The following is a 57,454-nucleotide window of genomic DNA, read 5'->3' on the forward strand; positions in this document are numbered from 1 at the left end:
ACAAAAATGACGAATTCTGTTTCTACAGTTGGGTATTCGAATGTGACACTCTCTTTTTGGGATCTTGTTGGAGGAGAAGCCGGAACGGTTGTAGGCGAGGTATATTATTCGCTTGATAATGGTTCTTCCTGGGTTTTAAAAACAGGAGGGTTAAATAATATAACTACCTGGACAAGTAACACCTTAACAGATGCTGCCTGGGATAATGTCGCTTCCTTAAAAATAGCATTTCGTTTTTTGAATACAGTGGCAAGTGCTCCGATTGATCCATCGTTTTCCATTGACGATGTTAAAATCACCGGATCAACCGGAGCCTCCGCTTCTCTTGCTACGGGAACAATTACTTCAACAACCTATTGCTCCAATCAAACAACAAATGTTTCCGTACCTTTTACAGTAACCGGAACTGTAAATGCTGGAAACGTATATACCGCTCAATTGTCGGATAATACGGGATCTTTTGCAGCTCCTACAGCAATCGGTACTTTGTCTTCTACAGGAACAGGGAGTTTAACCATTTCAGCAGTTATTCCAAGCGGATTGACAGCAGGAACAGGATACCGCATTCGTGTGGATGCTTCTAACCCGGCTACAACTGGAACGGATAACGGAATGAATCTGACTGTTGCGGCGTCGCCATCCATTACTGCAACTCCTTCTATGGGAACAATTTGTGCCGGAAATTCCACTACAATAACAGCTTCCGGTGCGAATTCATACACCTGGAGTCCTGCCGGAACGTTGAGCAGTTCAACAGGGGCCAGTGTGACTGCGACTCCTTTATCAACACAGGTTTATACTTTAATAGGAACTGATGGAAATGGGTGTTCGACTAGCACACCTGTAACCATAAATGTTGCGGCGCTTCCTTCTGTAACTACAGCTCCGTCTACCGGAATAATTTGTATTGGGAACTCCACTACAATAACAGCTTCCGGTGCGAATTCATACACCTGGAGTCCTGCCGGAACATTGAGCAGTTCAACAGGGGCCAGTGTGACTGCTACCCCAACATCAACACAGGTTTATATTGTAACCGGAACAGACGGAAACGGGTGTTCGAACAGCACGACTGTTACAATAACTGTTGAAAGTTGTGCCGGGTTGGAAGAGGAAACATTCGGAGATTTTGAATTATATCCGAATCCGGCGAATCAACAACTGATAGTAAACTTCGGTGAATTGAAAAACATCGAAACAATTGTCGTTTTGGATCTTTGCGGAAGAAAAGTGCTTGCAACCAAAGCAGTTTCCAACACAATAGATGTAAGCTCTTTGCAAAGCGGGAAATACTTTCTGGTAATTGAACATGAAGCGGGAGTTTCTGTAAAAAGTTTCATGAAACGATAAGTGGAAAACCAAGATAAAGCAACGTCGGGTGGAGAAATCTATCCGATGTTGCTGTTTTAGATCCCTTCTAATCCTCCCCCTTAGCACCTACGCTGAAGCTCCGGCGTAAGCGTTAGTCCCCCTCCGAAGGGGGAGACTTTAATTCTCCTTTCAAGGAAAATAATTTTTAATCTTACAAGTTTAGATTTGAATTTTCGGAGATAAGTTCGACTTATTGAACGGATCCAATTCCCCCCTTTGGAGGGGAACGCAAGGGGGAGGATAACCACAATCAATACCCATGACCCATCGCAACATACAATTATGTAATTTTGTAGCATGAATCTTTCTCCAAAAACCATTTGTGCGTTATCGACAGCTCCGGGCATGGGTGCAATTGCTTTGATCCGTTTATCGGGTCCGGATGCTATTTCAATTCTGTCAAAAATTGCCGGCAGATCTTTCGATAAGGCTGCTTCCCACAGTGCACATTTCGTTCGGTTGAAGAACACCGATGGCTCCGTTTTGGATGAAGTGGTAGTGACCATTTTCCATGAAGGGCACAGTTTTACAGGAGAGAATACGGTTGAAATTGCTTGTCATGGATCCGTTTTTATTCAACAGGAGATCATCCGTCTGCTTTTGGCGAATGGTTGTGAACTGGCAAAACCGGGTGAATTTACCATGCGGGCTTTCCTGAATGGAAGAATGGACCTTAGCCAGGCAGAAGCTGTTTCCGATCTGATTGCATCGGAATCTGCCCGTTCACACGAAGTAGCGATGAACCAGATGCGCGGTTCGTTTTCCAGTGAATTACGAGATTTGCGCGAAAAACTGATCCATTTTGCTTCATTGGTGGAATTGGAATTGGATTTCGCGGAAGAGGATGTGGAGTTTGCAGACCGCAGAGAACTCTTGGCGTTGGTAACCGAGGTTTTGGCTTATGTCAACAGGTTAATCAAATCCTTCGAACTGGGAAATGTGCTGAAGAACGGAGTTCCGGTAGCCATTGTGGGTGCGCCGAATACGGGGAAAAGTACCCTGCTGAACCAGCTTTTGGGAGAAGATCGCGCCATCGTAAGCAGCATTGCCGGAACCACACGTGATGTGATTGAAGAAACACTAAACATCGATGGTATCCTGTTCCGTTTAATTGACACAGCCGGGATACGTGAAGATGCTGCCGAAGAAATCGAAGCTTTGGGGATTCAGCGTTCGCTGGATAAGATCAAACAGGCCAAAATTGTATTGATGCTGAGTGATTTCAGCGGAAATAATGCTTCAGCGGAAGGTCATTTATCCATGAGTTCCGAAGAAACCGGGCGCTGGGCAGACGAACAGGCCAAAGTACATCCGGGAACGCATTTTTTGGTGATCGGAAACAAATACGATCTGCGTTCGGAGCAAGCGAATACTCCCTGGGAATTCCAAACGCCGTTCCTGCCTATCAGTGCCAAGAACGGAAGTGGAATAGAGGACCTGAAGTCCTGGTTATCCCAACAGATTTTAGGTTCCTTCAATACCCAATCAGATACCATCGTGACCAATGCCCGTCATTTGGACGCCCTTGAAAAGACACGAGACTCACTCGAGAAAGCTAAATGGGGACTGGAAACAAATGTCACCGGTGATTTTGTAGCCATGGATATCCGCCAGGCCATGTTCTGGCTGGGAAGCATTACGGGCCAGATTTCGGAAGACGATCTATTGGCGAATATCTTCAGTAAGTTTTGTATCGGGAAGTGATTGAAACACAAGAATCGGGATTAGACCAAAAAATGTATATTTATCCGCCTAAAGATCAAACTAATGGGATTATTCAACCTTTTCAATAAAAAAAATAAGCACGAAACTTCAAAAAGTACTGCAGCATCAGCTAATCAGGAACCTGTTAAACCGGAAGTTCCTAAAAGCGTACTTTATACGGCATTCAGTAAATACAACGAATATGTTGTGCGGTATCTTGGCATGCAGCAACAGGGAAATTACGCTCCGATTTCAGCTTATGAAAATCCGAACGGGGAGATCATTGGTTTTCTGTATGTAATGGGTGATGATGATTCGTATTCGCTTTCCGCTGATGAGGTTATTGAGCGAATGGAAAAGTCATTCGAGCAAAAAATGGCAAATAGGGATATTAAATCTTACGTCATTTTGTACCATTCCCAATTTGCTAATGATAACAATCATGCACTTGCAAATAATGACGATGAATTGAAGGCAATCACGATTTCATACCATTTTGAACAAGGCGAAAAGGGGAAAGTAGGACTGCCTTATTTCTTCGAGGATGATTCGATTACTTACCAGGGAATTACAAACTTTACGCAATCGGAAAATAATGCACTTTTCAGTACGCAGTTAGAACAGGGGAAAGATTATTTCCAGGACCGGAAAGAAATTACTCCACCGCTCATTGAAAATGAAATCGGGCTAATAATCAAACGATCCAATAATTCGGATTTGAGCAATACCTGGTGCGGAATAGTTGGTTTTGAAAATTACCGGAATCAAACAGGAAGCCAGGTATTAAAAGAACATTTTGCACTGGCAATGATGTTTGAGCCGGTTTTGGTCAAAGAGAATATAACGATCAGGCAGCTGGAATACGATTCTGTAATCCTGAAAGGAATTTTATGGGATGAAAAACCATTCGGCATTATACCGGTGATTAAAACAACTTATTCGCTTGACATTGTAAACAAACAAATTACCGAATGGGAAAACGTAAATAACCTGCATGCAATCATTTCCGGCGGCGGACGGGATACTTTCGGACTGGAATACCTGGCAACAGATTATGTGGAGAACAGGGAAAGGTATCATTCTCAGAAAGCCCATCAAATGAATATCAGTGGAATAGCATTTGTATTGGACAAGAGTAAGCCTCACGATCCGAATGAGGAACTGAAATACAGTGAGGACTTTACAGCTTATATGCCGAGCCAGGACCTGAAGAATTATGCCTGTTTTGATTTCATCGGTGAACTGGAAGATTTTAAAGAAACAGTTTTACTCGAGAATGAAGCTTTGAAAGGCTACCTGATGAAAGTCAGACTGATTACAAATTCCGATTTTAAAGACTTTTTCACTATTGACATGTTTGTGACACCGGAAAACATGCGTTTTAAAGAGCTGTCCATAGGTATGAAACTGACCGGAATGGTTCAGCTTCAGGGTCAAATTGCGGAGTAAGACAAATGAATACCTGTTTCCAAAAAGCAACGGGTATCAGTAGCAGATGTTAATCCTTAATGCTTACAATTACATAGGGTGTAAAAAGCAAAATTCTTTCTTGTTTTGATGCACAATCCATCGCGGACGATCGTGTATCGTTTGTTCAGATGTGCTTTAGAGCTTGGCTGAAGAACCAATTCGTTGGATTCAACAGACCAGGTGCCTTCCGCAACAATCGGCTTGGATTTTTTCGTCAGGTCCGTATAAACAAACGTGTGATTTTCATGCAGCTGTAAACTGGGAGCGTTGTTCCCGTCACCACCGTAATTTCCCGCAGGTACGTGGATCATGTTTTGCGCGTTGGAGCTAAAACTCAGGATCGTTCCGCTGAAAAGTATAAAGAGTGTTTTCATAATTGATTCATTCATAATGCAATATAAGAATACCAATCGAAACGGTGAGTTTGTTTAAGAAATTTGAAATAGAAAATAAACCGATTGTTAAATTTATTGTGCGCTCATAGATTTTTAGTTATCTTACTCCCCATAAACGCATCAACTATGCATAAATTAGTACTACTTTCCTGCAGCCTTTGGGCTGTAACTTCCGCTTATTCACAAGGATTTCAAGTGAATTTCCAGGGACAAAAACAACAAGGAATGGGCCTTGCGGGAACTGCATTGTCGGAAGATGCATCTGCGTTATTTTACAATCCGGGCGGTGTAGCATTTGTCAAAAAGAGTGAAGTGAATGCGGGTTTTTCCCCCATTTTCGCAAATACCTTGTTTGTTGACTCTGCATCCGGAGACGGATACCGCACAAAATCCCCGATGGGAACACCTTTTTCTGCTTATGCACTTTTCGGGTTCAAGAAATTAGAATCGCTGAAAGTCGGATTGGCGGTATATACTCCATTCGGAAGTACAATCCAGTACGAAGATGCATGGATCGGAAGATTTGCCCTAACAAAGCTTTCCCTGAAATCGATCTATTTTCAGCCAACGGTTTCTTACAAAATCAATGAGCATTTCGGAATAGGAGCGGGTTTTATTGTTTCCACTGGGGCAGTTGACCTGCAAAAAGATATTCCCGTTCAGGATGCAGACGGCACATTCGGTCATGCCGAGCTAACCGGTAAAGCACTTGGGTTTGGGTATAATGTAGGCGTGAACGCAAAGATTGACAATCATTTTTCCCTTGGTTTAACTTACCGGTCGAAGGTTTCTATGAAAGTAAAAGAAGGTGAGGCAACATTCACCGTTCCCGAATCCCTGAGTGCTAATTTTCCAAGCGGAGCTTTTACTTCATCACTTCCGCTGCCAAGTGTTTTGACTCTCGGTGCTTCCTATGATTCCGAAAAAAGATGGCAGGCCGTACTGGATATCAACTATGTTGGCTGGAAGGCTTATGATACGCTGGCTTTTGATTATGAATCCAATACCACCAGTTTGACGGATACGAAATCCGCAAGGAAATACAAAAGCATTATCGCTTTCAGGGGCGGTGTTAATTTCAAAGCAACGGAAATGATTGCCGTTCGATTGGGCGGCGGTTACGGGTTTTCTCCGGTACAATCGGGTTATGTGACCCCGGAATCTCCGGATGGAAACCGCATTTACGGGACCGCCGGTTTAGGTTTTAAGTTCAATGAGCATTTCAATCTCGACCTTTCATTTTACTACACACATATCAAGCGCACCGACCGAAACCTGGAATCAAACTTAAGCGGAACATTCACTACAATCGCCATTTCCCCGGGAATTGGATTAAGCTATAAATGGTAAGAACATGAAACAGGCATTAAACATATTTATTCCGTTAGTTATCGGAATCGGGACTCTTACACTGGGTTCCTGCAAGCCCAAGTACAAAGAACCGGAAACATCTGCCGGAGAGTTGGACCCGACGCGTTTTGTTATGATCGGCGGATCACATACAGCAGGTTATATGGATGATGCGCTGTATTACGACGGCCAGCAGTATTCCATTGCGAATTTGTTGAACAATCAGTTGCAAAAAGTAGGTGCGGGAGCATTTTATCAGCCATACATGCCTGCAAATTCTGTTGGTGTAAATGCTTCCGGAATGTCGCGGTTTAAACTCGGCTATAAAACAGATTGTTTGGGAGTAACGGCTTTGTCCCCTGTTCGTTTGGCAGCAAGTGGAGATGGAGCAGCTTTGAATACAAATGTTTACAATGCTTCACAGCCATTCGGGAATTTTGGTGTTCCCGGAATGACCGTTTCGGTTATCAATGTTCCCGGGTACGGAATGTTTAATCCTTTTTTCGGGCGGATGAGTTCTTCAACTACTGCCAGCGTATTAGATGATGCATTGGCTTCAGACCCAACTTGTTTTGCCCTGTTTGTGGGAACCGAGGACATTCTTCCTTATGCCCAGGGAGGCGCAGGCAGCGGAACTTATATCAATCCGGCAACGTTCAGTGCCGCTTACGAACAATTGGTTGTTTCCATGATCGGAAGCGGTAGGAAAGGAGTACTATCTTTAATTCCGGATGTGACTGAGATGCCCTATTTTACCACCATTCCATGGAACGGGTTGAACCTGACACCGGACAAGGTAACAGCTTTGAATAACATTTATAATCCAATCGGGATTTCTTTCCAGGAAGGGCCGAATGGATTTATGATCCAGGATCCGGGAGCCGGTGCATTCGGAGTAAGACACATGGTAGAAGGAGAATTGGTACTGCTGAGCACTCCCTTGGATTCCGTGAAATGCAATTCAATGGGTTCCGTGTTTCCCTTCAGAGACCAGCTGGTGCTGACACTCGATGAACTCACAGAGATCAGAGGGATAATCGCCCAATACAATGCTGCGATTACAGCAATCGCTCAGAACTACAACCTGGCGCTGGCAAAGCCTAACGAATTGGTAGCCAACATGCAGGCCGGGATCATTTATAACGGAGTTACGCTGAGTACAAAATTTGTTTCCGGCGGAGCATTCTCACTGGACGGGATCCATTTTAACCCGAGAGGAAACGCCGTTATTACCAATGAATTTATACGTGCACTGAACGTGAAATACAATGCAAAAATTCCAGCTATAAATGCTGTGAATTACCCATCAGTTATATTCCCTTAATTTAAAAATCAACACATGAAAATTTCTACATTACTACTATCCGTTGGTTTATCAGCTGCTGCTTTCGGACAAACTCCTTGTCAAAGTGGAAGATATGCCAGCGATGTTTATTCCAATGTAACCGTTACAAGTGATATCGTCTACGGATCGAATGTCTCTTTTTCGGGAGCTACTACTTCCTTGACTTTAGACTTTTATGAACCCACTGCAGATACAGCTGTTGCAAGACCGTTGATCATTTGGGTCCATGGAGGAAGTTTTCAATTCGGTACAAAAACAGATGTGGATGTACAGGAATTATCCAACCGTTTTGCAAAAAAAGGATATGCATGTGCTTCTATCAATTACCGCCTGGGTTTCTTCCCGGTTGATTCGGTGAATGCAATTAAAGCAGTTCTTCGTGCAACCCAGGATTTGAAAGCTTCCATCCGTTTCTTTTACAAAGACAGGGCAACCACCAATGCTTATAAGATCGATACAACCCGGATTTTTATCGGGGGAAGTTCTGCAGGGGCAATTACCGCTTTGCATGTAGGTTACCTTGACCAGGATTGTGAGATCGAGGACTATATCGATGCATCCGGTCTTGCGGCTCTGGGTGGAATGGAAGGTGCGAGCGGAAACCCGGGGTATTCGACAAAAGTAGCAGGAGTAATAAACCTTTGCGGGGCATTGGGCCGATACAGCTGGATTGAGTCAGGAGACATTCCTTTGGTATCTGTTCACGGTACTGCTGATGCTACTGTGAAATACAACCGTGGTGTTGTAAATCCGGGAGTTCCGATCATGTACCTGGATGGAAGCCGTATGCTTTTGGAAAGAAGCTGTGCTTTGAGTCATCCTCATAAATTATATACCTTCCAGGGTGCTCCGCACGTTCCTTATGCCGGATCGGGCGCAGCTCAGATTGCTTATATGGATACAACTTCAAACTTTATCAGGGATTTCCTGGTTCAGCAGCTGGGTTGTACGGATATGGACCTTCAGCCTGCAAATCCGCCGGCTGAAATGGCAAATCTTTACCCGATCGATTACTGCGACGGAAGCCCGGTAAATGAAACATGCGTTTTGGGACTTGCTGAAAACACGAAAGAGAGTGAGCTGATCCTTTATCCGAATCCTGCTTCAAATCAGGTAACCATTCACTGCGATTCCGAAGGATCAAAAACAGTTTCAGTGATTGATGTTTCAGGAAGAACAGTGATGACCCGGGAAATGAATGAACACGCGTATGTATTGCCTGTTCAGGATCTGAAGAAAGGAACTTATTTCATTCATGTTTCGGATCACAACAGCCAGCATTCGATGGTGAAGCAATTGATTATTGAATAAGAAGGATAAATCTTTCCGAATAAAGCTTCCTTCGGGGAGCTTTTTTTATATTCGCGGGTATGCCGAAAAGTTTGGCAGCAAATTTGTAAATTGAGGACAAAATAAATGTTATGAAAAACATCGGTTTATTAGCGATTCTTTTGCTTACCCAAACAACTCTGTTAGGGCAGAAGACCATTCGAATGACTATTAAGGAAGAATGTGTTCCCTGCCGCCGGATGATGGCACAGGAATGTTTCCAGGTCATGAAAGAAGGCTCCAAAACATGGGAATTATTCTATGAACGTATTAAAGGATTTGAGTATGTTCCCGGAAACCGGTATGTGATCGATGTGATTGAAACAGAGCGTCCCGAGCCTGTTCCGCAGGATTTGTCCAAATACTTGTATAAATTGGATAAAGTAATTTCCGTAACACCTATGATCAGCGGAAGTGAAAGGGTAATTTACAAAGTAGTACGCATGAACGGAAAAGAGGTGGTAGATGCAGATGTTTCGTTGAGTTTCGACAGTACATTCCAGCACATTTCAGGGAAAAGCGGCTGCAATAACTTTACGGCACCAATCAAGATGAATAAAAAGCAGACCAAGATTTGTGTAAAAGCGGGTGCATCGACAAAGATGGCTTGTCCGGATGTGCAAAGTGCCATTGAAGATGAGTTCCTGAAGTCCATATCCAATAAATCCTTTAAGGTTTCCCACAATGGAAATTCAATGATTTGGAAATCAAAGAAAAAGGAAGTGTTCCTTTTTGAAGCAGGCACGAAGCCACTTCCGCAGGATCCGGGAGCGGTGTCCGGAGGCAGGCCTGAGAAAACACCCTGGAATTATTTCAACCAGCAGAACCTGAAGCTGATCCAGATTGACGGGGTAACGGTTAAGAATTCCAATGCTTCTTTGAAAATGGATATGTCTAATAATTCCTTCACGGGCAGCAACGGCTGCAACCGTATTTCAGGTACGATGACTACAACCAGAAATACGGTGGTTTTCTCAGAGGTTATTTCTACAAAAATGCTTTGTGCGGATGAATTGGTTGCCAGTACGGAGCGCCGATTTATGGAGATTTTGGGAAGTCGTGGTCTTACGGTTGATTTTGCCGAACAGGTTTTTAACATATACGATGCTTCCGGGAAGCTGGTGATGATGTTTGCGGTAGACCCGACCAAATAAATTTATTTAGACTTTTAATTTCAGTTTTCATATATTTATACACCAAAAATTTTTTTACTATGAAAAAGCTAATCAAGATTTCTGCGTTTGCAACATTGGCATTTGTTGGAGCATTGGGAATTCAGTCATTTACTTCTGCGAAGACATCTTCTTCCGAGAGAGTATTAGGAAATATCGAATTTAAAGTTATCAACGATTCTTCTTCAGAATACAAGTATTGTGTGAATGGAGGTCACAACTACATCAGTGCAGGTGCATCCAAAGGATTCAGCTACAGTGAAGGGACAGAGATTAAGCGTTTGGACGGAAGCAACTGTGGAGGGGTTTGGTTTAAAGTAACAAGCTCAATGCATGGTAAATCATTTAAACTTTCAGAATTACCGAAATAATCATTTCTTGAAATAATGAACAGAAACCCTGACATTTATCGTCGGGGTTTTTTGTTTTCATACCTTTTATTTTGGGTTTTTACGGTAAATATGGTTAATTCTCTATCTGATTTCATTGAATTCCGTTAATTTCGTGTATTGATTTTTGAATATGAAACGAATTTTGCTTTTAGGTGCCGGACTCTCTGCTTCCACACTTATTAAATACCTGCTTGATCACGCCGTTGAGAATAACTGGCAGCTGCGCGTTGTCGATCAGTCCCTGGATTTAGTGAAGCATAAGCTGGGAAATCACCCGAATGGTATAGCACTTTCGTTTAATGCATTGGACAGGAATGAGCGTTGGGAAGAATTACAACAGGCTGATCTGGTTATTTCCATGCTCCCGGCGAGATTCCATATTGAGATAGCGAAGGATTGCCTGGAATTGAAGAAACATTTGATCACTCCTTCTTATGTTTCCCCTGAAATGAAAGAACTGGATGAAGAAGTCCGAAAAGCCGGATTGATCTTTATGAATGAGATCGGAGTAGATCCGGGACTGGATCATATGAGTGCAATGCGCATTATTGATTCCATTAAAGAGCAGGGCGGTGAAATTACCGGGTTTAAATCCTATTGCGGAGGGTTAGTAGCTCCTGAAAGTGATACCAATCCCTGGAACTATAAATTTACCTGGAATCCCAGAAATGTCGTTTTGGCGGCTCAGGGAGGAATGGCTTGTTATATTGACAGACATCAGTATAAATACATTCCCTATTCACAGGTTTTTAAGCGTTTGGATAAGATCTCGGTTGATGGGTATGGGGATTTCGACGGATATGCGAACAGGGATTCGCTATCTTATCGCCAGATTTACGGTTTGGAAGATATTCCTACCATGTACCGCGGTACTTTGCGGAAACCGGATTTTTGTAAATACTGGAACGTATTTGTTCAGTTAGGTATGACAGATGACCAAGTAATTCTGCAGGATTCGGAAGACCTGACACCGCGAACTTTCGTCAATGCTTTTCTTCCTTACGATGAGACCATGCCTGTAGAGGAAAAATGGATGAATGCCTGCAAACCTTATGGTATAACAGATATTTCCAAATTTGAATGGTTGGGATTGTTTGACGGCGAAACCAGGCTGGGATTGAAAAATGCCACTGCTGCCCAGATCCTGGAGAGGATTTTGGTGAATAAATGGGTTTTAGAGCCCGGAGACAAAGACATGCTGGTAATGGTGCATCAATTTACGTATTTATTGAACGGGGAAAAGCGTTTCATCGAATCTTCCATGGTAAATCTCGGAGATGACCAGGTCCATACAGCGATGTCGAAAACGGTTGGTTATCCGGTCGGGATCTGTGCTAAACTGATCTTACAGGACCAGATTTCTGACCGCGGGGTTCTATTGCCAACGAAAGCTCAGATGTATAATCCGATCCTGGATGAATTGGAGGATTTGGGAATTGTTTTCCGGGAGTTGGAGAAAGCGGTTAGTTAATTCCTAATTCGGAGTTCCGAATTGAATTGTAAATCCTTCTTAGGAAATCAGGCTGTTTCTGGTAATTAAACGATAAGCTATTACTCCGGCTACGGTTCCGAAAAGGAGCACTTCGTCCGGGAATTTCACAAAATGTGATACCAGCAGACAGATCCCATATACCAGGGAAAGAATAATACCTTGCTTAACAGTTTCGCGAGTGAAAAAGCTAACGGGATATTTCCTGTAAAGCTGAGGAAGCAGGAATTGTTGTTTGTATGCAAGGTAACCGCTTAAGATCATTAAAGGGATCAAAATGATTCCCTGTTGGATTCCCATATCACTGTAAGTCAAAAAGGCCCATATGCGCTCAGTCCATTCGAAATGTGGGTGAATATTCGGAAGAATATAGAAAACGGCCAGAGAAGTGCTTAAAATGCATAAAAATCCGATTCCAAGGTGTTTTATGGCCAGTTGTTTTTCAGCGTTGTTCTCGCTGAATAGAATGCGTTTTTTGGCTTTCAATAAACTGAGCGACCAAAACAGGCACCAATCAATCAGGAAGAACAGGAGGATGAAACTTGCATCCCAGTTCCAATAGAAATATCCAAGGACCGGAATTAGTCCCTCGATCAGCGTTTGAAAGAGAAGGGCCTTTTTGGGCGTCATTTTGTTTTGGATAAACGCTTGATCGCATCTCCCGAAATGGTGAATTCAGGATTGTATTTAAGTGCTTTTCGGTAATACTGGATTGCCTGGTACTTTTCACCCTTTGTTTCGTAGATCAATCCCAGGTTATGCCATGCTTCTACATAACGAGGCTCTTTTTGCAGCGTTTCATTGTAGAAGTAAATGGCACTGTCTATCTCGTTTTGTTTGAATTGTTTGATCCAGCCCAATTGGAACAGGGGAGGAGTAAAAGTGGGGTCTTTTTTCAGCATTTCACGGTAAGTCTGCTGGGCTTCCGGTATTTTGTCAAATTCCTGGTATGCATAAGCCAGGTTATAATAGGCTTCGATATTGTTCGGACGGATCTGAGTCGCAGTAATGAAATATTGGATACATAAAGGATCATTTTCCTCCTGGTAAATCAGTCCCAGTTTGACATACGCAGCAAAGAAATCCGGGTCCTGATCAATCGCTGTCTGGTAAGATGATTTTGCCAGTTCACGATTGTCCAGACTCAGATAAATACTTCCTTTCAGGATATAAGCATCTCTGTAACGTTTATTGATACGAAGCGCTTCGTTGGTATAATAGAAGGCCTTTTCATTATCACCCTGCTGGGCATAGGTGGTTGCCAGTGCAACTAAAGCTGCCGGATTTTTCGGGTCTTTTTTTACCACGAACTTAAAATGTGACTGGGCAGCCATCACATCACTCGGTGTGCGATTTGCTCGGTTATTTAATGCGTTTGCATACAAGAAACGTGCTTCTATATTTCCCTGCTGCATCCGGTATGCTTTCGCTCCGTCCTGAAGTGCTTTATCATAATCATAACGATCCAGCATCAGGTTTCCGTGCTGAATAATGATTGGAACACTATCCGGATATTTTTTATATAACTGATCGATAGAAAGTTCTTTTTGAGGTTTTTTCGAGCTGTTTCCGCCACAAGAGCTTAATAAACCAAGAAAACCAATGAAAAATAGAATGCGCATACTTAAATGAATCTGGAAACAAAAATAAGGAAATGTATTTAGCTATATACAGAAACGTATGCTTCTTATGAAACGTTGGATTTTTTCGTGTTCTGTGAAAATAGATACCGCGGGAGATATTATCCTGGGTAATGTTAGCCTGGAATACAAAAATGCTCATCTTCAGCGAACTTCTATTCATCTATAAATGAATGTTTTAGTAGTGTTGTTAGTTTTAGACCACTATAACTTAATTTGAAACGATGAACAATTTATTACTAATTGTTCTTCTGACTCTTGCGACATTTTCCTTTGGTCAGGGCAATTCAGCCTATGACCAGAGGTTAATGATCCATTTTACAGAAGAGCAACTTGCGCAGATGCCGCGATCAAAACTGGAAGCCATTACCTACTACTACTGTGAAAGCTATTATTTGGATGATTCCCACGTGATCGGATTTGACATCCAATCCTTTGATGTTTCGAAGTATGAAGAATTGAGAAGAGAATCCGTGGATTTTTCATTTACCAATGATCAGGGCCTTATCATAACACTGATTGCTAAAGAAAAGTACCTGCCGAAAGCAGCACCTAAGAAATCATGAGAAGGTTTTTAACTGGTTTGATAGCAGTAACGGGTTTTACTGCTTTCGGACAATTGCCCTATACCTGGAGTTCAGGTGTCAATCCCGGCTGGACAAGTGACGGAAATGGACTGCAATGGAGAGGAGGTTGTGGTTATGTTACTACTAACTGCAATAGCAACTACTCAAACAACATGAATACTACGTATACTTCGCCGGTTATTGATGCGAGCTGTTCGAATGCTACAACGATTTCTGTAACTTTCACAGCATTTGGGAACGCCGAATACCTTTATGACTTCATGTTTATTGAGTATTCAATTAATAACGGTGCAACGTGGATCAATCCTTATGGAGTTGGAACCGGGTGGACCGGTAATTTTGGAGCTTCCCCGGGAGGAACGATTCCTGCAATTGTATTGCCGGCATCTTCCAATATGCGTTTTCGTTTTAATTTCCAGTCGGACAATTCGTTTGTTTACAATGGATACAAACTAACCGATTTCGATGTGGTATGTAATGTTGTAATGCCGGTTGAAATTTACAGTTTTACCGGAAAAAGAATTGGGAGTGAAAATCAATTGGAATGGATCACACTTTCGGAAAAGGACAATGATCATTTCGAAGTCGAATGGTCCACGAGGCCGGAAACCGAGATCTGGACTAATCTTGCTGTCGTTCAATCGAAAGGAAACAGCTCAGAAAAACAGCAATACTCATTTTTGCATTCCAATCCGTCTGTAAGTGAAAAGAATTATTACCGGATTTCGCAGGTTGATAAGGATGGAACACGAAGAACCTTTGATGAATTGGTGCTTGTGGATAATACCATGAAGGAGAACCCGGTAAAAGAGGTTGTAAATATCATGGGGCAAACAGTGGATGAAGCTACCCCGGGATTGGTCATTTACATTTATGAAGACGGTACGAAAGTGAAGAAGTTTAACTAGTCAGTAACCTGGCTGACTTGCGTAAGAAAGGCCGGTGCAGAATTTCTGTGCCGGTTTTTTGGAACACATTTGAACGTGCGGAAATGAAAAACCCCGCTCACAATGCAAACGGGGTTTTGATATCAATTGTTTGTAATTACAATCCTAAAAGTACAGCGTAAGGATCTTTTCCTCCGAAAATAATTCTTTCCGGATTTTCGATCATTTCTTTCACTTTAACAAGGAAACTTACAGATTCCTTACCATCAATGATTCTGTGGTCGTATGATAACGCCAGGTACATCATCGGGCGAATTTCAACTTTCCCGTCAATTGCTACAGGGCGCTCAATGATGTTGTGCATTCCCAGAATCGCGGATTGAGGAGGATTGATAATAGGCGTAGACATCATAGAACCAAAAACACCACCATTGGTGATTGTAAAGGTTCCGCCAGTCATGTCTTCCGGGGCGATTTTCCCGTCACGGGCTTTCACCGCCAGGCGCTTGATTTCTCTTTCGATTTCTGCCAGGCTCATTTGCTCCGCATTGCGTACAACCGGTACCATCAATCCTTTTGGAGATGAAACGGCGATACCAACATCCGCATAATTGTGGAATACGATTTCGTTTCCGTCAATCTGTGCATTTACCGCCGGGAACAAGTTCAAAGCTTCAGTTACGGCTTTCGTAAAGAAAGACATAAATCCAAGGTTTACATCGTGGAATTTTGCGAACTGATCTTTGTATTTTGCACGCAGGTCCATGATTGGTTTCATGTCCACCTCGTTGAAAGTCGTCAACATCGCTGTTTCGTTCTTCACAGAAACCAGGCGTTCTGCGATCTTACGGCGAAGCATAGACATTTTTTCGCGGTTTTGGTCACGGGTACCTCCCCATCCCTGAGCAGCATCGGCAGGAATACCTGCAGCCATTGCACTTACCACATCTTGTTTGGTGATACGTCCGTCTTTTCCGGTACCATTGATCTTAGCTCCGGAAACACCGTTCTCAGCCATAATCTTCGCAGCTGCCGGTGAAGGCGTTCCTTTCGCATAACTATCATTTACCGGTCCCGGATTCGGAGCAGGTGTACTTGTTTTTTCAGCAGCAGGAGTTGGCTGTGCTGCCGGAGCAGCTACTTTCTCTTCTGTTTTCGGAGTTTCCGCAACAGGAGCCGCAGATCCTGCAGGTCTTTCAGCTGAAGTATCGATCAGACAAACAACCTGACCAACTTTTACGACATCGCCTTCCGCGGCTTTCAAAGTAATGATACCTGATTGCTCAGCAGGTAATTCCAAGGTTGCTTTATCGGAATCTACTTCTGCGATTGCCTGGTCTTTTTCTACATAGTCACCGTCCGAAACCAGCCAGGTAGCAATTTCTACTTCAGAAATTGATTCTCCCGGACTTGGTACTTTCATTTCAAGGATTGGCATAATTGAATCGTATTTAGTTTTGTAATAATCTTATTTAGCTGCTACAGAAGCGAATTGAAATACGTCTGCAAACAATTGTTTCAAGCGGCGCTCGTGTAATTTCTTAGAACCTTCTGCCGCAGCTGCTGATGCAGGTCTGGTAATTCCTTTAAACGGAATATGTCTCAGGTTCATTGCAATGTATGTCCATGCTCCCATGTTAGCAGGTTCTTCCTGAGCCCACACGACATTTTTCGCATTGTATTTTGCAACGATCGCATCAATTTGTTTTTGCGGTAAGGGGTACAATTGTTCAATACGAACAAACGCCATATTGTCAACACCCATATCTGCAGCTTTCTCTTTTAGTTCGTAATAGAATTTCCCGGAGCAGAAAACCAACGTATCCACCTGGCCAACTTTTCCGTTCGGATCATCAATTACTTCCTGGAAAGAACCGCTTGCCATTTCTTCCAGGGTGGAAGTCGCGGCAGGTAAACGCAGGATCATCTTCGGAGAGAAAACCACCAATGGTTTACGGAACGGACGAGCTAATTGTCGGCGAAGCAAATGGAAATGGTTTGCCGGCGTAGAGGTATTTACGACCTGGATATTTTCATCGGCGCATTGCTGCAACCAGCGTTCCATGCGGCCACTTGAGTGTTCAGCTCCCTGACCTTCGTATCCGTGAGGAAGAAGCATAACCAAACCACTTTGAGTAGACCATTTGTCTTCACCCGCAGTGATGAACTGGTCGATCATAATCTGTGCACCGTTGAAGAAATCCCCGAATTGCGCTTCCCAGATCGTTAATCCTTTCGGAGTAGCTAACGAATAACCGTACTCAAAACCAAGAACTGCGTATTCGGATAACAAAGAGTTGTAAACCGTAAACGGAGCCTGCTTGTCTGAAAGCATGTTCAGGGTTTCGATCTCTTCCTCGTTGTCTTCTGTTTTTACAACTGCATGACGGTGGGAGAATGTTCCGCGCTCTACATCTTGTCCCGAAATACGAACAGGAATTCCTTCTTCCAAAAGCGTTGCATACGCAAGCATTTCTGCAGTTCCCCAATCCAGGTTGTTGTTTTCAATTGCCGCCAGACGGTCCTTGAAGATTTTCTGGATCTTGGTGAAATATTTTTTTCCTTCCGGAAGCGTTGCTAGTTTTTTTCCAAGCTCGTATAATTTGTCCTTTTGAATACCGGTTTCAGGGCTTGAATCAAAATCTGCAAGAGTACTGTGGCGGAAACCTTCCCAGGTTTTGCTTAAGAAATCCCAAACGACAGCTTTTTCATTCTTACGGGCTGTTTCGAACTCATTTTCCAAATATTCGCTGTACTCATCTTCGATTTTTTTCGCTTCCGATTCTGTTAAAATACCTTCCGCAATTAGCTGCTTTTGGTAAATCACCTTCGGGTTCGGATGTTTTTTTATAATATCGTACAAGTTCGGCTGCGTGAATTTAGGCTCATCACCTTCGTTATGTCCGTATTTACGGTAGCACAACAAATCGATGAATACATCACGGTGGAATTTCTGACGATATTCCATGGCGATCTCAATGGTCTGGATCACCGCTTCAATATCGTCTCCGTTTACGTGAAAAACGGGAGTTAATGTCGTTTTTGCTACGTCAGTACAATAAGTGGATGAACGTGCGTCGTGGAAGTTTGTTGTAAAACCGACCTGGTTGTTTACCACAATGTGGATAGTTCCGCCGGCTCTGTATCCGTCAAGCAATGCCATCTGAATTACTTCATATACGATTCCCTGTCCTGCAACTGCTGCATCACCGTGGATCATCACCGGACAAACTTTGTTTTCATCTTTGAAATGAGCATCCAGTTTTGCGCGTGCAATTCCCTGAACAACCGGGTCAACGGCTTCCAGGTGGGATGGGTTCGGAGCCAAGGTCAAACCAACTTCTTTTCCATCCTTTGTAGTTGTGGAACTGGTATATCCCTGGTGGTATTTTACGTCTCCGTCAAAAGCACCGTCAGCATCAAATTCTTTTCCTTCAAATTCGGAGAAGATGTCCTGAGGGCGTTTTTGGAAGATGTTCGTTAATGTGTTCAAACGTCCGCGGTGAGCCATTCCCATTACGAAATACTCCACTCCCAGGCTCGAACCTTTTTCAACCAAAGCATCCAATGCCGGAATTAATGATTCACCACCTTCAACGGAGAAACGTTTCTGACCTACATATTTTTTACCCAAAAAGGCTTCAAAATTGGAAGTCTGAACTAATTTTTTATAAATGTGTTTTTTACGCTCAGCATCAAAAACCGGGCGGTTTTTAACTTCGATGCTGTTTCTGAACCATTCCAAACGTTCCGGCTCACGCATAAACATGTACTCAATACCGATGGATTGACAATAACACTGCTCCAGGTCCTGGATAATATCACGCAATGTTGCTGCTCCGATGCCGATTTGCTCCCCTGCCTGGAAAACAGTGTCCAAATCAGATGCATCCAATCCGAAATTTTCGATTGCCAACGTGGGTTCGTACTTTCTGCGCTCACGAACAGGATTGGTCTTCGTAAACAAATGTCCGCGGGTTCTGTACCCGTTGATCAGGTTTATTACTTTAAATTCTTTCTGAAAATTTTCAGGAATATCACCGCCGTCTTCGAAGTTCGTGCGGGCAAAATCAAATCCTTCAAAGAATTTTTGCCAGCTAAGATCCACGCTTTCAGGGTCTTTCAAATAGGACTGATATAAATGATCTATCGCATTTACATCTGCATTTCCGACGTACGTCACTTTATCCATGTTGGTGCACTATAATGGTGGGTAAAGTTATAACTTTTAGTCCAAGCGCGAGTAGGAAATCACTATAAAAAAATGCAAAAATGGTATATATTGTTCGAAGGCTGAAAGATTGTTCGTTTATCACGGATTAAATCTCAATTCTGCCCCCGTTTTTCTTTTATTTAAACTGGATTTGGTAGAACACTTTCATCAATTCGCGGTGCAGAATAGCATTGGAAAGATAAAAGAGCCGGTTTTCATGGTCATTGGTTTGTACCAGGATCAGTTCCGGGATGTCGATTAAATAGAGCAGGTGCTGCAATTCGCTTTCGCTGAGTTTTTGAAGCACGGTCCGGATTTCCTGGTTCCATGCTGCAGGATCGGCGCTCCTGAGCTCGAATTCACCTATTCCCGAACGCTGAAAGTCTTTTTGGATTTGGGCCTGCAGTTTTTCAAGCAGTTTGCGCTGGCTCAATCGCAATTGAAGTTTCCGGACGAGTGCGTTTAAATCTTTTTCTTCCATAATCCAGTCATTGATGTGAACTTGCTACCTTTGCATCATGATTAATAACTCAAAAGAAGCAATCATTTTTGATTTGGGAGGAGTTTTGTTGAATTTGGATTACGATTTAACAGAAAAAGCCTTTATTTCTCTTGGAATGGCCAATTTTGGCGAGTCCTATTCCCAACTGCAGCAAGTAAACCTCTTTGATCGTTACGAAATCGGTGAAATTTCTTCTTTCCACTTTGTGAACCGCCTGCTGGATTTATTACCTCCCGGAACTACCGCAAACCAGGTGGTGCATGCCTGGGAAGCAATGATCCTTGACTTTCCGGCAGAAAGGCTGCGGTTTTTGGAAGAGCTTTCCGGGAAATACCGTCTTTTTCTATTGAGTAACACCAATGATCTGCACATTGATGCCGTTAGAAGATCTTTGGAAAAAACGGTTGGACATAAAAACCTGGAGCAGTATTTTGAGAAAACATACTTCTCATCTGCTGTCGGGATGCGTAAACCGGATTCCAGAATCTTTGAGTTTGTCTGTTCGGAGAATAATCTCGATCCGGCAAAGACCATTTTCATTGATGACAGTCCGCAACATATCGAAGGAGCAAAGTTAGCCGGAATAGAGGCTTTTTTGTTGGAAAAAAACCAGGATGTTTTCGAACTGCCTTTTTTTCGTTCTTAATCTAAACCAGAAGAGTTTTATCTCCTTACTTTTCCTGGCAAAGCTCCACCAATACTCCGTTGGAAGATTTCGGATGCAGAAATGCTACTAATTTGTTATCTGCTCCATTCTTCGGCTGTTCATTTAATAATTGAAATCCTTTCGACGCCAGATTATTCATGGATTGCTTGATATCTGTTACATCGAAGGCAATGTGATGGATTCCTTCGCCTTTCTTTTCGATGAATTTAGCGATGGGACTGTTTTCATTACTTGCTTCCAGCAATTCGATCTTTGATTCTCCCACCCGGAAGAAAGCGGTTTTCACACCTTCGCTTTCTACTGCTTCGGTCTTATAACATTCGGTACCAAGAAGCTCGGTGTATGTCTTGATTGCTTCGTCGAGGTTTTTGACAGCAATTCCAATGTGTTCGATTTTATTCATGGATTCGAAGATAAGAAAAGTATCAAAGTTGTCACGCGATTAATCGCGTGACAACTGATTATAAAACAAAAACCCCGACATTTATCGTCGGGGTTCAATATGATTTTCAAAGGTTTTTATCCCTTAAAGAATTTCTCTGTTTTGTTGTCGAAGTTGATGTAATAAGCTCCTTTCAATAGGTTTGAACATGGAACTGAAGAACCGATTCCTTTTTTGACGATGTTCCCGTAGGCGTCGTAGATCTCATACTTTGTTTCGATCGGTTTTCCGGAAGCTGTAAAGTTGATTTGATCTTTAACCTTGACCGGATTCTTGACAACCACTGGTACCGAAGAAGTAAACTTCACGTCTTTGGAATTTCTTTTAGCTCCTGAGTGGTCGATTTGAACCACACGAACCGTGTTTTCTCCTGAATGAGGTGCAACGAGGAATTCGTAGCTGTTTGTTCCCGGTGTGCCTTTTCCCTGAACTTCCCCGATCTTCACCCATTTGTTCCAGCGGTACTGTTCAATAATAAATGGAAGTTTTCCTTGTTCGTTAGTGGTTTTCCAGGTAAGCATTCCGTTGTTCTGAATCTGGATGTCAACGGTATTAAAAGTACTTCTTGGAAGTAATACTTCCGGATTTAAGATTTTTGGTTTGCATCCATCGTTATGTTCTATAACTATAAATACAGGTTCACCTATTTCTATATTGAAAAGAGAAAAGTCAATTTCGAATGCCGATATGGCTGTTCCACCAGGAAGGATGTCACCGTTTACTGTAACCTTTGTCGCACAAAAACCAAAACCGTCACCGTCTTCCGGATTTTGAACGTAAAGATTTTTACCCTGATAACTTCCTTCAATGGAAAGAACCGCTGAGCTTGAAAAGCTTAGCAGTAACGCAAAAGAGCAAAGTAAGATTAATTTTAATTGTTTCATTTTTATCTAGTAGCTACACTAAAAACTGTGGCAAGTATAATAGCTATTTTTTACATTACCAACATTTTACATTACGAAATTACAATTTTTTTTCTTTTCAACCACCCGAAAAGTTAATTTATCATGAAATATTGACCGTTCGTCGATTATATGGCCCAAAAACTTAATATTTGGTATATGGACATTTTGTTTTTTTAAGTTATTTTAGTAAAAGATTTTTTCTATTCTTGTATTGATAAATCCTTCATCTACTATGAAATTAGTTCCTGTAGTTTTACTTATTCTTATTCTTACATCATGCGGTTCAGATAAAAAACAATTTGAGTTTGCAGGAGGAAGTTTTAAAATGGCTTTGGATAATACGCCATCGACATTTATTGCCAGGGAAGTAAATGATGTTTACTCTTTTGAATTGCTTTCACAGGTCATGGAAGGATTGGTAAGTTTCAATGCGGAAGATCTTTCCCTGCAGCCGCAAATCGCCGAAAAATGGAGTATTAATGGAGATGGAACTGTTTTTACCTTCACCATTCGGGATGATGTATTCTTTCACGACAACCCGGTTTTCGGATCCATGGATGACAGAAAGCTGACTGTTGATGATGTCCTGTTCACTTTTGAAAAAGCCTGTAAGCCGAATGCGGAAGGAAATCCAACAGCCGCGTATTTGTTCCTGCTTTCCAACCAGGTCAAAGGAGCGAAGGAATTCTACGAGGGAAAAGCAAAATCCATCAGTGGAATAAAAGTCAAGAAGAACCAGTTCGAAATCACTTTATTGAATCCGGACCAAACATACATCAATAAATTGGCTAACCTGAGTGCGAGCATTGTTTCGAGAAAAATCGTTGAAGCGAATAAGGAAACAGATGTGGTAGGAACCGGACCGTTTTGTTTTACCAAGCCTTCTGAGGATGAAACGTATATTCTGTTAAAGAACCGGGATTATTACATGGTTGATAACAAAGGAAATGCACTTCCATACCTGGATTCGGTAGTTTTCTATGTTCAGACCAGGAAACTGGAGCAACTGGAAATGTTCGAACAGGGAAAGACTTCACTGATTTCCGGATTACCTACTTCGCGAATTACGGAAATGCTGGAAGGACGAATTTCAGATTTTAATGCACAGCCTCCATTGAAGGAGTTGTACAATAATCCTTTATTAACTACTCAGTACTATTTCTTCAATATGAATGATCCGCGTTTTAAGGATGTTCGCGTAAGACAGGCATTCAACTATGCAATTGACCGCAAACGTCTGGCAGATAATGTATTGCGAAATCAATATTACGAATATGGGATTTATGGAATTACTCCGCCAATCGGTTCTGTGTTCAAGGGATACAATTTTTCAGAAATCAAAAAGTACGGTTATGATTACAATCCTGAAATGGCTAAAAAACTATTGGCCGAAGCAGGTTACCCGGATGGGAAAGGATTTGGAAGTGTGGACCTGAGATTGGATATTAGTGATTTGAATACGGCTGTTGCGGAAGAATTGGCCGACCAGATCTACCAGACTTTGGGAATTAATGTAAACATTGACGGTTCAAATTTCGAGCAGCGAAATGAAGACGGAAACATGGGAAGGGGAGATATGTTCCGCACAGCATGGGTAGCAGACTATTCAAGTCCGGAAACGTTCCTGGGGAATTTTTACGGAAAAATCGTCCCGAAATCCAAAGACGAACCATCCAGCGGAAACCAATCCCGTTACGTGAATCCATTGTTCGATAAGTATTTTGAGCAAGGCCGTTCGGCAGATACGAAGAAAAGACTGGAATTGTTCTCCAAAGCCGAAATTGAGTTGATGAAAGATCCTCCGATCATTCCGCTTTGGTATGCCAACGATTTCACACTCAGCTATTCGCGTGTACGCAACCTGAAGAATAATCCGATGGAATTTTTGGACCTGCGCCGGGTATATATCAAAGAGTGGACGAAAGAAGAATATTTGAAGTCTATTCAATAAGTGTATATTTACGGGTTGATATAACCAAAGAATGAAAACTATCCTTACCGTATTGTTTTGTGCGTTCGTATCCGTATTGATCGCACAGCCTACCCAAACTGTTCGTGGTACTGTTTTGGACTCGGAATCGGATTTCCCGGTTTTTGGAGCACAGGTCATCATCAGTCTTTCCGATAGTTCGAAATTGAAAACAATGACCAACAATGATGGTGTTTTCGAATTCCTGAATGTTCCGGTGGGAAAATATCTTTTAGCCGTTAAATCTACGATCTATGAAAATTACTCGGCATCCGTGGAAGTCAATTCAGGGAGGCAGACTGTTTTGGAGATCAAGGTCAAAGAACGGATAAGTGAAGTAGAAGAAGTGGTTGTTGTAGCACAGAAACAGGGAGAAGTCAAAAATGAAATGGCTACTGTTTCGGCGCAACAGTTTTCGGTAGAAGAAACAGAACGGTATGCCGGATCACGTGGAGATCCCGCTCGTATGGCCAGCAATTTTGCGGGTGTCCAGGGTGCGGATGATTCCCGCAATGATATTGTGGTTCGTGGAAATTCTCCGCTTGGAGTGGTGTACAAAGTCGAAGGAATAGATATTCCGAACCCCTCCCATTTCTCCGTTTCCGGAAGTTCGGGCGGACCGGTTTCTATCATCAACAACAAAAGCTTAGCGAATTCGGATTTCTTTATGTCGGCTTTCCCGGCTGAATATGGAAACTCTATTTCGGGAATTTTCGATTTGAAATTGCGAAACGGGAACTCCAAACAACATGAGTTTACAGGTCAGTTCGGTTTCCTTGGAACGGAAGTATTGGCAGAGGGTCCGCTGAGCAAAAAAACGAATGCGAGTTACCTGATCATGGGCCGTTATTCGACATTGAGCTTGTTCCAGTTTATGGGAATCCGCATCGGGACGGATGCTGTTCCGGTTTATGGTGACGGTGCCTTTAAATTCAATTTCCCGCTTAAAAAAGGTGGACAGCTTTCGCTTTGGGGAATCGGCGGGAAAAGTGATATCAAGATCCTGGTTTCCGAACAAACAGAGTATACGAAAGAATTATACGGAGAGGGTGACCGCGATCAGTATTTCGGGACGGGAATGGCTGTTGCCGGCTTGACTTATAAGAAATCGCTTTCCGAAAGAACCTTCCTGACAACTACTTTTTCAGGAAGTATTGAAGATCAGCATTCACACCACGATTTGCTGAACCGTTCTTTGGATACGACCCATAATGGTGGTGAACCGGAAGTCAAAATTTCCGTTGACAGTATTTACCCCATCATGGGATATGATTTCAAGATCGCTAAGTATTCCGGAATGTTCAGCATCAACCACAAGATCGGGAAACAGCACATTATCAAAGTAGGATTGAATGCCGATTTCTTAACCTTCAAAATGATAGACAGTGTTTTGAATACCTTGGGAACAGGATTCATCAACCGCTGGGATTACAAAGGTCAGGGTGGTGTTTTGGTACAGCCTTTCTTCCAGTGGAAATACCGCATCACGGAAAACATGGATTTCACAGCCGGACTCCATGCGCAGTATTATTCATTCAGCAATTCTTTGAGCCCTGTTGAACCGCGTTTAGGTTGGAAATGGTCCATGAAAGGAAATCAGAAATTGTTCGCAGGTGCAGGACTTCACAGCCAAACTCAGCCATATTATATCTATACCTACCATTTAAAGGATGCCTCCGGAAATAAGATTTACCACAATAAGAATATGGGGTTCACCCGATCAATGCATTCGGCGTTGGGTTACGAGAAGAATTTCAAAAAAGGGTTCCAGTTCAAGACGGAAATCTATTACCAGTACTTGTTTGAAGTTCCGGTTACCGTTCAACCGTCTTCTTTCTCCATGATCAACCAGGGAAGCGGATTTGCCCGTTTCTTCCCGGATACTTTGAAAAATACCGGAACGGGTATGAACTATGGATTGGAGTTGACCCTGCAAAAGTTCTTCGACAAGAGTTTTTATGTGCTGACAACCGTTTCCATCTACGACAGTAAATACAAAGGAAGTGACGGTATTGAACGAAATACCAGCTACAACGGATTGTATACGGCAAACGTGTTGTTCGGGAAGGAATTCAAATTGGGGAAAAAGCACACGCTTGGTTTGGGCGGGAAAGTAACAGTAGCAGGTGGAAAACGCTATGGTTATATCAATCTTCCGGCTACAACAGCTCAAAAAGAATTGATCTTCAGTGATTCCGCTTTCAATACGCGTCAGTTCAAGGATTATTTCCGGGCAGATTTAAAGATCAGCTGGAAAATGAACGCGAAGAAAGTAACCCATGAAATCGGTTTGGATTTGGTGAATATCCTGAACACACGAAATATCCTTGGTTTGGCTTACGCGCCTGACCTGGCAGATCCGAGCAAAGAGCCGTTGGCTGAGAAGACGCAATTGGGATTCCTGCCGATTTTCTATTACCGGATCAGTTTTAAGCTGGCAAGTGGGAAAAGGATGGAATAATTCAAAATGATGAATTAAAAATTCAAAAGTTTTAGTACTTTAATGTGATATGCGCCTCTGACAATGATTAGGATGCGGTAGGCTTTTGAGATCAACATGAGAAACAGCTGGATATACGGATTACTCGTTTTTGTATTGATTTTTTCCTGCAACAGCCCCAAAAGGCAAAGGAAGATCAACGACGGAAAGCTCTTTGAGAAACTCAAAGAACAGAAAGGCTATCTGAATGCCGAAGAACTAAAGCGACTGGAGCGCGATTTCTCACTCAAATTGTTGAATAAGTACGATCTTTCCGGTTATGACGAAGCAGATACTTTAGCATCGTTTTTAAGAGTTGGTACGGATGTTTGGATAGCAAGCTGCTATTTGGAGAATGCTGTGGAAACGCATTACCCGTTTTTCCGCATGACCGAAACCAGGGAAAAAGGATTCAGAATGGTTAGTCATGGATTAATTCCGATAGCGAATGGAGAATGTGGGTATGAATTGAACAAATTGCTGATTCGGTCGGGAGACTACATTTTTCTTTCCCGAATAATTACTGAAGGCAGGAATTGTATTAATTCACCGGTGGTGTTTAGCTTGAATGGAAAAATGGTTGACAGAGGTCTTGATTTCGCTGTTGCTGTATGGAAAAGCTCTAACCGGGAAAATAATCCTGTTCGATGCGATTTTACCATAGAGTCTAAATCCCCGCAAAATATTGTGATGCACGTTCATGAAAGAGTCCGGGATACCGAAATGGATGAGGAAATCGGTTCGCGGAAGTATGATCTTCGTTTTGAGGTGAAAAACAACACGATTTATTTCAGAGATACGGTTTATAAGTAGGTACGTGATTAATCGCGTCCTACCTCATACGCAACCACCCCAAAATTCGCGAGTGGTCAATTTCCCACAATCCATCTGCTTGTTCGAGGTCGAACACATCCCTGGGATGATCCGGATTCCCGGCATTTTGTTGGATGATCTCCACTTCGTCGTCTGTGACGTTGGAAACAATCACCACATGCCCGTATTCATTCGTTAAGGTGGCATCCATGATGATCAGATCACCGACCTGTGGCTTGCTCTTACTCGGATTGGTATATTGGATCAGGCCGCGATCTTTGTTTAATGCTCCGTCTTTCAGTCCCCTGTCAAAGAAGTCAATGGCATTTCCGTAAGCATTCGGCATTTTGTGCTTGTAATACTCGTAGTAGTACCTTTTGACAAACTCTACGCATTGATACTTCAGACCGATGTTATATCCGTCGGGAGAAGTGTTCCTTCCGCTGACATTTCCCATTCCGCCGTTGTAGTATACGATTACGTGGTTGAGACTGTCGAGTCGGTCACCGATTTTATAATTATGCGGGGAATAACCTGCATTTCTTTGGTAAAGGAAAATGACCAGCGCACTCGTGGCTGCAATAGCGAGTAATAGGAAGAGGGCTTTTTTCATGTGTGAGGAAGTTGAAGTTCGATGCTCTTTTTAACGTGTTTCAGAGCCTTTTTAGTGCAGTAAGTTTGGTAGGGAATGGAGAAAACGGGTCCTAGCATCCGGGTGAGGAGATTTCCAGGTTTGGAGAAAGTTTGGATTCTGAAAAAGATCTTTCCGGCCGTTTCTTCCATTATGAAATACGAAATCCCGCATTCCACGTGCCCTTTTAGTGTTTCGTAACTAAAGCCCAAACGGTTTTCTTCCCGGATAACTTCCTTGATCCGAACTCCGAATAGTGCTTTTTGAGAAAATTTCGGGATAGGAGGAAGGTAAACCTGCTGCAAAATGGTGTCGCCGGCCTGGATGCTTCTTTGTTCGTCGCGCCATTGCGGGTATCCGGACAAAATGTTTTCAGGGAAAATCCGGTAATCGAAGAAAAATGCTAGATTCAGCTGGTTTAAATGCGAGACACCCGAGATCTTGATAGAACTGATTTTTTCAATCAGAGCGCTTCGTTCATAAGCTATAACAGGAACTTGTTTCAGTTCTTCCAAGTACTTTTTGAAACGATTTTTCTGGTTGAATAAAGCGATTTTCATGGAAAGGGATATTTTATGTAATCATTGCTTCAAATATACTATTCTGAATAATTTTTTAGTCATGAAAAATTTTTCATCACTACTCTGTAACTTTGAATCATGAAACCATTGAGAAAAGACATCAAACCGGGTATGCTGGTATTATTTGTTCAGAAGAAACACCAGGCAAGTGGTGAGCTGACGGAAGGAATTGTGAAATCAATCCTTACAAGCGCGCCTTCCCATCCACATGGGATCAAAATCATGACGGTGGATAAACTCGTTGGTCGTGTGACCGAAATCCTGGAGAGTGACGTGGATTGAACTTTTATAAAACACGTAGGCACGCGATTAATCGCGTGCCTACGTGTTTATTGATATTGAATTTATTTTACAAATCAAATTTGATTCCCTGTGCCAATGGCAATGAATCCGTGTAATTGATCGTGTTTGTCTGACGACGCATGTATACTTTCCATGCATCGGATCCTGACTCACGTCCGCCACCGGTTTCTTTTTCACCACCAAAAGCTCCGCCGATCTCAGCACCTGAAGTACCGATGTTTACGTTTGCAATTCCACAGTCAGATCCTGCTTGTGACAAGAAAGCTTCTGCTTCTTTCAGGTTGTTGGTCATAATTGCCGAAGACAATCCTTGCGGAACTCCGTTTTGAAGTGCGATTGCGTTCTCAACACCACCCGAATACTTCATTAAGTACAATACCGGTGCGAATGTTTCGTGCTGAACGATCTTGAATGTATTTTGAGCTTCTGCGATTGCAGGTTTTACATAGCATCCGCTTTCGTATCCTTCTCCTGAAAGAACACCGCCTTCAACCAATACTTTTCCACCTTCTTCAACAACTTGTACCAATGCATTCTGGTAAGCAGCTACAGCATCTTTATCGATAAGCGGCCCCACGTGGTTGTTTTGGTCCAAAGGATTCCCGATTTTCAATTGCTTGTATGCATTTACCAACGCATCTCTTACTTTATCGTAAACAGATTCGTGGATGATCAAACGGCGTGTAGAAGTACAACGTTGTCCTGCTGTTCCTACTGCACCGAATACAGCTCCCGGAACTACAATTTTCAAATCAGCACTTTCTGTAATGATTACCGCGTTGTTTCCGCCCAATTCCAATAAGTGACGTCCCAAACGTTTTCCAACTGCTTCACCAACCGCTTTACCCATACGAGTAGAACCGGTTGCGGAAACCAATGGAATGCGTGTATCGTTTGACATCAGTTTTCCCAGTTCGGCATCACCGATCAATAAACAGGAAACTCCTTCCGGAACTCCGTTTGCTTCGAAAACTTCCTGAGTCAATTTTTGACAAGCGATTGCTGTCAAAGGTGTTTTTTCGGATGGTTTCCAGATACAAACGTCACCACAAACCCAAGCCAGGGCCGTGTTCCAATTCCAAACCGCTACCGGGAAATTAAATGCAGAAATAATCCCTACAATCCCAAGCGGGTGGTACTGCTCGTACATTCTGTGTCCCGGACGCTCAGAGTGCATAGTTAGACCATATAATTGACGGGAAAGACCTACTGCGAAATCACAGATATCGATCATTTCCTGAACTTCTCCTAAACCTTCCTGTAATGATTTCCCCATTTCGTAAGAAACCAATTCACCCAGAGCTTGTTTCTTTTCACGGATTTTTTCTGCCAATTGGCGAATCACTTCTCCGCGTTTTGGAGCAGGGATCATTCTCCAGTATTTGAATGCTTCCTGGGCTTTCAAAACAACTGCTTCGTATTCTGCTTCTGTTGCAGAAGAAACCGATGCGATCACCTGTCCGTCAACCGGTGAAATTGAATCGATCTGAGCTCCACGTGTGTTAAACCAATATCCTCCTGTGGAAGCTCCGCGGTTTACCGCTTCAATTCCCAATGTTTTTAATGTTTCTTGTATTCCAAGATCTGTTGCTGTTGCTGACATTCCTTTTCGATTAGTTTGTGCAAAATTACACAATTTTACGGACTAATAGTTTGTAACTTATGTTAAGCTTTCGCTCCGGGTCAATCTTTTAGAATGGAGATCGGCGCGATGGAAATACCTGAGTTCAGTTTCCCTGTCAGCAGGTAATATCCGCGGGCAAGATCTTCGATGTAAATACGCACAAAATGCGTGTTCTCAGTATGTTGAGTCAATACAACCTTTCCATTCAGATCAGTTAGCTGCAGATCGATTTCTGCGTAATCAGCTGATAGATCAACCATTAAATAATCCCTGCCCGGATTCGGGTAAACAGTGATCTCCAATTCGTTTTCTTCCAGTGAAAGATTGGAGCAGGCATCAACCAGAATCTGATCTGTGAACGCACATCCGCTCATATCTTCTCCGTTGATATATACGGTAAAATATCCATTGGTAGTAATGGCATTTGCCGGAATGTATAAAGGATTGTTTGTGTATTGGTTTGAGAAGATTGTCCACTCAATATTTTGGAAAGAGTTGGTGTCGACATACAACTGCAGTGGATAACCGCAAATCAAATCCATGTTAGCCGGAAGATTTGGAGTTACCGGTGCTTCTGTTAGTTTAAGTACTTCAAATTCCTGTGTGCCGAAACATCCCTGGAAATCCTGGGTTGTCAGATAAACGGTTACCGGGATATTCAGTGTTAACCCGGAGGTAGAAACATAGAATGACTGACCGCTGGTAATGCTGCCGTTGAAATTCCATTCGTAATTGGTGATGCCCGGGTCTGATAAATATACACTTAGGCCAGGCTGGCATTCCAGCGTATACAACGAATCAATATCCGGATAATACATTTGTTTGATAACGTAATTAAAGGAATCGATCAATGTGTTCTGAGGATTAAACAGTTCCAGTGTGAACCCGTTGTTTGGATTTGGTGCCGACCCGATGATGAGGTTATTCTCTATTGGGAAATACCCGGAATTTGAAACTCCGTTGGCGTGAATCGTGTAAGCTATGGAATCCATTTGGGAAGCATAGTTCAAATAGAATGAATTATCTGAATTACAGATTTCAAAAGTATCCTGCTGCGTCAAACAGTTATTGGTCGACATTTTTAGTACGAAACTACTGTCTATAGGAACTACTTCTCCGTTAAAAGGAAGCAGAATCGTATCTGAAAGATTAAAGTTTTTTACAGATACATAGATGTTGTTGCTATTTGCGTTTACAACAGGATATAAATAATTGACAGATAATCCCAGGTTAGTTCCTTTTACCAGAGAACAAGTAGTATCAAGAGTTGCAATTCCCAGACCGTATGCGTGTGACGAAACTGCGTTTTTCAGGGATTGAAAGTTATTGGTTCGTTTTAGCTTTAAACCATCATAACTAATGCCCGATAACAGGAACTGATCATCTTTCCAATATTCGATCTTTCCACTGAGAAGGTTGGTTTCCGTGAGAGATAGCAGATTAAACTCATCATCCGTTTTCACAAGGAAGCTTTTAAAAGGTCCGTTCCCCAAATAGATTATACTATCCATAATTTCAAGTTCCTGGTTTCCATAAGTGAATTCACTCACCAAAAAGTAGCAGTTGTTTTGAGTGTCAAGAGCGATTGAATGGATAAGTGGAACATTTCCAACAGTAGTGGTAGCCAAAACTTTTTGATTGGAGAACCCACTGGAAAGTGAAAGTTTAGCTCCGACAAGCATCGTTCCGAGATAAGGGTAAGGTCCTGCCGTAAAGCCGTTAATTTCAATGCTATAGTTCATGGTACGGGCTGCATAGATGAAATTGTCGTGGTCTATTTTCTTCAAAAAGAAATGATCGTTATTACCCGAAAGACCCTGGATATAGGTAGGGAATGACTGTATCAGACTGAAGGAAAGATTCGGTGTATATTGGATTGCGTAAACATGAACGCCTAATCTATTGGTGAATAGTAAGCGGGAATCATCGACAATAATTTCACTAATCTCCAGGTTGTTAGATGTAGGAGGACCGCCAAGCTGATTTCCATAGCTGTCAAAAACATAGATTGCTGCAAAAGTATTGGTTAATCGTGCGAAATAAGTATTTCCCAAACTGTCTATTGCTCCTGCTGTAAAGCGGTTAGATGCATTCTGTGTCCAATCCTCAAGAGCTTTCTGCCAGAGAATGGTCCCGTATGAACTGATTTTCCGGATAATTGCTGTGGAATACAACCCGTATTGCGCATACCCATACTCATAAAGGTTGTCGTCTTCATCCACCATAGAACCAACGACAGTCATTTTTTGGAATTCTTTATCGAAACAGTAAACAAGGGATGTATCGTTTGCAACAGGGTCCAGGAAAGTATGTGTTTTTGTAATAGTATCCGAACAGCCATAACTGCTTTCGTTGATCAGGGTAATTTGTTCCTCACCGGATTGATAGGATCCCATGATCGGGACGGTGTCGCTTAGCTGGTTCATAAAACCGTTACTGATGGTACCTGACCATGTTTGAGCAGCATTAATCTGATCATTGAAAATTTCTACGGTGTCGTTAATCTGCGTCCCGAATGTATGGTGGAACATGGCGTGCGGATTCTGAACGGTAAAGCTGGCCAATTCAAAAGTTTGCGAAGGACAACCGTTGTAAACAATCTCTATGGCAATTTTGTTGATGTATTCCGGATGTGTGTACTGGAAAATCGTACCGAATTGACCCGCGTAAATTTCAGCTCCATAGTCCGGGTAGAACACGCTGTTATTGGGCAATTGGAAAGTAGAAGTGCCAACCGTGGAAACAGTAGGCGGATTAAGGGTCGTGGTTGTTGGGAAAGCCGACCCCGGAATGTAATTGTTATTCTTTATGGTATAGTTTATTCCGGGTAGGTTGGATACCACCTGGAATTGAATACTGTCGGCGGGAAAACAATAGGTTGGTTGGGAGCTTGTAACACTGAATGCACCGGACGTCTGCGGGTAAACGAATACCGGGTGAGGATACACAGAAACCAGGGTGTCACCACAAGCATTGTGTTGTGTGTATTCAACAAATACAGTGTCGGCAGCAGTTAAGTTTGCCAGGTATACACTATATGTCCCGTTCTGACTCGCAGGATTGACCAGATTGTTGAGCACATTCGTGGTTGTTCTTATCCGGATTCTATCGACTGCATAAGCTGTCGTATTGTGGAATGTTCCGTTTGCCGAAGTTCCGTAACAAACCGTATCGGGGAAGTTTAAATTAAAAGTAGTGTTAAGGTAACCGCTGTATTCCGTATACGAACTTTTGGAGATGCTGTCTTTGACTCCCTGATAGTTCGTCACCAGGCTGATGGTGTGATTTCCGAAAGCAGGATCAAAAAAATGATTGAGTGTGTCATTGGTGCTGATCAGGTTTGAATCGAAATACCATTGGTAGGAGTCCGCATTGGAATTGAGAGCAATGGCGGTAAAAGGTTCCCCGGCGCATGCATGGTCTTCGGAAAGGTAGAATGTTGCCGGTACGTAATAAGTAGAAATAAAAGGAAGACTTCGATAACCGAGAGCACCATCCGGTCCTACGGCATATCCCACAGAATTCAGGAATACCATTTCGTTCACATGTTCGGGCAAAGAGCTGCTTAAATTGTGAATAGAATCCGGTGAAACCAGGATACTGTTGTCTACTGCCGATAATACTGCAAATTTAGTACCCGCAGTAAGCAGATTCCCATCCGGAAGAAAATCGGTGGTATTTACGGAGAATGGTACCACATATGTATTCAAAATGCTTCCCGTTCCGGTTTTCTTAACAACGGTGCTGTGAGTGCCAATTGCGTTCGTATAACCGATATAAGTTGTTTCCAGCAGAAAACCGTTCTCGTAGCTGATATCAAAAATTTCTCCCGGTACAGTTGCAGATGTGTAGCTAAGTCCGTTATCGAAAGAGGTGAGTTTTTTATTGTAACCCCCAATATACCATTGGTTTAATGCGGGATTGTAACATACCGTATGAAAATCTGTGGTTGTTCCGGACGGAATGCTGCTCCAGGTAGCTCCGTCATTAGTAGAACGGTATATTTTTCCCCATGTTCCTACGGCAACCAGCGTACTTCCGTTCCGGGCCACATCGGTCAATTCGTCTGCAACATTGCCAAGGCTGATATTCGTCCAGTTTGCACCGCCGTTATAGGTGAACATCACACCCGCGCTGTACGGACTATAAGACTTACCAACCGAAAGAATGTGGTTATTGTCGTAGACAATTACCGAGTTATGCTTAAAAAAATTGTTTGTATTGTTGGTAATATTCGTCCAGGATGCCGGGCTTCCGGTATTTTTGAAAAGATTAAAAGCACCTGCTACGCAAAAGCTGTTGGTCGGATCTTTCGCAATGCAATTAATGTCCAAATGCTGGGTGAAAAGCGTTTGATGGTTCCACTGCGCATGCGTGAAAGTTGTCAGACATAGAAATAAACCAATGAGAAATGATTTGAATGAAGCGGGCATACAGTTGATATTTACCAGACAAAGGTAATACTATTTTGGATTGGTCGCCTCGTTTTGGAAAGTTCGAATAGCGTTGCTCCGCTCATTAACTTCATAACCCAGGTTCCTTTCCGGATTGCGTTGCCCAATGCTTGCTTTAAAAGCAGTGAAGTTATTGTTTTTCATCCTTCAGCCATTCATCGTAATTTCTTTTGAAATCATTGTGACGCTTTTGGATGTTCCATAAGTAGCTTTCAATATCCAGGTCGAATGGTGGCGTGCATTGCTGAATTCCTACAACCCGGGCAATTGGGATGGGTTTGATTTCACTGGCGGCAATAATGGCTATTTCCCCGATTGTCAAAGTTCGTTTGTTTCGATCCGAATACACCCTGGTATCGGTTGAATCACTAAAATGCGCTTTTAAATACGGAAGGATTTCTGTTCCGCTGCCGATCAGTTTGCGACCGCTTTTGCAGGTTTCGATCTGGTCCGAATCGGTTATTTCCGCTGCGATTCCGGAAAGGGATTGTTTGATTTCGGAAGCAATACGCAGCTCTTTATCGGGTTCCGGCAGCAATCTGCCTTCAGAAGTGTCTATGTTGTTAGCGTCACAGGCTGTTAGCGTCATGAATAAACCACATAGGATTCCGAAAGATTTTAGCAGGTCTTTTTCGAAGTATAGAGAAAATGGTTTTTGGAGGTGTTTCATGACATTTATATCAATTGATTCAGATCTTGTCTTCCGATAATTGTCATTATCTCAACAAAATCACCATTGGCCTTAAAGAATATACTATCAACACCGCAAACACAACGCCTGTATCCAGGTTTAATAAAATCAACAGATTCGAATAAGTGTGGGTTTTTCGCAATTAATTCAAAGTAATCGAAGAAAGATTCAAAATACTTATCAGCTTGTTTTATACCAAACTGTTTTACACCATAGTGGTGAATTCGTATCAAATCTTCCTTTGCAATGTTGCTTAATTTGTACTTACTCACTAAGTAAGCTTTTGGACTGCTTCAGGATGTCAGATTTGGATTCAGTTGTAAATCCGGAGCTTTCAGCTCTTTCTAACTTTAATCTAATGAAGTCGATTTGTTTTTGTTGATTTCTTGCTTGTCGAATTAAATCATTGACCAATTCACTCTTGCTTGAATATTCTTTATTCTCAATTTGGCTTTTTAACCATTCATCATTTGGTTCTGTAAAGGAAATGCTTTGTCTTCTCATGATACACGTGTTGTGGTGTAAATTTACACCAATTCTGCATCAATTGCAAAAGTTCTATTCAACTCCCTCAATCTGCTTCAAATGCTGTTCCACCTGGTATTGATTGAAATTGTCCCACTTAGGAACCGTTTTCGGTTTATCACCCAGCATGCTGTCGATGCAGGTATTGTGGTCTTTGTATTTCTCGTGCAATACTTCAATGATCCGGAAGAAAAAGGCATCCAGCATTGTAATTGCGTCGAATTCGGATTGGAGCGCTGAAAGGTTTAGTACTTCCAGTACTTCCTGTTTTTCTTCGGAAGTAATTTCTGTTTGATAACCGAACTTCAGCGATTTGAACACGAGATTGTTCCATACCACACTGTCGTGGCACCACGGCACATCCGGAACGTGTAAGGAGTGTTCGCAAACGATAATAATAGCATGAAGCAGATCCGGCAGATAACTTGCCGGGAATTCGTCGAAACTTCGGAACTCGAAACCACTTTGGTACATTTTTTCCTGGTTGAAGTCCAAACCGATATCTGAAAGCAGCTCGTAGTCAAAGTCTGATTCTACCTGGTCGCGCCACCAAATGTTTTCTTCTTTTTCAAACCTCAGGAGTTTCCGGAATTCTTCTACCTGGTAAGTCAGGATCTTTCCTTTCGCCATGACTTTGTTGAAGGTTCCCACTCCGGTGTATCGCGACATGGCATTGCGCATGGAACCGCCGGCGAATTGGTGGTTTAACCCGTGTTTCGAACTGATGACCTGCATGATGTCCGGACTGCCCAGCGTTGCTATGAATAGCGGTTCGAACCACTGAAGCAGGTAAATCGCATTGGCGTGTTTGGCTTCAAAACCCGCATAATCTACGATCCGGCTGTTTTCCGTTAGCGTTGGCAGGGTCATATGGAAATGATAGGTGCCGTTATTGAACAGCACAATGTTTTCCTGGTTCGACACAAACATGTTGAACCCGATGTTGTAGTTCGGGAAATGTAAGTGCCCGTTCAGGACACCTGATTCATTGATTTTATCGATAAAGAGCTTCTTGGTAGCAGCCAGTTCATCACATGAATCGGGAATGGTCCTGTTTTCAAAGTACCTGGTCACAAATTCGATCGAATCACCGTCAAAATTCACAGATCCCATCGGGTTGGTCTTTTGGGTCAGCATACTTTGGATATTGTAAGGCTGGGTTTCCAGGAAGTTTTCCAAAATAGACTTTCCGAGGTATTCCGGGTTATCAGCCGCCGGATTGGTCGATGCGATCGTTTTATGCTGGTAATTTAAATCAATTTTATCCAGTGAATGGCTATTGATCATTCGGCTTACCCGGTAATTGTGATCTTTAGTCAGGCCGTTTTCCAGCACAGATGCCAGTATTCCTGATTTATAGCACTTTCTATAATCGATGCTGTAGCGTTCGCAGCCAATTTTTTCTTGTATGAATCCACCGGAAACAATCATTGATTCTTCGAATTGCATGTAGGTTTCGTTTTCTAATCCAATTCCCCAATAGTATTTTTGTTTCGGTTTCTCTTTCATTTATTTTTATGTTCTTTATTAGAATTCGGGTAATTTTCTTTACCACAGATTCGCAGATTTTAAAGGCACCTACCGGATGTCTTCTGTAATTGTATTATTTTAAACCACTGTACATCAAGCGAGACCGGTAGGCTCGCTTTTTATTTGTGCATCAGTGGGGATATATAACCCGTTATTAGTAGTTTTCAACAATGTGCTAGTCGTGGTAAAAGAACACATGCGAAGAATACCGCTCGTGGTTCCACCAGTCTTTCCGTGCTTTTGCAAAATAGTTGTAATTCAGTTTCCCGGCCTGCGACTGTAAAGGATAGATTACAACCCCATTCTCGCGGTATGCTTTTTTGGCAGCAGTTTCCGGAACAATGGGCGCGATGTGACCCGAAAGCCCTTTGATTTTCCGTTTGGCGCAAATGATTCCCACTCCGCCTTCTTCGTTTACTTTCCGCTGGATCTCGTCCAGGTCCGTTAGTTGCTTCCAGCCGAAACTCGGTCCCCATTCCGACAGCCAGTCGTGGATAGCGCTCGAATAGATCCGTGCAACCGTTTGGTCGAAAACCGGGATGACTTCCTCTCCGGCGAGTACTTTTTCGAGTGATTCGGCCGTCCACCAGACGGTAGGCAAATACACCCGTGCGAAATAGCAAAAATCATAGGCATAAACGTTGCAATAGGTATCATCAACAGTACGCTGGTAGCGCAGGTTGTGTTTCACATCCAGTTTATCGATCAGTTTTTCGATGCTTGCCCGTTTGGTTTCCGCACTCGTCAGATCGCGGTAAGGAATATCCGGATCGCTGAGCGGATGCGGTTTTTCTTCCATGGAGTCCAGCCGCGATTTCGGGCTTGGCAATAAATGGGCAGGTTTTATGTGCCTATCCAGTTTTGTATCTTCAAGCACTGTTGTATGATTTGTTGTAATTTCTTGTTTCATCTTCCTCTTTTCTGTTTACACATAGAGACTGCAATCCGGCTAAAATTACAATTTTTAATGGGAAAAGGAATTCAATCCTCCCGCAATTTTAGTTGTATTTTCAAAACACGGAAACCTACGTATGGAGATGGGAGTTTGTAGGTTTCGGTTGATGATTTTCTTAAATAGAAAACCGGACTATGCCATGATCCGCCGCGTGTTGTGCAATACCAGGTTGAATCCAGTTTGTAATAACTTTCCGTTATTTCTGCAACATTTCCCGACATATTCCACGCACCCCAATAATTCGGATTATAGGACCAGACATTCATTGGACCGTTTACATAGGATTCGTAACCAACCGAATCTGAGTTTTGAAAGGTGATACGATCCGTTAAATGGTTGTAGCGAATTTGATCCTGGTCAAATTCCGCATAGTTTGCAAGAGGCAGCTGATTTTTGTTTCTCCAGTAATTTCCCTCCCAGGCAAAGGACGAATCGATTTCTTTTTTCTCATTAAACAACTCCAACCATTCAAAAGGTTTGAATAAACGGTAAAAAACCAACGAATCCGGCTCGATCTTGTTTAACCAGGTAACAAAAGCCGTAGCGTTTTCGGGAGTAATGTTTACAACCGGGTGATTCCCGAACGCTTCCAAATTATCATAGTTCCGGGCCATTGAATCTGCAAAGTCAAAATCTTCCGAGTAAGCTCTCCAGTTGAAGGTTTTTGGTTTGTGCTTTTCATAACCCAATGAATCGGATACTTTCAGGTATGCAACAAACTTGAGGTATTGCTTATTGGTAACTTCTGTTTGTCCGCCCCAATAAAAAGCAGTCATGGAATCAATTTCTTTCGGATACCTGAACCCAAGAATTTGATGATACGGGTCTTTCGAAGCTTCTCCCTTTTTGAAATAAACAAAAGTCAAATCATTTCCGTTTTTGCTGCGTGTTTTCTGAAATTTCCGGGCAGTGCTGCATGAAAAGAGAATTGCCAGGGTTAGAATACCGAAGAATATTTTCATCTTGTTTTCTTTAAGGATTTTAAGAATCCTTTATAGTCTTTATCTGATCTGAAAGCAAAGGAATATGATTCTGAATAATTCCCCAGATCATTTCGGGTTCAATTGAATCATAAGCATGTGCGATGATATTTCTTAATCCGATTATATTTTTCGCGGAAGTGATTTGAATGGTAGGATCGATCTCAATAATATTTCGAATAGCTTCACCGATAATTTCTAAGTCTCTTTCAATGGCTCTTTGCAGGATAATGTCTGCTTGGAAAGCATGAAAATTATTGTTCGCCTTTGCTTTTACAACTTCAATTTCCTGAATCACACTTTGAATATCAAGAATGTATTTTAAAATTTTAGGCTGCATAGAGATCCACCTTTGAGCGATTAATTTCCTCGATCAGGATTGGGTTTTTAAGTGACTTCAGTGAAACAAGATCAATCTTTCTTCCCATGAGGTTTTCCAGTTTTTCTAAAAGAGAAAAGTAATTGTCGGCATAATCAAGTACATCGATTTTATCAGAGAACTCTACCAGGAAATCAAAGTCACTGTTTTCATGCATATCATCCTTCGCAGCCGAACCAAACAGGGCAAAAGATTCCACGTTATGCATTTTGCATAAAGAAATGATTTCATCTAGTTTATCTTCGATTAATTTGATCATCTTACTCAAAGATACTAGTTTTTTTCATACCTATTCGTTAGCAGCTATTGCCGAACCAGGATCTTTCGGATTTAAGTAAATGACTGTATTTGTCAATTCAAATTCAATGCAAACCCAAGTCAGGATTTCGATTCGTAGATCCAGGTACTTTTGTTCTTGTCCGGGAGATTGTCAAAACCGAACGCAAGTCTCACCGTGAAGCGATTGATAGCAAAAATTCCTGCCAGTCCTTTACTCCAAACAATCCCGTCATATTCCTGCTGCAATGCATTGTTTGCCGGTTTAAGGATTTATAACTCTTCCTCCCAAACCATAGCCACTTTTCCTTTTGTCCGCATGGCTTCAATGTAGCCGATTGCTTCCGGAAGTCTTTCAATAGGAAAAATGTGTTCGATGTGGGGAGTGATTTTCTTTTCTTTTACCAAAGCGGCAAGCGTTTCCAGGTCTTTGGAGTTGGCCTCAGCGGTGAATTGTGTCAAAGAGAATTTGCTGAAAACGTTTTTCAATAAGGTCGAAACCATCCTTCCCACAGTGGTGAAACCAACCATGACCCCGCGCCGGCCCATGCGTTTATAATCGCTGAAAGTCAGGTTCCCGTTGGTGTCAATCACCAAATCGTATTTCCCGGAGTGCCCGTGGATATTTTCCCGGTCGTAGGCAATGACCTTGTCGGCACCCAATGACTGCACAAAGTCTGCATTCTTGGCTGAACAAACGGCTGTAACATGTGCTCCGTAAGCTTTAGCGATCTGAACGGCAAAATGCCCCACACCTCCGGATCCGCCATTGATCAGGACCGTTTCTCCTTTTCTCACAAGACCGTGAGTGATAACAGCCTGCAAAGCGGTCAGGCCGGCAACGGGCATGCAGGCCATTTCTATAAAGCTGCTTCCTTCGGGCATTTTGGCACAGATCTTTTCTTCCGCACAGATATATTCTGCAAACGCTCCGCCAGAGAGTGATTCCCCAAAGACGTGGTCACCAACTTTGAATCGCGTGATATTCTTTCCGGCTGCTTCCACAATTCCGGCAAAGTCAGCGCCTGGGATGAGGTCTTTGGGCTTGAACAATCCGAAGGTCAATCGGGCAAAGTAGGGCTTTCCGCGCAGAATGTGCCAGTCGGCCGGATTGGCAGAGTTTGCAAAGACTTTAATCTTTAATTGATTATCCTTCAATGCGGGCTGTTCGACCTCTTCCAGTTTTAAAACTTCTGGTCCGCCGTACCTGGTTTTGGTGTAAGCTTTCATGCTGCGTTCTGATTCGTTATTCGTGATACAGGTTCCGCAATCCGAAACCTTCGAACCAAAATTAGGCGGTTTTAATTTCCGGGTTCCGGCTGTTGTGAAGAAAGACCGGATAACGGTGCCGGGCGGTCGACAGAGATTTTGAATGTTTTGATTCGGGATGAATAATGCTTATAAGTTTCAAAGGGTGTTTTTTTGTCCGGTTAGTTCTGTTGGAGAGTAGCCAAATTGTTTTTTAAAAGCGTGAGAAAAATGAGATAAATTCTCAAACCCGGTTTCGTAATAGACCTCCACTGGTTTTTTGTTCTTCTCGGCAAGCTGGTAATGGGCTAATTCCAATCTTTTTTTGGTCAACCAACGCTGTGGTGTATTATTGAAGGCCCGGTAAAAATCCCGTTTGAAAGTGGTAAGACTTCTCCCGGTTAAGTAGCCGAATTTTTCGAGCGGCATATTGAACATAAAGTTCTTCTCCATGAAAGCTGCTAAATCTATCTTAAAGGGATCTTCAAAGTTTGTCAAAACAGGATCAATATCTTTGTCAATGGTTTGAAGGATGGTGATTGCTTCGTTAATTTTTAAAGAGGCAATAGTTTCCGGAAAGTTTTCGGGTATTTCAAAATAGGGGATGAGCGAAGCCAGGCAGCTTTCCAATAGCGGATGTTTGTGAAAACTAAAAATTTTCGGATCTGTGAGTTTCCGTTTCGTGTTTTCGGGACCATAAAATTCGCGGAGCCTCTTTGTTGTTAAGTGCATGGCAACCGCTTTATGTGGCAAATCTTCCCCGGACATATTGATAATCGTGGCCAACTGATTTCTTGGAATCAGGAAAGTGCTTCCCGGACCAAATAAAAAGCTTTTATCTGCCTGGATGATTTTCGTTTCACCTGAAATCAACCACACAAGCAAATGATCATCAAATGCCGCTTCCGTTTTAAATAGTTTACCCGTGTAAGTAGAAAGTTTAATCTCGGGAGTGATATAATTTACCTGGCATTCCATCTTGCTTGTGTGATTGAAAGATACAAAAATCAACTAAAATCAAAAGTTACTCCCGTCAACTCCCCGCTCAGTTTCCACAAACGTTTTGCATGGGTTTCATCTAAGGAATATGCTTTAACACCGCCTACTGCAGTCACATCCGAACTTAAAAGTGAGACATCCGCATGTTCGCAATAGACACCTCCAATTTTGTTGAGTAAAGGGCTGGTTGCTGCCCAAACAGTTGTTGCTGCTCCTTGAGGAATGGTTTTTAGCCGTGCGGCTACTTCCGGCAATATATTTCCTGCTGCATCACTGTAACCCAGTTTTTGGAACAAATCTGCCGGCGCTTCTCTTGCCAATTCCGTTTCGCCAACAGCTCCCGGACACAAGGAATAGCTGCGCACATTGTACTCCTTTGCCTGATTGTCAAACTCAAGCGAGAAAAGATTGACTGCTGTTTTTGATTGTCCGTATCCCAATAATGTTTCGTAATCCCGATTCAGGAATTGCGGATCTTCGAAATTAAAATCCGAAAACTGGTGTCCGCCGGAGGATACATTGACTACACGTGCGCCGTTTGCTTGTTTCAATGCGGGCCACAATCTGGCGGTAAGTTGATAAAGTGCCAGGTAATTCGTAGCCAGCTGCGATTCATAACCCCTGCTGTCTCTTCGCAAAGGTACCCACATGATCCCGGCGTTGTTGATGAGCAAATGCAGGTCTCTGCCCGAAGTCAGGAATTTTTGTGCGAATGCGTCAATTGAAGCCGGATCCATTAAATCCATTTCTTCGATTTCCACATGCGGGATTCCGTCTAAATTCCGTTTTGCTTTTTCCACATCTCTTGCCGGAACAATGATTGTTGCACCAGCCTGGGCAAGTGTTTTTACGGTCTCCAAACCGATACCGGTATTTCCGCCTGTTACAATGGCAACTTTGCCTGTAAGATCTATGCCGTTGATGACTTCACTTGTTGTTGATTGGGCGTTAAATCCCGAACCTAATGGCTTCTGTAACGCTCCCTGGTAATTATTCTGTCCCATGTTTTAAGAATGAATTGTTTGATAAGACAAAGGTAGAAGGGATGACTCAGGGCAACTTTGTTCAAACGTCCGAATATACTTTGTTTAAAAGGCCGGGTTCGAAGTTCTTATTGCAATGTTCAAAAGTTCAGATATCGGAACTTTCGCAGTCTGTTTCGGGACTGTTAGATCATTATTCGGGCTAATCTCACGGAGTTACAAGTCAATCTCCAAGCCTTCCAAGCTAGCGCGAGTCTCTGACTCGTGCTAGCTTGGCACTAATTAACTGAAATCACGTTCCCATCAAATCAATTTCCAAAACAGTTTGATCGCCGGCATAATTCCTTGCGCTGCTGTATTTCCAGTCCGCCGGATTGGTTACCAACCCCTCTTTTACCGGGTTATTATGAATATAATTCACTTTTTGTTCCACAACCCAAGTGCTAAAAACCTCAATGGGTTGGTTGTTTTGTTGCCACAATTGGTAGTTGGTAACATTGCTGTTTTTCTTTCCGGCATCTTCAAACAACTTTAACAAATACTCTTTCCTGCTTTCCCTGGGATTTTCTATGATTGCTTCTATCAATTTACGGGAAGTGAATCCTTTAAAATCACGCATAAAACCCGATGGATCTTTTTTTAAAGACCTAAAAAGCAAATGAACATGATTGGGCATAAATACGTATGCGTAAAGTTCGAGCCCTTTATGTTTTCTGCAATAGCTTAAGGAATCGGCTAAGATTCCAAAATAAACTTCCCTAGTAAAAACGTCAACCCAATTGACAGTTGCGAAGCTTACGAAATAAGCCGCTTCCGGGTTTCTAAATTTATATTTCCTGCTCATTTACTTTAAGTTAGTAAAAAAGTAGGTTTAAATCCAACTGATTTTTAATTAATAAGATTGGTTCGGAACTTTTGTTTCTGCACGGCACGAGCGAGATCCCGAATAGTCGGGACAGGTCGCTCGCACCAACCGAGGGTTCCAAGCCGGCATTTAGGGTTCTATAACGATTCTTTGTGTCGCTTTTTCATGAGGTGTTTCAATCGTCAGAATGTATGTCCCTCCCTTGTCAAGGTTTCTGATTTTTCGTTGAAATGTGTTTTCGCCTGGAACTAAATCGGTTAAAACTCGTTCTTCTATTTTTTTACCGTCCACGTGATAGAGGGAAATTTTTGTTTCTTCCGGTTTGTTTAAATGGAATTTCACGACAAAGTTTCCATCATTGGGATTGGGGAACACCTGAATCTTTAATGTTCCGGTACTTTGGTCGTTTAAGTTGTGGATTCCTAAAGTTGAGTTCTGAATAACATACACTTTAAATAATTGGCTGCTTGCGCTGCTCTCGGTTCCGGTATTTGTGAAAAAGATATTGGCTGCCGTGCTGCTTATGCCGCCGTAGATAAAACCAACCAGCGTTGTGTCGGTCGTAAAATCATCCAGTTTAAGTACGTCGTTGTCATAGTGCGGAACTGTTTCTATGGGAATAAATTCAGAACCGGCACCGAGTAAAGCAGGCATTTCAACGGGTAATTTATACTCGGCCATGGTACCGCTTGCATTTCTTGTAACTCGTGCAATGGTTTTTACAAATGGCACATTATTGTCCTGGACCAACACTCCTAAACTGTCATAGTATTGAGCGATACCACCAAAGAACACGGTGTGCATTTCGTTATTCGAAGCACTGTATAAAGGAATATGTGCACAATGGTAGTGATTGTAATATTGAGAAAAAGCATTGTTGACCGTATGCCCTGTGCTATCGATGTTTACACAATTTAGAAAAGGTAAATCAGCATTCACCTGAAATACTCCCGAAAAGGCGGTTAATCCTTCTTGTCCTGCCGGCATTATTTGCGGAACTACATTGTAATCCCTTCTGTGAAGATTGGCAGGATCATGAATAGCGGCTAAATGGGTGACAGAAAGCGTTACACCATCATCGGAGAGTGTAAATTTTCTGCTTGCGTTTGTATATTCCTGGATAAAACCCGGTCCATGTGTGGGTCCCATAGGATTATACCTGCCTATAAATTTCTGTCCGCCGGTAAGATAGAACGTATTGTTTATTTTATTGAGGTAGCCGCCGGTAACAGCAAACAAGGTATCTGTAACCTGCCTGAAACTGGATGCAAACGATGTTCCGTTGATAATTGCATCGATAACGTCCGGAACTTTCACGGCACTGAGATTGGGGTAGGTAATATGATCAGCAGAAGTGTTGCTGTAACCATAACCGCCAACCAGGTATAAATAATCCCCCTCCTGGTAAAACTCCATATTGGTTGCACTTAATTGTTCCTGCAAACCAATTGGAAGGGAAGATAAGGGAGCCGACCATTTTTGTTGCGCAACGGGGTCAACAACGATTAACTGGTTGTTGTGTCCCGCTTCATCAAAGGCAGCAAAGGGTTGTCTGCGATGCAAACCATCCAGTCTGCCACCGATGATTAACCATTTACCCTGGTGTTGTCCCCAGGCAAATGCTTGTAGCCCACCCAAGCCGCTGATGTTCATCGGTTCAAGGTAAATATTGAAGGGTGCCGCTTGTGAAAAGGCTGAAAGACTGAAAACGAGTAGTCCTAAAATGAGTGCTATTTTCTTTGTCATTTTATGTGATATGCCTGCAAATTACATTTTTGTTATGGATTAGTTTGTGATCTATGTTACATAAGGAATACGCGGGTTGTTTTTTCTGGCTGGTGTGAGTTCCTGGCCTGATCATTTCTAGCAGAAAATCCTTGGGAATATAATTAATAACCCTTGTAGGCGCGCGATTAATCGCGCGCCTACAAGGGGGATGTTATGTACATTGTCATCATCTTAGCAAAGTAATAAATCCATTTTTAACAATCTCACTTTGTTCATCAAATACAATTATTCGATAGAAATACACTCCTTCAGATAAATCAGCATCGGTATTTTTGTTTTTACCATTCCAGGTAAACCCATAATCATCGGATTCAAAAACTAAATTCCCCCAACGGTTTAATATGTCTATGTGAAATGAAGATGGCTGACACTCTGAATTCAATTCCAAATAGTCATTTACCAAATCTCCATTTGGCGTGAATATATTCGGGATGGTAAAATTATCCATACAATCTGTAACATGAATGGTAGAATCTGTTGTGTCAGGTATACTTGGAGGGTTGTCGCACCATGTAGTATCTGTGTAATAGACAAGTTCCAATTTAGGTCTAACACTTGCATCAGGATGATCTTTGGAGGCAAAAACAAGACTTCTATAGGTAATTTCTTCGTCGAGTGCAAAGTAGAAATCAACTTCGTTGGACGAACTGATTTCATTACTAACAACTCCAGTTACGTCGATAACGTAGTTCTGAGTTGAAGAGGTCGAACCGGGAATATTGGAAAAGGATGCCGCGTCATACGAAGGTTGGCTTGACCAGGTAGTTGATTCATCCCAGTAGCTGGTTATTTGATAAAGTTTTGCGCTATTTAAGCCGTTAGTAGTATGACCGGCATGCGAAGCAGAATAATCATGGTATAAATATAAAGTAGCGCTGACTAAAACGAAATTATCAGGTAATGGGCATAATTCAAATCCTAAAAGGCTGCGCCCCTGGCCATAAACTCCTCCATATGTCCAACCTGCTGCAACAAGGCTTTGAACTTGTCCCTGGTATTGGTCAGCGATTACTGTATTGATGTATGTGTCTTTTGATGCTTCTAAAATTAGTGTATTCTGACTCCTTGCATCCAGAGAAGACAATATGATTAATAATAGTTTAACGCTCCTTTTTATCATGGGGTAGGGATTGTCTGTATTGCGGTTGTCATATTCGAAGGCTGATTGCTCAGATTCACAAGTTAGCGCGAGTTCCTGTCCCGACCATTCGGGGTCTGACTCGTGCTAAATTAACCTAAATTATGTTCTCATCAAATCGATTTCTACAACAGTTTGGTCACACGCCCGCGCGAGTTTGACAGCTTTGGTAAGAACACTGTTCATTTGGTATTTTGTTTACATTTTTCAAGAAGAATGGTTTTGAAACGATCAAACATGGTTTCTCCCAGTATTCGTTTGGAAATAATGTCTAAAAGCTCCCTGTTTTCAAGGTACAGGTAAATGTCTTCACCATTAATAGCATATTCTTTGATCCGGTTCCATTTTATTTCGGAATACACGTTTTCGGATTTATAGACAACGCTTTCCGAATCAAAGCCAAACTGGAAATTTACTTCATCTGATTTTGCTTTTTTCTCCAATTCTTTCAGAAATGCAGTGAAAGCGATTTGAAAGCGAATTACATAATAAAGGAGAAATGCAGTGGTCAAAGCTGCACTGATCAAACCGATGATCCATAGAGCGTCAATGCGGAGCGAGATTCCGGTAATCACCAGGACACCCCATATTCCATAGAGCAGTTTGATGGGTACTTTTTCGAATGCTTTTTTGCGTTCGAACCGAAAGTACTTTGTATAAAGTTCTTTTGATCGATGCGGATCAAATTGTATATCAATTGTTGTCAAAAGAGTTTATTTATGCTTTTGCTACACTTATCAGCTTCATTGCCGGTTGCCCTGCGCACCACCAAGTTCCTCAATTTTCAATTGGATTCGGGTATTGTAACTATCTATTTGTATGGCGTATTTCTCCGTGTCTTCCAAAACGGCTTTGTAAAGGAGTTCGTAACACTTTAACCTGAGTTCACAATATTCCTTTAGAATTTTGTTGTTCGCCCTGATTTGAGAAGTCAATTCCAGGTCCCTCAAACTTTCCAGCAGCTCAATGTTTTTTTTCCAATAAAGAATACCGCGATCGTTAATTGCATAAAGCAACTTGTCTTTGGGTGTATCAGGAGGTAAGCTGTAAACCTCTAATGCTGTTGCCTCCATGGAAGCGAAATCTTTCATTTTGGTTTCATAAGTCCCAAAATCATTTGGAATGAGGTGATAAACAATAAACGAAAAGATTAGCAGCAGGGTGACCGATAAACTGGCTGTGCCGAATTTAAGTTTAGTCTCACCCGGGTTTTTAAGACCCGGAACGAAAGCATAACCGATAATCAGTCCGGTAAGTAGACCGCCAATGTGGGCTGCGTTGTCGATATTACTGTCCGGCTTCAGTCCATTCAACAGGTTGTATCCGACAAAAACGGCAATACTTGTCAATAAAGCTTTTCGTGCCGATTTTTCAATGAGATTTGTTGTCAACATGGCCAGAAACACCCCATACATTCCGAATATTGCTCCCGATGCACCGGCGCTGATGGTCAGGTTATTCCAGTATAAACTGGCAATACTTGCGGTAATTCCTGTCAGAAGATAGGCAGCAGCAAACCTTACTCTTCCCAGGTATGGTTCTAAAAGCAGTCCGATATAAAGCAGGGCGTACATATTCATCAATAGGTGGAAAACGCCAATATGCAGAAAACAATTCGTGATTAATCTCCACCATCCGCCTTCCAAAGTTACCGGACGGAAATTTGCTCCCCATGCAATCAAACTCTCGTTGTCGGGGGTCATCCAATGAACACCCGAAAGAACCATCACGATGAAAATGACCAGGTTCAGGTTTATTAAGATGGGGGTGACGAAATAACCCGGCACAGGTTTGAAGAATCCAAAAACACCGGAAATTCCTTCTTTAGTAGGTGTTGACTGGCTTAAATGACCTTGCTCCTCAGTCAGCTTCGGTTTTAGTTCCTCGTATTTGAGTATGAGCTCTTCCGAAGAGCAGGAAGCTTTTAATTCCCGGAACGTGGCGATCAGGTTTTCAATATTCTTTTTGTTTTTGCCCCAATCCACCATTTGACTACCCGTGCATTCACTTTTCAGAGTTGCATTGCTGCCGTCGATTTTCACTTTCACTTCTTCACTCCAGGAACTCATAGAGAACCCGGTAAAAGCAACGAAACCGGTTTCCGTTGTTTGACCGATATTCCAGCCAAGTTTCTTTGCCGCTTCCATTGTGAGTGTAAGAAATTGTTCTGCCGTAAGGTTGTCAAGGGGTAAGTCCTGAACGTGTTTTGGTGAAAGTCCGAAGGCCATGTTACTGATTGTTTGTTAGTTGTTTTGGATGGTGGTTCAATTGCACAAATAGATGAGTTGATTTTTTACCTTATGAGTAGTGTTTTGGGTTAAAAATAGGAATAATCCCCGAAGGTGAGAATGGTGAACTCATCTTTAGAAGACCAAAGTCAATTATGAAGGGCCGGATACCAGAGGCATTGTGATCTATTCGGTCGTTGCAGGAGTTATCGGATTGACGGCTTTCTTTTTGATAAACAGCAGGTTGTAAGTTGGTAAATTTTAGCGGAAAATCCTTGGGAATATAATTAATAACCCCGTTAGGCATGCGATTAATCGCGTGCCTAACGGGGTTTGTTGTGAACTTTTTTTCTGCACGGCACGAGCACGATCCCGAAGTGTCGGGACAGGTTACTCACGCCAACTAGAGGATTAGATGCCGTCTTTTTTCGGTCTGAATTGCTTAGGTTGTTGTTCTTGAGAAGCACTTTCTGCTATTTCAAAAATTCTTTTTTGTCTTGTTGTCTCTGTCCTTGCAAGTGCGATCCATTGCAGTAAAACCTTTTTCTTACTTTTACTTAGCGATGAAAAATAGTCTCCGGAATTCTCAAATTTTTCAAATGCTTTTTCCAATTCTGATGGAATAATTAATTCTTCCACTTCGTCTAAAATTGTCCAGGAACCATTTTGTTTTGCTAATTCGATTACTTCAAAACCTGCTTTGGTCATCAACCCTTTTTCCGTTAAAGTTTCAATTTTTTGCTTGTTGATTTTACTCCAGGTACTGTTGGGCTTTCGTTTGCAGAAATAGTGTCTGTGACTTTCACCATCCAGGGTTTCAGCTTTGCTGTCGATCCAGCCAAAACACAATGCCTCATCTACAGCATCACTCCAGGAAATTGTTGCCTTGGTTGACTTCTTATTATAAAAAATCAACCAAACAGCATCTTTGTGACGGTGATTTTCCGCTAACCACTTTCGCCAATGCTGTTTGGTCTCAGGATAGAATAGTTCTATTTCCGGCTTATTCATTTTTTGCGAATTGCATGCAGGATAAAGCAGGACCCTAACATACCAACCAATTGAAATCCACCAACCAACAAACCATAACTCATGGGGTGTGGAATATTGGGATTAATGGCAATGTCAAATGTATTGGCTACCAAAAATCCCAAACCTAGTACCAGGGCAAACTCAAGGACGGCTTTCTTCGTATGGATATTTAGCACCGCCATCAATAAAGCTGTTGTAATAATTGTTGGTAGAATTGTTAAAGGTGGTCCGTAGAAATACATCGGGTCCGGATTGGCGGGCATTAAACCTGATTTGTCTAATGTGCCGGCATATTGGTTTGGAAACAATACCGTGAACCATAACCAACCGAGAAAAGAATAAAATACCAATGATAGCAATACTGCTAACCAATTTATTTTTGAAATATATTTTATCATTGTATTAAGAGTTATTTGTTTGATGGCATTAAAGAGTAAAATAAAAAGTCAGTTGATGGCATTTCTAAAAAACCCAAACTGTGTCCAATTGTTATAATTTGCCCACGATGATAGGTGCCGTGATTGAATAAATGTTGAAGATACTCTGCAAGAGGAAGGGTTGCTTCAAACCAGGGAGTTTTGATATGCACCTTTTTAGATAATTCTTCATCCGTTAATTGGCTTACTTTTTCGGCAATTATTGCAGACCTGTTTAACAATCCGTCAAATACTTCTTTTGCTTGCAAGTTTTGCACACCATAACGATTTACAGCATCTTCGTTTTTGAATAAATCGGCACACCACATTTCTTCAATTGCCCAAATGTGGTTTAAGGTTTGAAGCACACCGTTGAAACTTGATGGAACATCTTTTTGCAGTTGTTCTTCTGGTTGGTTACTTAACCATTTTACAAATTGCTGATTCGCATTTAAATTGTAAGCCGAATAGCTTGTCATTAATTCTTTGATACTCATTTTCAATGCTTTTAAATTGTTTTGAGCAAAAGTAAAATGAGCTTATGACAACGGTATGTCAGGGGTATTTAATGGTCGTGATATTTTTCAAAAAATTCCTGAAGTGTCATTTTATGAGGCGAAAATTGCTCTTGTTGAATTTGTAATTTTTGAATTCTGTCCAACCTAAAATATCTGAAACCTTTTCTTAGACGGCAATAGGCTACCATCAACCAGCCTTCTGTAATGTTTAATAACGCAAAAGGCTCAACAACTCTTTCACTCAATTTATTTTCGGCATTGATGTAGTCTAATTTTACAAGGTAAAAGTTGGTGAGTGCAATTTGCAAAGAAGACAAAGTGTTACTTTGGATTTCATAATTTTCAAGCTTTGCAAATTTGGTTCTCAATGAAAGCAGATTGGCTTTGTCTTTCTCGCTTTGCCTTAAAACCGCCTTGATCTTGTCGATGGCTTCGGCGTAATCCTTAATTAAGGAGCTGTCCCTGTTTTTTAACACTAATTGTTCTGCAAGAATTAAGGCATTTGCCTGGTTTTCACTGAACATAATAGGTGGAATTTTGTAGCCTTCCATCAACGTATAGCCTTTGCCATCTTCTGTCAAAATAGGCACGCCTGCTTGTTCCAGTGCTTTTAAATCCCTGTAAATAGTCCTTGTGCTAACGCCAAATTTTTCTGCAAGTTTAGTAGCTGTAACAAGTCGTTTGGTTTGTAACTGTGTTAAGATTGCTACAAGCCTGGAAAGTCTTTTTGTATCGTTATCATTCATCCTTCAAATGTCAGAAAATTTTGCTTAGTCGCAGGATATTCTAAAATGACATGATCGGCTTGGTAATTTTTAGCGGAAAATCCTTGGGAATATAATTAATAACCCCTGTAGGCGCGCGATTAATCGCGCGCCTACAGGGGTTATGACCGTCAATTGTATTTTTCTAAAAGATCCATTTCATGACCACAACAATTCCGACTATAAGTGAAATGATGAGGATTATTCCGATCAGCCCACAACCAACCAGACTTATCCTGTCCACGATTGTCATCTTGTAATCTGATCTCGGTTCTAATTTTTGTTTGTCTGCCAACGGTTCAATATAATGAATAAATGCATCGCTGTTTTCATCTATCCAGTTTTCATCCGCTCCGAATGGAATGCTGCGCTTCGTCTTGTCCACAAGCATTCCTTCAAAATCTTTGGCAGATTTTAAAAGTTCAAGTGCAAATAGTTCTAGTCCCTCCTTGTTGGCTCGTATAAAACTTTCATCAGAGTCGCCGCCATAAGTTGCAATTCCAAAAATTCCCTGTTGTTTCAATTCTTCTTCATCAAATTGCTCAATGATTTTTTGCAGTTCTTCTTTTGTCATGTTGGTGTTTCAGTTGGTTTGAGTGCTTTCCATAAATCAATCAAATAAGTTTTCGTTTGTAAATGTCTTCTACCTTATGCTTTAATAGGTCAATGAGTTCAGCATTCATGTAATCATAATCATCCGGAATGTATAGACAAACGATTCGCTTGTTTTGATAGATCTTCGGAAAATGCTTTCGGATATAGTTCCGGTGATGTGTCTCCATAACGATGATGCTTTCAGCCCAATCCAGCAATTCAAGGGAAAGAACCGTGTTTGCCGATTTATCGGTTCCCGCCGACTTTACTTCAAAACGGTCGTCTTTTTCAAAGATTTGTTGAGCTGTTGCACTTCTCATTCGGTTTACTGTGCAAACAAAGAGTAACTTGAGTTTTTGGGCTTCAGCCCAGATCTTTCTCATAAACGGTACAATTCGCCAGGTGTCTTCCAGGTTTTCCTGTTCAAAACAACACCAGTAATGAATGGTATATTCGTGCAGTTTAAAATCGGTTTGAAGAAGAGGTTTGATTTGTCCGCAATAATGCAGGAAAAGCGCCTCTGATCCCTGATCTTCCGTTGCCTGAATAATAAATTCCATCAAGATGAATTTTTTGTTTTCATCTGTGATTGATTTATAATGGGAAATATATTTGTCAATGTCGTTTGGATTCCCTTCTGTATATGACCAATCCTGCATTCCCGAATCGTATGGGATTGCTAACTCGATTGATAGTTCGTCAATCGCTTTTCGTGTTCCGCATCTAAAGGTTGGTTCCATGATTTAGTTAATTACTGAGGGATTCAATACCTTTTCCAAATCGCCTTGATTGAGCAAATCTTCAATAGCTTGTTGAATACACTCTCTGGTCAATTCTTTGACGAACAAATCCGGTGGTATTTGATAAATCCCATTCCTGTTTTGCCCTGTTTTTTTGTCTTCATCAACAGCCGTTTGCAAATACCGGTACGTCCAGACATTCAGGCCGTAATGCCGTCCGTCCTTTAAATCAACGTGAATATTACAGTATTCATTTTCGATGTCCCAGTTTGATGGATCTACTTCCTCAAATTCCAGCCACAGTGTAAATTCGGTCATGTTAATGAAGTGTTTTTAAAGAAATCAAATGCTTTGTCTTCTTGCTGTTCTCATAGACTTCTCTAAAATAGACAGCTTCCCTTGTTTTTACATAAGCGTCATTTTCACCGATGTAATGATCAATTACTTTATATGGAATGATGGAGTCGTTCTTTAGTTTAACGAATATACAATACTTGGGGAATGCTTTTAATAGTTCACCTGGCGAATCACTAACAACCGCTACAAGTTTTGAAATCTGCTGTGTGGTCAATTGCACGGAAACGGTGTCATGAAGTGCTTTTTTTATTTCAGCTGTTTCAATTTCTGATGCATCTAGTTTGGATAGGTGGTGAACATTACCGGACTTTGTTCCCGAACAGGAAGAAATGGCTAGCAATAAAAGAAGAGGCATGATTTTCATGGTGTTAAGGTATAAATAGTTTCGAAATTATAAGGGCGTTCTTTACCTAAGGGATTGGCGGTTGTTCAGCCTTTGCTTTAGCTAAAATTGCCGGTAGTACGTTTATCGTATTTGAAGTTTGATCGCTCAGACTCCTTGATCACATATTTCACAGAATTTTCTGTGCACGCTCCAAATTTCAGAAAATTCATGCGGCCTTCTTCCAGAGTTATATGATTGGGTCCCGAATGTGTTTTTAATTCGGTCAAATCATGTCCATCATCTTCCCAAAAACAAATTTCACAGATTTCATATTCACCTCTATTCGTTAGAGTGAAATAATCACAACATGGACATTGTTTGAGTTTAGCTTTCATTTTTAGGATCTTGGGAATTCTACAATTATTCTGCATTATTCATTTTCTTCTCAAACTCTTCCATGGTAATAATCCCAAGCCGTGATAATGCCATAGAGAAATAGGGTTCGAATTCTTGTCCACTACCGTTGTTTTTTATTTCAGTGAGCATTGGTACAACTTCTGTATTTTCTTTGAAAAGATGAATCCGTTTTAATGCGGCAAGTGTTACGTGAAAGTCCGGATCATTTAAAATGGCGTATTTCAGAAAGGGAAAGTATTCGGATTTACCGGTATCACCAACTACCATGATTACACCCAATCTATTCTCCGCACGTAACCTGGTAAATTCATCAAAAGTTGGAATAGGTTTCTTTTGGTTGGGATGTCTGGATGGTTGTTTTTTGTCTTGTTTGCCGAATAGTTTGTTGAAGATGCTCATGTCTAAAAGTTTTTTGTCTACCCGGATGTCAAGTACTCGTGCCAGTAAGGGTTTAATTGGTGTTATTATCTTTTCTGAAAAAGTTTTTTATTCGCTGAATGATTGGTACCAGTGCTGCAATGACCATAATAACCATGCTTGATACCCATAACCAATAACCTGACTGAAGTTTTGTAATATATCCTTTATGTCCGGCTTCATTTAACCAAACAGTTCCGCCTTTTAGGAAAGTTAATGCGATAAAAAGAGCAATCACTGAAAAAATCAAACTTAAAACAGGGACTTTCTTATTTGTGAAAATAGCAGTTATAAAAAATGGGTTGGCAAACCAGGCAGAATAAGTACTTCCCATAAATAGTGCAGCAAACCAACCGAAAAGAAGATCAGCCAATCCACTTAAAGGCCCGGAGCATGAAACATTCGTACAGTAAGTAGGACACAATAAGGAAATTCCCAGAATAATTAGGGAAATCACCCAGATGGTTTTTCTGATTTTTTCGGTTTTTGTCATAATCACTTACGTTCTTTGTTCAGGTGCTGAAATCTCTATTGGTTTATTATTTTATCCTCGTATTATGAGATATTAATAATTCTCCCGTTAAATCAAATTTTGGATTAACAATATTAAAAGGCTCTTCCTGAATTTCAAAATCAATTAACGCCAATTGCAGAAAATCATTCGATCTGAATTGGAGTAATAACATTACAGGGATGTATATTTTTTCCTCTTTTAATGCTCCATTTTCATCCAATTCTTGGTAGAAATCCCACTCAAATTCAACATCGATGATTTCTGAGCCAATTATAGAATTTATCCCGGAATTTCTTTTTAAATCTACTTCGTAAGCCGGTGCTTCTCCAAGTAAGGTGTCAATTGTCGTATTCAAAACAAAATCAAATCCTTCTTGTTCATAATTCCAACCAAAACCAAAGGTCTCGCTATCGGTATCTATTTGAATCCCACCATCAATTACCCACATCGATTTTTGTTCAAAATCCAGGTAGCTGTCATTAATATTGAAAAATGTAATGTTGGTGATTTTCTTATTTACTAAATAAGATTTGATGTCTGATTCAATCTCTTTCATGATGGTGTATGCTTAATAAAGGCTAGCGTGCTAAAGTGCTAAATTAAAGGAAATGATGTTCCAGTCACCTCGATTTCCCTAATTGATTGATTTTTTTGGTCCCTTGGGAATATAATTAATAACCCCGTTAGGCGCGCGATTAATCGCGTGCCTAACGGGGTTTTAAATACGTAAATCACATTTCAGTAGTTATAAACCTTTTTTTCCTTCAAGCCAATATCCTTGTGAATAGACACTTCCTCGTGTTTGATGCTTCAGAACCTTTCTGAATGTTTGAACTGATTTGACGTTTCCTACTAACGCAAAATTGCCGGTGTTCCATTCCTTGGTTTTAAACAATGGTAAATCGCATATCCATTTTTCATTTCTGAATGAATCGTTTTTTACAAAAACAGTAAAGTTTTCTAATCCCAAAAGTTTGGGAACATTTTTGTTCTCTTCATCCAGTTCAAAATAGAATTGAAATGGATGATTATTGCTTTTCAGGATTGGTAAAAATGCACAAGCAAGACCTAATGAAGTTTCATCGCCAAAAAAGAATTGATTTTCTATACTTGGGTCGTATAATTTTTTTCCTCTCGATGGACCAATATATGTTTCATCACCTACATTTAAAGAATCAAAATAGTTGCTTCCAACTCCATTTTTATGAATATGAAATATGATATCTATTATTCCTTTTTCCTTATCGTGATAAGCAGCTGTATAATTCCTGTATTCAGTTTCGGAAACACGAAGCACATTGGCATAGCCGATCTGAAAATTCATTTTTGATACATCTCCCTGAAAGCGTATTTTCTTAACCTGTGAACTGATGTAGGAAGTTTCTAAAACTTTTGCGTTTGGTCTAAGTGTGCTTTCGAACAAATTACCTACCCATTTTGGTATACTTGAAATCATTGTTTATTGCTTTTTAATTCAATGCAAAGGAACAATGATTGGAAATTTCAATCTATGCAGGAACAAGGTAAGTATTGGATTAATCGTGGTTTTTGTTTCGGAACGCCAAAGCGGTCTTACCGGAAACTTTGGTAAACAGCCTTGAAAAATAAGGGTAGTCGTCATAGCCTAATTCGGTGGCAATTTCTTTTACCGACATATTAGAATGATAAAGCAAGCGTTTGGCTTCCAAAACGACACGTTGCTGTATATGATGCGAAACAGAAAATCCCGTGGCGTTTTTAACACATTCGTTTAAATAAGATGAGGAAATATTTAATTGCTGTGCGTATTCTGTCGGTCGTTTGGCAGAAGCAAAATTTCGTTCCAACAACTCTTTAAAGGCTTTGGTTAGGATTTCATACCGTGAAAGTTTGTCAAATGGTTTTGATTGGACTAAATACTGTGAAATAACAAGTCCGATTAAGGTGTTGCAGCTGCCGTTTAGCAAAGGGTAATATAGTTTTTCGTTTTTACGTTCAGCTAATTTTAAGCAAAACGATACAGCTTCCGTAATAATTGCAAACGATTCTTGATTTAATTGCAAAGGTTTGACTGGTGTTATA

General features: G+C 41.6%; 59 protein-coding genes (2 of these 59 running past the window's edge). 17 read left to right on the forward strand and 42 right to left on the reverse strand.

What is annotated here, in order from left to right; translation table 11 throughout:
* The 3 genes from QZT69_RS04965 to QZT69_RS04975 form a co-directional block, all read left to right on the forward strand.
* Window positions 1–1,350: the 3' portion of a T9SS type A sorting domain-containing protein gene (locus QZT69_RS04965; protein WP_294671164.1), read on the forward strand. 369 nt of this gene lie to the left of the window's left edge; 1,350 of the gene's 1,719 nt are visible here — the last part of the coding sequence; its start codon lies off the left edge, out of view; the stop codon is at window positions 1,348–1,350.
* A gap of 318 nt (window positions 1,351–1,668) precedes the next feature.
* Window positions 1,669–3,075, forward strand: coding sequence for a tRNA uridine-5-carboxymethylaminomethyl(34) synthesis GTPase MnmE (gene mnmE, locus QZT69_RS04970; protein WP_294671167.1), 1,407 nt, complete (start codon window positions 1,669–1,671; stop codon window positions 3,073–3,075).
* A 63-nt stretch (window positions 3,076–3,138) separates the two neighbouring features.
* Window positions 3,139–4,524 carry a hypothetical protein gene (locus QZT69_RS04975; RefSeq protein WP_294671170.1) on the forward strand — a complete coding sequence of 462 codons (1,386 nt, stop codon included), beginning with the start codon at window positions 3,139–3,141 and terminating at the stop codon, window positions 4,522–4,524.
* A gap of 56 nt (window positions 4,525–4,580) precedes the next feature.
* Here QZT69_RS04975 and QZT69_RS04980 read toward each other — a convergent pair whose 3' ends face one another.
* Window positions 4,581–4,919, reverse strand: coding sequence for a hypothetical protein (locus QZT69_RS04980; RefSeq protein ID WP_294671173.1), 339 nt, complete (start codon window positions 4,917–4,919; stop codon window positions 4,581–4,583).
* Window positions 4,920–5,066: 147 nt separating this feature from the next.
* Here QZT69_RS04980 and QZT69_RS04985 point away from each other — a divergent pair, with 147 nt between their 5' ends.
* From QZT69_RS04985 to QZT69_RS05010, 6 genes are all read left to right on the forward strand, one after another.
* Window positions 5,067–6,290, forward strand: a complete 1,224-nt coding sequence (locus QZT69_RS04985; protein ID WP_294671175.1) for an OmpP1/FadL family transporter — start codon at window positions 5,067–5,069, stop codon at window positions 6,288–6,290.
* 4 nt (window positions 6,291–6,294) lie between these two features.
* Window positions 6,295–7,614 carry a hypothetical protein gene (locus tag QZT69_RS04990; protein ID WP_294671177.1) on the forward strand — a complete coding sequence of 440 codons (1,320 nt, stop codon included), beginning with the start codon at window positions 6,295–6,297 and terminating at the stop codon, window positions 7,612–7,614.
* Window positions 7,615–7,629: 15 nt separating this feature from the next.
* On the forward strand, window positions 7,630–8,946 hold the full coding sequence (locus tag QZT69_RS04995; protein ID WP_294671180.1) for a T9SS type A sorting domain-containing protein: 1,317 nt from the start codon (window positions 7,630–7,632) through the stop codon (window positions 8,944–8,946).
* Window positions 8,947–9,056: 110 nt separating this feature from the next.
* Complete coding sequence (locus QZT69_RS05000) at window positions 9,057–10,118, forward strand: META domain-containing protein (RefSeq protein WP_294671183.1); 1,062 nt, start codon at window positions 9,057–9,059, stop codon at window positions 10,116–10,118.
* A 59-nt stretch (window positions 10,119–10,177) separates the two neighbouring features.
* Complete coding sequence (locus QZT69_RS05005; RefSeq protein WP_294671186.1) at window positions 10,178–10,507, forward strand: hypothetical protein; 330 nt, start codon at window positions 10,178–10,180, stop codon at window positions 10,505–10,507.
* A gap of 151 nt (window positions 10,508–10,658) precedes the next feature.
* Window positions 10,659–11,999, forward strand: a complete 1,341-nt coding sequence (locus tag QZT69_RS05010; protein ID WP_294671189.1) for a saccharopine dehydrogenase family protein — start codon at window positions 10,659–10,661, stop codon at window positions 11,997–11,999.
* Window positions 12,000–12,038: 39 nt separating this feature from the next.
* Here QZT69_RS05010 and QZT69_RS05015 read toward each other — a convergent pair whose 3' ends face one another.
* Entirely contained in the window at window positions 12,039–12,647 is a 609-nt protein-coding gene (locus tag QZT69_RS05015; RefSeq protein ID WP_294671191.1) for a hypothetical protein, read from the reverse strand.
* Entirely contained in the window at window positions 12,644–13,639 is a 996-nt protein-coding gene (locus QZT69_RS05020) for a tetratricopeptide repeat protein (protein WP_294671194.1), read from the reverse strand. Before QZT69_RS05020 ends, QZT69_RS05015 begins: the two co-directional genes overlap by 4 nt.
* A 242-nt stretch (window positions 13,640–13,881) precedes the next feature.
* Between QZT69_RS05020 and QZT69_RS05025 the strand changes: the two genes are divergently transcribed.
* Window positions 13,882–14,223, forward strand: a complete 342-nt coding sequence (locus tag QZT69_RS05025) for a hypothetical protein (RefSeq protein ID WP_294671197.1) — start codon at window positions 13,882–13,884, stop codon at window positions 14,221–14,223.
* Window positions 14,220–15,152, forward strand: coding sequence for a hypothetical protein (locus QZT69_RS05030; RefSeq protein ID WP_294671199.1), 933 nt, complete (start codon window positions 14,220–14,222; stop codon window positions 15,150–15,152). The genes QZT69_RS05025 and QZT69_RS05030 overlap by 4 nt, the downstream gene beginning before the upstream one ends.
* A gap of 136 nt (window positions 15,153–15,288) precedes the next feature.
* Here QZT69_RS05030 and odhB read toward each other — a convergent pair whose 3' ends face one another.
* The 3 genes from odhB to QZT69_RS05045 all read right to left on the reverse strand — a co-directional run bounded on the left by odhB (window position 15,289) and on the right by QZT69_RS05045 (window position 19,825).
* Window positions 15,289–16,569: a 2-oxoglutarate dehydrogenase complex dihydrolipoyllysine-residue succinyltransferase gene (odhB, locus tag QZT69_RS05035; RefSeq protein WP_294671202.1), complete on the reverse strand. Its 1,281-nt coding sequence runs from the start codon at window positions 16,567–16,569 to the stop codon at window positions 15,289–15,291.
* A gap of 30 nt (window positions 16,570–16,599) precedes the next feature.
* A complete protein-coding gene (locus QZT69_RS05040; protein ID WP_294671204.1) occupies window positions 16,600–19,323 on the reverse strand; it encodes a 2-oxoglutarate dehydrogenase E1 component in 2,724 nt (907 codons plus the stop codon).
* A 157-nt stretch (window positions 19,324–19,480) separates the two neighbouring features.
* Window positions 19,481–19,825 (reverse strand): hypothetical protein, encoded by a 345-nt coding sequence (locus tag QZT69_RS05045; protein ID WP_294671207.1) that lies wholly within the window; start codon window positions 19,823–19,825, stop codon window positions 19,481–19,483.
* Window positions 19,826–19,862: 37 nt separating this feature from the next.
* Between QZT69_RS05045 and QZT69_RS05050 the strand changes: the two genes are divergently transcribed.
* Complete coding sequence (locus QZT69_RS05050) at window positions 19,863–20,492, forward strand: HAD family phosphatase (RefSeq protein ID WP_294671209.1); 630 nt, start codon at window positions 19,863–19,865, stop codon at window positions 20,490–20,492.
* A gap of 25 nt (window positions 20,493–20,517) precedes the next feature.
* Here QZT69_RS05050 and mce read toward each other — a convergent pair whose 3' ends face one another.
* Both mce and QZT69_RS05060 read right to left on the reverse strand, forming a co-directional pair.
* A complete protein-coding gene (mce, locus tag QZT69_RS05055) occupies window positions 20,518–20,916 on the reverse strand; it encodes a methylmalonyl-CoA epimerase (protein ID WP_294671211.1) in 399 nt (132 codons plus the stop codon).
* 116 nt (window positions 20,917–21,032) lie between these two features.
* Complete coding sequence (locus QZT69_RS05060) at window positions 21,033–21,839, reverse strand: hypothetical protein (protein WP_294671214.1); 807 nt, start codon at window positions 21,837–21,839, stop codon at window positions 21,033–21,035.
* Window positions 21,840–22,092: 253 nt separating this feature from the next.
* Here QZT69_RS05060 and QZT69_RS05065 point away from each other — a divergent pair, with 253 nt between their 5' ends.
* The 3 genes from QZT69_RS05065 to QZT69_RS05075 all read left to right on the forward strand — a co-directional run bounded on the left by QZT69_RS05065 (window position 22,093) and on the right by QZT69_RS05075 (window position 27,121).
* Window positions 22,093–23,811: an ABC transporter substrate-binding protein gene (locus QZT69_RS05065; RefSeq protein ID WP_294671217.1), complete on the forward strand. Its 1,719-nt coding sequence runs from the start codon at window positions 22,093–22,095 to the stop codon at window positions 23,809–23,811.
* A 31-nt stretch (window positions 23,812–23,842) separates the two neighbouring features.
* Window positions 23,843–26,290: a TonB-dependent receptor gene (locus tag QZT69_RS05070; RefSeq protein ID WP_294671220.1), complete on the forward strand. Its 2,448-nt coding sequence runs from the start codon at window positions 23,843–23,845 to the stop codon at window positions 26,288–26,290.
* Between the two features lie 96 nt (window positions 26,291–26,386).
* Window positions 26,387–27,121: a hypothetical protein gene (locus QZT69_RS05075; RefSeq protein WP_294671224.1), complete on the forward strand. Its 735-nt coding sequence runs from the start codon at window positions 26,387–26,389 to the stop codon at window positions 27,119–27,121.
* A gap of 19 nt (window positions 27,122–27,140) precedes the next feature.
* Here the strand turns inward: QZT69_RS05075 and QZT69_RS05080 are convergent, their stop codons facing one another.
* Both QZT69_RS05080 and QZT69_RS05085 read right to left on the reverse strand, forming a co-directional pair.
* Window positions 27,141–27,734: a CHAP domain-containing protein gene (locus QZT69_RS05080; RefSeq protein ID WP_294671226.1), complete on the reverse strand. Its 594-nt coding sequence runs from the start codon at window positions 27,732–27,734 to the stop codon at window positions 27,141–27,143.
* A complete protein-coding gene (locus QZT69_RS05085) occupies window positions 27,731–28,312 on the reverse strand; it encodes a DUF1990 family protein (protein ID WP_294671229.1) in 582 nt (193 codons plus the stop codon). Before QZT69_RS05085 ends, QZT69_RS05080 begins: the two co-directional genes overlap by 4 nt.
* Before the next feature lie 99 nt (window positions 28,313–28,411).
* On the opposite strand from QZT69_RS05085, the gene QZT69_RS05090 reads away from it, so the two are divergent.
* Window positions 28,412–28,615, forward strand: coding sequence for a YwbE family protein (locus QZT69_RS05090; protein ID WP_294671232.1), 204 nt, complete (start codon window positions 28,412–28,414; stop codon window positions 28,613–28,615).
* Window positions 28,616–28,682: 67 nt separating this feature from the next.
* Here QZT69_RS05090 and QZT69_RS05095 read toward each other — a convergent pair whose 3' ends face one another.
* The 5 genes from QZT69_RS05095 to QZT69_RS05115 form a co-directional block, all read right to left on the reverse strand.
* Window positions 28,683–30,239 carry an aldehyde dehydrogenase family protein gene (locus QZT69_RS05095; protein ID WP_294671234.1) on the reverse strand — a complete coding sequence of 519 codons (1,557 nt, stop codon included), beginning with the start codon at window positions 30,237–30,239 and terminating at the stop codon, window positions 28,683–28,685.
* 80 nt (window positions 30,240–30,319) lie between these two features.
* The gene (locus QZT69_RS05100; protein ID WP_294671236.1) at window positions 30,320–34,693 is read right to left on the reverse strand and encodes a T9SS type A sorting domain-containing protein; all 4,374 of its coding nucleotides are present in this window, start codon (window positions 34,691–34,693) and stop codon (window positions 30,320–30,322) included.
* Window positions 34,694–34,844: 151 nt separating this feature from the next.
* A complete protein-coding gene (locus tag QZT69_RS05105) occupies window positions 34,845–35,384 on the reverse strand; it encodes a hypothetical protein (RefSeq protein ID WP_294671240.1) in 540 nt (179 codons plus the stop codon).
* A gap of 5 nt (window positions 35,385–35,389) precedes the next feature.
* Entirely contained in the window at window positions 35,390–35,677 is a 288-nt protein-coding gene (locus QZT69_RS05110; protein WP_294671243.1) for a type II toxin-antitoxin system RelE/ParE family toxin, read from the reverse strand.
* Complete coding sequence (locus tag QZT69_RS05115) at window positions 35,670–35,909, reverse strand: type II toxin-antitoxin system ParD family antitoxin (protein WP_294671246.1); 240 nt, start codon at window positions 35,907–35,909, stop codon at window positions 35,670–35,672. The genes QZT69_RS05110 and QZT69_RS05115 overlap by 8 nt, the downstream gene beginning before the upstream one ends.
* Before the next feature lie 423 nt (window positions 35,910–36,332).
* On the opposite strand from QZT69_RS05115, the gene QZT69_RS19130 reads away from it, so the two are divergent.
* Window positions 36,333–36,437: a hypothetical protein gene (locus QZT69_RS19130; RefSeq protein WP_367241908.1), complete on the forward strand. Its 105-nt coding sequence runs from the start codon at window positions 36,333–36,335 to the stop codon at window positions 36,435–36,437.
* 1,198 nt (window positions 36,438–37,635) lie between these two features.
* On the opposite strand, the gene QZT69_RS05125 is transcribed toward QZT69_RS19130, so the two are convergent.
* The 27 genes from QZT69_RS05125 to QZT69_RS05250 all read right to left on the reverse strand — a co-directional run.
* Window positions 37,636–38,370: a hypothetical protein gene (locus QZT69_RS05125; RefSeq protein WP_294671251.1), complete on the reverse strand. Its 735-nt coding sequence runs from the start codon at window positions 38,368–38,370 to the stop codon at window positions 37,636–37,638.
* A 71-nt stretch (window positions 38,371–38,441) separates the two neighbouring features.
* Window positions 38,442–39,377 (reverse strand): SUMF1/EgtB/PvdO family nonheme iron enzyme, encoded by a 936-nt coding sequence (locus QZT69_RS05130; protein WP_294671253.1) that lies wholly within the window; start codon window positions 39,375–39,377, stop codon window positions 38,442–38,444.
* Between the two features lie 19 nt (window positions 39,378–39,396).
* Complete coding sequence (locus QZT69_RS05135) at window positions 39,397–39,735, reverse strand: HepT-like ribonuclease domain-containing protein (RefSeq protein ID WP_294671256.1); 339 nt, start codon at window positions 39,733–39,735, stop codon at window positions 39,397–39,399.
* Window positions 39,725–40,033 carry a nucleotidyltransferase domain-containing protein gene (locus tag QZT69_RS05140; protein WP_294671366.1) on the reverse strand — a complete coding sequence of 103 codons (309 nt, stop codon included), beginning with the start codon at window positions 40,031–40,033 and terminating at the stop codon, window positions 39,725–39,727. Before QZT69_RS05140 ends, QZT69_RS05135 begins: the two co-directional genes overlap by 11 nt.
* A gap of 119 nt (window positions 40,034–40,152) precedes the next feature.
* Entirely contained in the window at window positions 40,153–40,299 is a 147-nt protein-coding gene (locus QZT69_RS05145) for a hypothetical protein (protein WP_294671259.1), read from the reverse strand.
* A 24-nt stretch (window positions 40,300–40,323) separates the two neighbouring features.
* Entirely contained in the window at window positions 40,324–41,280 is a 957-nt protein-coding gene (locus QZT69_RS05150; RefSeq protein ID WP_294671262.1) for an NAD(P)-dependent alcohol dehydrogenase, read from the reverse strand.
* A gap of 177 nt (window positions 41,281–41,457) precedes the next feature.
* The gene (locus QZT69_RS05155; protein WP_294671265.1) at window positions 41,458–42,276 is read right to left on the reverse strand and encodes an AraC family transcriptional regulator; all 819 of its coding nucleotides are present in this window, start codon (window positions 42,274–42,276) and stop codon (window positions 41,458–41,460) included.
* Window positions 42,277–42,305: 29 nt separating this feature from the next.
* Window positions 42,306–43,301, reverse strand: coding sequence for an SDR family NAD(P)-dependent oxidoreductase (locus tag QZT69_RS05160; RefSeq protein WP_294671268.1), 996 nt, complete (start codon window positions 43,299–43,301; stop codon window positions 42,306–42,308).
* Between the two features lie 271 nt (window positions 43,302–43,572).
* Window positions 43,573–44,124, reverse strand: a complete 552-nt coding sequence (locus QZT69_RS05165; RefSeq protein WP_294671271.1) for a transposase — start codon at window positions 44,122–44,124, stop codon at window positions 43,573–43,575.
* Between the two features lie 150 nt (window positions 44,125–44,274).
* Window positions 44,275–45,891, reverse strand: a complete 1,617-nt coding sequence (locus QZT69_RS05170) for a T9SS type A sorting domain-containing protein (protein WP_294671274.1) — start codon at window positions 45,889–45,891, stop codon at window positions 44,275–44,277.
* A gap of 208 nt (window positions 45,892–46,099) precedes the next feature.
* Window positions 46,100–47,053, reverse strand: a complete 954-nt coding sequence (locus tag QZT69_RS05175) for a gliding motility-associated C-terminal domain-containing protein (RefSeq protein WP_294671278.1) — start codon at window positions 47,051–47,053, stop codon at window positions 46,100–46,102.
* Between the two features lie 200 nt (window positions 47,054–47,253).
* A complete protein-coding gene (locus tag QZT69_RS05180; protein WP_294671280.1) occupies window positions 47,254–47,778 on the reverse strand; it encodes a YcxB family protein in 525 nt (174 codons plus the stop codon).
* A 36-nt stretch (window positions 47,779–47,814) separates the two neighbouring features.
* On the reverse strand, window positions 47,815–49,299 hold the full coding sequence (locus QZT69_RS05185; RefSeq protein ID WP_294671283.1) for a rhomboid family intramembrane serine protease: 1,485 nt from the start codon (window positions 49,297–49,299) through the stop codon (window positions 47,815–47,817).
* A 411-nt stretch (window positions 49,300–49,710) separates the two neighbouring features.
* A complete protein-coding gene (locus QZT69_RS05190; protein WP_294671286.1) occupies window positions 49,711–50,310 on the reverse strand; it encodes a YdeI family protein in 600 nt (199 codons plus the stop codon).
* On the reverse strand, window positions 50,307–50,729 hold the full coding sequence (locus tag QZT69_RS05195; RefSeq protein WP_294671289.1) for a DUF1761 domain-containing protein: 423 nt from the start codon (window positions 50,727–50,729) through the stop codon (window positions 50,307–50,309). Before QZT69_RS05195 ends, QZT69_RS05190 begins: the two co-directional genes overlap by 4 nt.
* An 11-nt stretch (window positions 50,730–50,740) precedes the next feature.
* Complete coding sequence (locus QZT69_RS05200) at window positions 50,741–51,244, reverse strand: DinB family protein (protein WP_294671294.1); 504 nt, start codon at window positions 51,242–51,244, stop codon at window positions 50,741–50,743.
* 68 nt (window positions 51,245–51,312) lie between these two features.
* Complete coding sequence (locus tag QZT69_RS05205; RefSeq protein ID WP_294671297.1) at window positions 51,313–52,011, reverse strand: YafY family protein; 699 nt, start codon at window positions 52,009–52,011, stop codon at window positions 51,313–51,315.
* A 163-nt stretch (window positions 52,012–52,174) separates the two neighbouring features.
* Entirely contained in the window at window positions 52,175–52,603 is a 429-nt protein-coding gene (locus QZT69_RS05210; RefSeq protein ID WP_294671300.1) for a hypothetical protein, read from the reverse strand.
* 40 nt (window positions 52,604–52,643) lie between these two features.
* Window positions 52,644–53,363 (reverse strand): hypothetical protein, encoded by a 720-nt coding sequence (locus QZT69_RS05215; protein ID WP_294671304.1) that lies wholly within the window; start codon window positions 53,361–53,363, stop codon window positions 52,644–52,646.
* A 3-nt stretch (window positions 53,364–53,366) separates the two neighbouring features.
* A complete protein-coding gene (locus QZT69_RS05220) occupies window positions 53,367–53,681 on the reverse strand; it encodes a hypothetical protein (protein WP_294671307.1) in 315 nt (104 codons plus the stop codon).
* Between the two features lies 1 nt (window position 53,682).
* A complete protein-coding gene (locus tag QZT69_RS05225; RefSeq protein WP_294671311.1) occupies window positions 53,683–54,084 on the reverse strand; it encodes a hypothetical protein in 402 nt (133 codons plus the stop codon).
* Between the two features lie 77 nt (window positions 54,085–54,161).
* Window positions 54,162–54,476, reverse strand: a complete 315-nt coding sequence (locus QZT69_RS19135) for a CPCC family cysteine-rich protein (protein WP_367241900.1) — start codon at window positions 54,474–54,476, stop codon at window positions 54,162–54,164.
* Window positions 54,466–54,861, reverse strand: coding sequence for a hypothetical protein (locus QZT69_RS05230; protein WP_294671313.1), 396 nt, complete (start codon window positions 54,859–54,861; stop codon window positions 54,466–54,468). The genes QZT69_RS19135 and QZT69_RS05230 overlap by 11 nt, the downstream gene beginning before the upstream one ends.
* 52 nt (window positions 54,862–54,913) lie before the next feature.
* Window positions 54,914–55,372: a hypothetical protein gene (locus QZT69_RS05235; RefSeq protein ID WP_294671315.1), complete on the reverse strand. Its 459-nt coding sequence runs from the start codon at window positions 55,370–55,372 to the stop codon at window positions 54,914–54,916.
* Window positions 55,373–55,418: 46 nt separating this feature from the next.
* On the reverse strand, window positions 55,419–55,949 hold the full coding sequence (locus QZT69_RS05240; RefSeq protein WP_294671318.1) for a hypothetical protein: 531 nt from the start codon (window positions 55,947–55,949) through the stop codon (window positions 55,419–55,421).
* Between the two features lie 189 nt (window positions 55,950–56,138).
* Window positions 56,139–56,849 carry an FAD-binding oxidoreductase gene (locus QZT69_RS05245; protein ID WP_294671321.1) on the reverse strand — a complete coding sequence of 237 codons (711 nt, stop codon included), beginning with the start codon at window positions 56,847–56,849 and terminating at the stop codon, window positions 56,139–56,141.
* A 79-nt stretch (window positions 56,850–56,928) separates the two neighbouring features.
* Window positions 56,929–57,454 carry the 3' portion of an AraC family transcriptional regulator gene (locus QZT69_RS05250; RefSeq protein ID WP_294671323.1) on the reverse strand. The gene runs 350 nt beyond the window's last position, so the window shows 526 of its 876 coding nt (coding positions 351–876); the start codon falls outside the window, past its right edge — the gene reads right to left on this strand; it ends in the stop codon at window positions 56,929–56,931.

The sequence above is a fragment of the uncultured Fluviicola sp. genome, from assembly GCF_902168135.1.
Taxonomy (GTDB): Bacteria; Bacteroidota; Bacteroidia; order Flavobacteriales_D; family Crocinitomicaceae; genus Fluviicola.

What these genes read in the sequence shown, in the direction of transcription:
- mnmE (WP_294671167.1), top strand. Translation starts at nt 1,669, where the DNA reads ATGAATCTTTCTCCAAAAACCATTTGTGCGTTATCGACAGCTCCGGGC.
- QZT69_RS04975 (WP_294671170.1), top strand. Translation starts at nt 3,139, where the DNA reads ATGGGATTATTCAACCTTTTCAATAAAAAAAATAAGCACGAAACTTCA.
- QZT69_RS04980 (WP_294671173.1), bottom strand. Translation starts at nt 4,919, where the DNA reads ATGAAAACACTCTTTATACTTTTCAGCGGAACGATCCTGAGTTTTAGC.
- QZT69_RS04985 (WP_294671175.1), top strand. Translation starts at nt 5,067, where the DNA reads ATGCATAAATTAGTACTACTTTCCTGCAGCCTTTGGGCTGTAACTTCC.
- QZT69_RS04990 (WP_294671177.1), top strand. Translation starts at nt 6,295, where the DNA reads ATGAAACAGGCATTAAACATATTTATTCCGTTAGTTATCGGAATCGGG.
- QZT69_RS04995 (WP_294671180.1), top strand. Translation starts at nt 7,630, where the DNA reads ATGAAAATTTCTACATTACTACTATCCGTTGGTTTATCAGCTGCTGCT.
- QZT69_RS05000 (WP_294671183.1), top strand. Translation starts at nt 9,057, where the DNA reads ATGAAAAACATCGGTTTATTAGCGATTCTTTTGCTTACCCAAACAACT.
- QZT69_RS05005 (WP_294671186.1), top strand. Translation starts at nt 10,178, where the DNA reads ATGAAAAAGCTAATCAAGATTTCTGCGTTTGCAACATTGGCATTTGTT.
- QZT69_RS05010 (WP_294671189.1), top strand. Translation starts at nt 10,659, where the DNA reads ATGAAACGAATTTTGCTTTTAGGTGCCGGACTCTCTGCTTCCACACTT.
- QZT69_RS05015 (WP_294671191.1), bottom strand. Translation starts at nt 12,647, where the DNA reads ATGACGCCCAAAAAGGCCCTTCTCTTTCAAACGCTGATCGAGGGACTA.
- QZT69_RS05020 (WP_294671194.1), bottom strand. Translation starts at nt 13,639, where the DNA reads ATGCGCATTCTATTTTTCATTGGTTTTCTTGGTTTATTAAGCTCTTGT.
- QZT69_RS05025 (WP_294671197.1), top strand. Translation starts at nt 13,882, where the DNA reads ATGAACAATTTATTACTAATTGTTCTTCTGACTCTTGCGACATTTTCC.
- QZT69_RS05030 (WP_294671199.1), top strand. Translation starts at nt 14,220, where the DNA reads ATGAGAAGGTTTTTAACTGGTTTGATAGCAGTAACGGGTTTTACTGCT.
- odhB (WP_294671202.1), bottom strand. Translation starts at nt 16,569, where the DNA reads ATGCCAATCCTTGAAATGAAAGTACCAAGTCCGGGAGAATCAATTTCT.
- QZT69_RS05040 (WP_294671204.1), bottom strand. Translation starts at nt 19,323, where the DNA reads ATGGATAAAGTGACGTACGTCGGAAATGCAGATGTAAATGCGATAGAT.
- QZT69_RS05045 (WP_294671207.1), bottom strand. Translation starts at nt 19,825, where the DNA reads ATGGAAGAAAAAGATTTAAACGCACTCGTCCGGAAACTTCAATTGCGA.
- QZT69_RS05050 (WP_294671209.1), top strand. Translation starts at nt 19,863, where the DNA reads ATGATTAATAACTCAAAAGAAGCAATCATTTTTGATTTGGGAGGAGTT.
- mce (WP_294671211.1), bottom strand. Translation starts at nt 20,916, where the DNA reads ATGAATAAAATCGAACACATTGGAATTGCTGTCAAAAACCTCGACGAA.
- QZT69_RS05060 (WP_294671214.1), bottom strand. Translation starts at nt 21,839, where the DNA reads ATGAAACAATTAAAATTAATCTTACTTTGCTCTTTTGCGTTACTGCTA.
- QZT69_RS05065 (WP_294671217.1), top strand. Translation starts at nt 22,093, where the DNA reads ATGAAATTAGTTCCTGTAGTTTTACTTATTCTTATTCTTACATCATGC.
- QZT69_RS05070 (WP_294671220.1), top strand. Translation starts at nt 23,843, where the DNA reads ATGAAAACTATCCTTACCGTATTGTTTTGTGCGTTCGTATCCGTATTG.
- QZT69_RS05075 (WP_294671224.1), top strand. Translation starts at nt 26,387, where the DNA reads ATGAGAAACAGCTGGATATACGGATTACTCGTTTTTGTATTGATTTTT.
- QZT69_RS05080 (WP_294671226.1), bottom strand. Translation starts at nt 27,734, where the DNA reads ATGAAAAAAGCCCTCTTCCTATTACTCGCTATTGCAGCCACGAGTGCG.
- QZT69_RS05085 (WP_294671229.1), bottom strand. Translation starts at nt 28,312, where the DNA reads ATGAAAATCGCTTTATTCAACCAGAAAAATCGTTTCAAAAAGTACTTG.
- QZT69_RS05090 (WP_294671232.1), top strand. Translation starts at nt 28,412, where the DNA reads ATGAAACCATTGAGAAAAGACATCAAACCGGGTATGCTGGTATTATTT.
- QZT69_RS05095 (WP_294671234.1), bottom strand. Translation starts at nt 30,239, where the DNA reads ATGTCAGCAACAGCAACAGATCTTGGAATACAAGAAACATTAAAAACA.
- QZT69_RS05100 (WP_294671236.1), bottom strand. Translation starts at nt 34,693, where the DNA reads ATGCCCGCTTCATTCAAATCATTTCTCATTGGTTTATTTCTATGTCTG.
- QZT69_RS05105 (WP_294671240.1), bottom strand. Translation starts at nt 35,384, where the DNA reads ATGAAACACCTCCAAAAACCATTTTCTCTATACTTCGAAAAAGACCTG.
- QZT69_RS05115 (WP_294671246.1), bottom strand. Translation starts at nt 35,909, where the DNA reads ATGAGAAGACAAAGCATTTCCTTTACAGAACCAAATGATGAATGGTTA.
- QZT69_RS19130 (WP_367241908.1), top strand. Translation starts at nt 36,333, where the DNA reads ATGAAGCAGATCCGGCAGATAACTTGCCGGGAATTCGTCGAAACTTCG.
- QZT69_RS05125 (WP_294671251.1), bottom strand. Translation starts at nt 38,370, where the DNA reads ATGAAACAAGAAATTACAACAAATCATACAACAGTGCTTGAAGATACA.
- QZT69_RS05130 (WP_294671253.1), bottom strand. Translation starts at nt 39,377, where the DNA reads ATGAAAATATTCTTCGGTATTCTAACCCTGGCAATTCTCTTTTCATGC.
- QZT69_RS05135 (WP_294671256.1), bottom strand. Translation starts at nt 39,735, where the DNA reads ATGCAGCCTAAAATTTTAAAATACATTCTTGATATTCAAAGTGTGATT.
- QZT69_RS05140 (WP_294671366.1), bottom strand. Translation starts at nt 40,033, where the DNA reads ATGATCAAATTAATCGAAGATAAACTAGATGAAATCATTTCTTTATGC.
- QZT69_RS05150 (WP_294671262.1), bottom strand. Translation starts at nt 41,280, where the DNA reads ATGAAAGCTTACACCAAAACCAGGTACGGCGGACCAGAAGTTTTAAAA.
- QZT69_RS05155 (WP_294671265.1), bottom strand. Translation starts at nt 42,276, where the DNA reads ATGGAATGCCAGGTAAATTATATCACTCCCGAGATTAAACTTTCTACT.
- QZT69_RS05160 (WP_294671268.1), bottom strand. Translation starts at nt 43,301, where the DNA reads ATGGGACAGAATAATTACCAGGGAGCGTTACAGAAGCCATTAGGTTCG.
- QZT69_RS05165 (WP_294671271.1), bottom strand. Translation starts at nt 44,124, where the DNA reads ATGAGCAGGAAATATAAATTTAGAAACCCGGAAGCGGCTTATTTCGTA.
- QZT69_RS05170 (WP_294671274.1), bottom strand. Translation starts at nt 45,891, where the DNA reads ATGACAAAGAAAATAGCACTCATTTTAGGACTACTCGTTTTCAGTCTT.
- QZT69_RS05175 (WP_294671278.1), bottom strand. Translation starts at nt 47,053, where the DNA reads ATGATAAAAAGGAGCGTTAAACTATTATTAATCATATTGTCTTCTCTG.
- QZT69_RS05185 (WP_294671283.1), bottom strand. Translation starts at nt 49,299, where the DNA reads ATGGCCTTCGGACTTTCACCAAAACACGTTCAGGACTTACCCCTTGAC.
- QZT69_RS05190 (WP_294671286.1), bottom strand. Translation starts at nt 50,310, where the DNA reads ATGAATAAGCCGGAAATAGAACTATTCTATCCTGAGACCAAACAGCAT.
- QZT69_RS05195 (WP_294671289.1), bottom strand. Translation starts at nt 50,729, where the DNA reads ATGATAAAATATATTTCAAAAATAAATTGGTTAGCAGTATTGCTATCA.
- QZT69_RS05200 (WP_294671294.1), bottom strand. Translation starts at nt 51,244, where the DNA reads ATGAGTATCAAAGAATTAATGACAAGCTATTCGGCTTACAATTTAAAT.
- QZT69_RS05205 (WP_294671297.1), bottom strand. Translation starts at nt 52,011, where the DNA reads ATGAATGATAACGATACAAAAAGACTTTCCAGGCTTGTAGCAATCTTA.
- QZT69_RS05210 (WP_294671300.1), bottom strand. Translation starts at nt 52,603, where the DNA reads ATGACAAAAGAAGAACTGCAAAAAATCATTGAGCAATTTGATGAAGAA.
- QZT69_RS05215 (WP_294671304.1), bottom strand. Translation starts at nt 53,363, where the DNA reads ATGGAACCAACCTTTAGATGCGGAACACGAAAAGCGATTGACGAACTA.
- QZT69_RS05220 (WP_294671307.1), bottom strand. Translation starts at nt 53,681, where the DNA reads ATGACCGAATTTACACTGTGGCTGGAATTTGAGGAAGTAGATCCATCA.
- QZT69_RS05225 (WP_294671311.1), bottom strand. Translation starts at nt 54,084, where the DNA reads ATGAAAATCATGCCTCTTCTTTTATTGCTAGCCATTTCTTCCTGTTCG.
- QZT69_RS19135 (WP_367241900.1), bottom strand. Translation starts at nt 54,476, where the DNA reads ATGCAGAATAATTGTAGAATTCCCAAGATCCTAAAAATGAAAGCTAAA.
- QZT69_RS05230 (WP_294671313.1), bottom strand. Translation starts at nt 54,861, where the DNA reads ATGAGCATCTTCAACAAACTATTCGGCAAACAAGACAAAAAACAACCA.
- QZT69_RS05235 (WP_294671315.1), bottom strand. Translation starts at nt 55,372, where the DNA reads ATGACAAAAACCGAAAAAATCAGAAAAACCATCTGGGTGATTTCCCTA.
- QZT69_RS05240 (WP_294671318.1), bottom strand. Translation starts at nt 55,949, where the DNA reads ATGAAAGAGATTGAATCAGACATCAAATCTTATTTAGTAAATAAGAAA.
- QZT69_RS05245 (WP_294671321.1), bottom strand. Translation starts at nt 56,849, where the DNA reads ATGATTTCAAGTATACCAAAATGGGTAGGTAATTTGTTCGAAAGCACA.